We start from the raw sequence: 57,671 nt of genomic DNA on the forward strand, positions 1-57,671 counted from the left end.
GGGTATCCTCGGAAGTTTCCTTCGGAAGTAGCTCCAGCGCAGGAATGTTAGGTGTGGAATAACCTACGTATTCTGCATTCTTAGCCGCTACATCTGGGCGAAGCATGAAGTTAATGAACTTATGCGCTCCATCCACATTATCCGCAGTTCGTGGAATGACCATGTTATCAAACCACTTGTTCGAGCCTTCCTCAGGCACTACATAATCCAGTTTATCATTCTCGTCCATGATCTCAGAAGCATCACCAGACCACACAATCCCGACCGCAGCCTCTTCATTGGCAAGCAGCATCTTGATCTCATCTCCGACAATCGCTTTAACGTTAGGAGACAGCTTATTTAGCTTGGTCAGCGCTTCTTGCAGGTGAGCTTCGTCCCGGTCATTTACGGAATAGTGTAGGCTGTTCAAAGCCATACCCATCACTTCACGTGCTCCATCCACCAAGAAGATGTTGTTCTTCAGCCTGCTGTCCCAGAGGGAATCCCAGCTGGTGAAGTCCATCCCTTTGGTCATTTCCGGATTGAAGATGATCCCGACCGTTCCCCAGAAGTAAGGCACGGAATACTTGTTTCCAGGATCGAACGAAAGGTCCATAAACCGCGGATCAATATTCTTTAGATTCGGAACCTTGCTATGATCCAGCGGTATGAGCAGATCTTCTTCTTTCATCTTGGCAATGGCGTAATCGGAAGGAATTACGACATCAAAGGTAGTTCCACCCTGCTCCACTTTAGTTAGCATGGCTTCATTAGAGTCAAAGGTTTGGTAAATGACCGTTAATCCAGTCTCTTTTTCAAATTCCTTCAACAGATCAGGATCGACATAGTCGCCCCAGTTATAGATAGTCAGCGTATTTCCTCCGGAGTAGCCTTCTCTCGAGTTCATCCAGGAGCCCAAGTACATTAGCGCAAATGCCGCAATAATGATCGCCAGAAAAGCATTTACCAGCTGTTTCATCTAGGCACCCCCGCTTCCGCTACCGGCTCCGCCACAGCTTCCGAGGTATTCTGACGGTTCTTCTTAAGGGTCAAGAAGTAATAACCGACAACAAGCAGTATCGTGAACAGGAAGATCAGTGTCGATAGTGCATTAATGGATAGTGACACCCCTTGCCGAGCTCTGGAATAGATCTCAACCGATAGCGTTGAATAACCGTTCCCTGTTACGAAGAACGTAACTGCAAAGTCATCCAGTGAATACGTAAGTGCCATGAAGAATCCACTAAAGATCCCCGGTTTGATAATCGGCAGAATAACCTTAGTCAGAACATCCTTGCGGCTTGCCCCAAGGTCACGTGCTGCATCTGTCAGTGAAGGACTCATATCCTGTAAATGCGGCAGAATCATCAACACGGCAATCGGTACACTGAACGCGACATGCGAGAGCAGGACGGAAACGAAGCCAAGCTTGATGCCAGCAATGGTGAACAGGATCAGAAACGATGCACCGATAATGACATCCGGACTGACGATCAATACATTGTTCAGCGATAGCAAGGTGTTTTTAGCACGGCGGTTCTGTACACCTTTAATGGCCAGCGCACCAATAATAGCGATAAGAGTGGCGATAGCCGAGGACAGAAGGGCGATTACAAGCGTGTTGATCATGATAATAATCAGACGTGTATCCTGAAGGACCTCACGGTAGTAATCCAGCGTAAAGCCCTCGAACTTGTGCATCGTCCCCCCACTGTTGAACGAATAGTACATCAAATAAAAGATTGGCGCATACAGAACAGCGAACACTAGCACTAGGTACAGATTGGAGAACCCGTTTTTATTTCTCATTCCGCACCCCTCTCCGCGATCCGCCGGTAATAATCATGAACAGCGCCATAATAGCAATCAGAAATACTGCAACCGTGGAGCCCATCCCCCAGTCCTGCGTGACCAGAAAATGCTGCTCAATCGCAGTACCGAGCGTAATAACCCTGTTGCCCGCAATCAGACGAGTAATCATAAACAGGGATAGTGCCGGTATGAATACCGCCATACATCCGGAACGCACGCCCGAAATGGTCAATGGAAAAATAACGCGCCGGAACGTTGTCCAGCCCGAAGCACCCAAATCACGTGCCGCATCCAGCAAGGATAAATTGAGATCCTCCAAAGCGCTGTAGATCGGCAAGATCATGAATGGGATAAAGATATACACAGATACAAATACAAAGCTGAAGCCCGTAAATAAAATTTGCTGTTCTCCGATTCCAAGCAGATCAAAGAAATTGTTAATCGGTCCGAACGTACCAAATATGCCTATAAAAGCGTAAGTTTTCAGCAGCAAATTAATCCATGTCGGTAAAATAATCAGCAATAACCATAGCTGCTTATGCTTCGTTCTCGTCAACAGATAAGCCGCCGGATAGGCGACCAGCAAAGAGAATGCTGTAATCAGAAACGCGTACCAGAATGAGGTCAGCGTCATTTTTAAATACACAGGCGTAAAGAAGTTCACGTAGTTATCTAGCGTAAGATGCCCATCCAGATCAAATAGAGAATAATAGATGACAAGCAGCACCGGTGCGATTACAAACAAGGCGATCCACAGGTAATAAGGGATGAGATAATACGATCTGCCCTTATTCTTCATGACTCTCCACCTCGCCGTAAGCTTCCAGACGTTTGTCGAACTCTTCCTCCGTTTCACCAAAACGCATAACATGAATCGCTTCCGGATCAAAATAAAGGCCAATTTCACTGCCTACAGTCGCCTTACGTGTAGAATGCACAAGCCATTCATGTCCGGATTCATCATAACAGCTGATTTCATAGTGGACGCCCCGGAACAACTGGGAATCCACTCTCACACGTAGCTTACCCTGTTCCAGCGTTGAAATTTCCAAATCCTCAGGACGTATAACAATCTCCACAGATTCGTTTGGTTTAAGACCGGCATCGAAACATTCAAAGCGGCTCCCGTTAAACTCCACCAGATAGTCTTCAATCATAACACCCGGAACAATGTTGGACTCGCCAATAAAATCAGCCACGAAACGGTTAATTGGCTCATCATAAATATCATTAGGTGTACCACTTTGTTCTATTTTTCCTTTATTCATGACAAAAATCCAGTCGGACATCGCGAGTGCCTCTTCCTGGTCATGTGTAACGAAAATGAAGGTAATGCCAAGTCGCTGCTGCATTTCGCGCAGTATGTACTGCATCTCTGTACGCAGCTTCAGATCGAGCGCAGATAGCGGCTCGTCCAGCAATAGAACCTGCGGCTCATTCACAATCGCACGAGCAATAGCCACGCGCTGCCGTTGACCACCGGACATTTCGTTAATGGCACGCTGCTCGTAGCCCACAAGGTTAACGAAGCTTAACGCTTCCTGCACCTTCTTCGTGATGACGTCGTTCTTAAGCTTCTTAATGCGCAGTCCGAAAGCCACATTCTCGAATACGTTCAGGTGTGGAAACAATGCATAATCCTGAAATACCGTATTGACCTGCCGCTCATTGGCTGGAATGTGGTTAATCACTTTACCGTTTAAATAGATAGAACCGCTTGTTGGCTCTGCGAACCCAGCGATCAATCGTAGAATAGTCGTTTTACCACAGCCTGATGGACCAAGTAGTGTATAGAATTTGCCGCGCTCTATCTCAAAGCTGACTCCTTTTAACACCGGATCTTCGTCGTCATATTGCTTGGTAACCTCTTCAAATGAAATAATGGTGCCTTCCTGAATAGCTATAGCTAACAACCTCCCTGCCTAAAGTATCACAATACTATTTTACCCGCATCTCGCGGAGAACAATCGATATGGGCATGCTCAGCGCTAATAAGCGACAATTCCTCCTCTCATTCGACACTCCAATAGATATAGCATATTAGATTGTACCATTATATGCGATAGCTTACATGGATAAGGAATGCGTAAACTTAACAACTTTGTAAAATATCCAGTCCTCCACGCCTTTTTTAGGGTGTTATAATGAAAACGAACTGAAAGACCAGACAGTTTTTTCATTTTTTTCCGAAAGAAGATGAATGATAATGAACGAGGGGTTACAAGACCGCCTTGAAAAATATGGTTTCTCACTTTATATGATACGAATTACGCTGGCTGCTTCACTTTCATGGGTCGCGGTACACAGCATATATGGTAGCCAATATTTATATTTTGCACCACTTGCGGCCATCCTCATCACCCAAGCCAGCGTTAAAGCATCGCTCGAAAAAGGAATCTACCGCCTGATCGGCATTATTCTTGGCGGTATCGTTAGCCTAGTTGTTGGCCAGTTTTTTGATGTAGGTGGACTTTCTATCCTGCTCATTCTACTTATCGGAATTGGTATCGCCACTGCCTGTAAGATGAACATTCAGGCTGTCTCACAGGTGGGTGTCACTTCCGTCCTAGCTCTTACTTTTTACCAGAATGACTACGTGCTTTGGAGAATAGGGGAAACATTCATTGGTGTGCTGATCGCCCTGGCCATCAATATGATTATCGTGCCGCCGAACAGGTTCGTCAAGGTAAAAGCATTGGCATTCGAAGGAAGTCTTCTACTTGCGGATGCATTAAAGGATCTCGTAGGCGTAAGACGTGATTCTCCGAAAGACAATTTGCTGGAGGAAGCAGGTAAACTCCTGTCGAATAGCAGCCGGGAACAGAAAGAAATGTTCTATACCCTCACACATTATCAGTGCCGTGGTGAACTGAAGGGACTCATACAAGCTACTTCACATTTGAAGAGCATTCATTCTTACGTCCAAGAAATTGCAGACGAAATTCGCCTTCTACCCGCGCATCATGCCTCTTCTGACTGGATGAAGGAAGTGTTAGAGGCAACTGCAGATTGTATTGCGCTTTATGGAACTAGAACTTTATCAGACGCCGAGTGCCAGCATTCTCTTGCCGATTGCATACAACGCGCTCGAGACCTGCAACTGACTAGTTTCTCTGAACTACAAGGAAATTGTTCGCTTCCAAGCATTCGTGATCTTGGTGCGGTCTTCAGTCACTTAAACCGGGTGCTGGAGGAAGTAGAACGCGCTAAATCTGCTACTTACATCGTCGCCACTCGGCCCTCAACAGCTGAAGTCGCACGCGCTTTACGTTTTATTAAAAAGGGACTCTCTCAGAAGCTATAAGCTTCGGGAGTGTCCCTTTTGTTCAAATATAAGGATGCCGAAGGCGTTTATGCTTGCCTATTCATCAATATGCCCTCTTACAACCCAGATTACTACTTAAACTTTCTTATATTTGAACTAAACCGACTGCTTCGCAGCACGCCCTATTCTCACATTCACCAGAATAATGCTACAAACAATAAGCAGTAGACCAATCACAAGATTCAAAGTAATCTGCTCATTTAAAAAAACTACGCTAGTACCTATCGAGATCAGTGGAATCAAAAAAGTGAATGATCCGACCTTCCCTGCCTCGCCCTCGTTAATCAGCTTGAAATAAATGAGCCAGCCTAAAGCGATCACAAAGACTGCAATAAACAGTGTATCGACTATAAACGTTCCACTCCAGATGATATCCGACCACTTCTCTGTCGCAGATCCCGAAAGTAGTAAAATGATACCACCTATCGTTATTTGCATAGCGGTCATCCATAGCATATCCACGCGCACAGCATTTCGTTTCATATATACCGTTCCTAATGCCCAGCTCAAAGCACTGGCTAAAGCAAGCACAATTCCCCATATAGAGATGCTTCCGTTAAGCCCTCCAATACTGAGGGAGCCTACTCCGATGAACCCTAGCAAGAGGCCAGCCATTTTGAGCCCGTACATGCTCTCCCCTAACCACAGCCATGAAAAAATACCTAGCAATACTGGCTGCAGAAATACAATGGATGAGAACAGTCCTGCGGGTACATACTGCAAGCCAATCGTCTGAAACCCATAATAAAACACGATACTTAATATAGCCGAGGTCAGATAGATCGGCCAGAGCTGCTTGAAGCGGAGCTTCTTCACCTTAGGAAGTGCAATTAGAATCAGAATGAATCCGCCGATGACGGTTCGGATGCCTGCAAATAATAAGGGCGGAGCGTAGTCTAAAGCGATTTTGGATATAGGCCAATTAATGCCCCATACAATCACCAAAAATATAAGAAGGATGATGCTTTTCTTCTGCTGATTCATGTATTCACTCCTTGGTGTAGATTCATCACAAATGATACAATAATTAAGAATATAAATGAAATGAATAATACTCATAAGGGGCATATCATATTTGTTATGAACAATACTCAAATTCGTTTGTTCGTCAAAATCGCGGAGAGCGGTAGTTTTACCAAGGCTGGTGTAGAACTGAATATGACCCAACCTGCTGTCAGTCGAGCAATTTCCTCTCTAGAAGCCGAACTGGATGTAAAGCTATTACTTCGAGATCGACGGAATGGCCTAATGCTTACTGACATCGGCAAGCGTATCCTTGTTATTTTTCGTGAAATTCTAATGGGCTTTGATAAGGTCAATCAGGAGATTTCTGCGGAACGGGGACTTGAGAAGGGAAGCATTCGAATTGGGGCTTTTCCTGTGGCTTCTGCCTATTTTTTACCGAAGATTATTAGCTCTATCACTGAAAGATATCCGAATATTACGATTAGCCTGCAGGAGGGTTCTATCGCCGAAGTTAGAGAATGGCTGGAATCCAAAGAAATTGATGTTGGCTTATTGCTCGCTCCTTGCGAGACGTTCGAAACCATCCCATTATATAGGGAAAAGTTGTACGCCGTAATCAGAGATGACCATCCCCTGCATAAGCGGTCAGTCATAGGTGTGAGAGAATTAGCGGGTGAGCCTATGTTGATCTGTAAAGCAGGCTATGAACCGCCGGTGGTCGATTTATTCCGCAGAAGCAACAGCCATCTGAATGTAAAATATGTGGTTAATAACTATGCAACAGCGCTTAATATGGTTCAGGAGGGGCTGGCTGTGGGTGTGATGTCTGAGTTATCTTTGTTATCTTTACCGCCAAATGTAGTGACCCGCGAACTGCAGCCCGACGCCTACAGAGATATACATATCGCGGTTAGTTCGCTTACCGATACCTCCATTGCTGTAAAGATGTTCATGGAGACAGCTCTAGAGCTTTTTACTAAGCCTAAAAAAATGGATGATGAGGAGTGCTGAGGATGAACTTTAAAAGACTTGGAAATAGCGGATTACAAGTATCCGCTTTGGGACTGGGAACGAACGCTTTTGGCAAAAGGGCAGATCAAGAAACCTCTATTCAGATTGTACATGCTGCGCTGGATCATGGAATTAATTTTATAGATACTGCTAATATTTACGCTGGCTCCGAATCTGAGCGTATTATCGGTTTAGCCTTGGAGGGGAGAAGACCTGAGGCTGTTCTCGCCACTAAAGCAGGTTTAGTTAAGAATGATGGACCTAACGGAAGTGGCTCCTCGAGGCGCCATTTGATGCAGGAATTAGAAGATAGTCTTCGCCGCCTAAAAACAGACTATGTCGATCTATACCAGATTCACACCTTTGATCCCAATACGCCACTTGAAGAGACGTTACGGACCTTGGACGATATGGTATCTTCGGGAAAAGTGCGCTATATCGGGGCTTCCAACTATACAGCATGGCAATTAATGAAGGCGATTGGAATCAGTGAGGCACGGGGCTTCGCCAAATATATTTCAATTCAGTGTAGCTATTCGTTAGCAGACCGGACCCCGGAGAATGAGCTTCTCTCCCTTTGCCTTGATCAAGGTGTAGGGATCATTCCTTATTTTCCACTAGCGGGCGGAATTCTCACAGGTAAATATAATTCAAGCGGATCCGCACCTTCAGGATCCAGAGCAGAGACCGATCCTAATTTTAAAAGATTCCTGGATCATGACCGGATCGAACTGGGGAACAAGGTGAATCAGATCGCTGAAGAACTAGGAACCTCTTCTACCGCACTTTCCTTAGCTTGGCTCATGAATCTTCCTGCCGTTTCGACGGTTATTGTTGGGGCGACACGCGTGGATCAGCTGGAACAGAATTTGCACAGTATATCCATTCAGCTTAATGAGGAAACTCTGAGCAAGCTGGATACGGCCAGTGATTCCTTCCGCTTTGGCGAGCCTTTCGCCTTTTATCGGCTCCCATAATCTGTCCAATTACAATGAGGAGGGAAGTATTATGACACCACATACAACGGCTGGCATTCAAGTCATGCTTGATGAACATAAGGATTTTTTTAATCGTGGCGTAACTAAAGAGATTGCTTTTAGACTTAGTCAGCTACAGAAACTTAAAGACAGTATTAAACGATACGAGAGTCGTATTATTACTGCCTTACAACAGGATTTAGGAAAAAGTGAGTTCGAGGCTTATGCCACAGAAATCGGCTTCACCTTGGACAGCCTCGGTTACATGATGAAGCATCTCAAACGTTGGGCGAAGCCCGTAAAGGTTAGATCACCACTGCATTTATTTCCTGCAAAGAGTTATATCTTAAGTGAGCCTTACGGTACCGTGCTCATTATAGGTCCTTTTAATTATCCTTTTCAGTTGCTGATCGAACCGCTTATAGGCGCCATTGCCGCTGGAAACTGCGCTCTCCTCAAGCCATCGGAGAGCACACCATCCATCACGGCTGTTATAGAGCAGCTCATTCAGGAGACCTTCGAACCCGAGTATATTCGCGTAGTTCAAGGGGAGAAAGAGACCACCAATCTGCTGATCCATGCCAAGTTTGATTATATCTTCTTTACGGGCAGTGTTCCGGTCGGCAAAATTGTGATGGAAGCCGCTGCGAAGAATCTAGTGCCTGTTACCCTGGAGCTTGGCGGGAAAAGTCCGGTCATTGTCGATAAATCAGCCAATCTAGAGATTGCAGCGAAACGAATCGTATGGGGCAAATTATTAAATGCGGGTCAAACCTGTATCGCGCCAGATTATTTACTTGTGCAAAAGGATATTGCTAATGAATTAATTGCCAAAATCAAACATCAGATCACTCAATCCTACGGTCAAGATGCGCAGCCGAACGCAGATTATGGCCGGATCGTGAATGAGCGCCAGCTGCAAAGACTTGCCAACCTCATTGAACGGGATCGGGAAAAGGTGGCTATGGGTGGAACCGTGATTTCAGAAGAACGTTATATTGAACCTACACTAATCTATCCTGCGGCTTGGACTGACGCTTCTATGGAAGATGAGATCTTCGGTCCGATCCTACCCATATTGGAATATCATCAATTGGATGATGCGATCCGGAGTATTAACGAGCATCCAAAACCACTTGCGCTTTATTTGTTCACAGAGGATAAACATGTTGAACAAGAGGTGCTTTCCCGAGTCTCATTCGGAGGTGGCTGCATCAATGATACGATCTCACATGTGGCGAATGCTAGCTTGCCGTTTGGTGGGGTAGGCAACTCTGGAATTGGCGGTTATCATGGGAAGCACAGCTTTGAAGTCTTTTCCCATCGCAAAAGCATCGTCAAGAGAGGCACAAGAATCGACCTCGGAATTGTGTACCCACCCTATGGGAATAAGATTAAGCTGGTGCGTAAAGTATTGAAATAGACAAAACAGCAAGTCCCCCATGACCGGGAGGCTTGCTGTTTATTAGGCTTATCAGGAAAACAACTTTTTACTACTCAAATAGCTGTTCCAATTTCTCTATATGTAACTCTGCGGTAGAAGGAACCCATAGCTCAGCACTCTCTTTCAAGGATGGACTTCCCGCTCCAACCGACCTCATCCCAGCGGCTTTGATGGCAGCTATTCCCACCTCGGTATCTTCGATACCTACGCAGCAGTCAGGTGATATCCCCAGCATCTCGGTGACCTGTAAATAAATTTCCGGATCTGGCTTGCCCATACGGATGCTTTTGGGATCAACAATCGCCTGAAACAAGCGCCCAATCTTCAGGCGTTCAAGAATCAACATCGCATTCTCATTGACTGAAGCCAGCCCGACAGGGATTCGCTTTTTTTTCAAAGCGGTCAGCAGTCTATGGATACCCGGGTGCAAATCATCCGGTGTCATTTGTTGAATCAATTCTTTATACTTTTCATTCTTTTTGTTGCAGAGCATTCCTTTTACCGGTTGGGGTAAATTCAGGCCACTTCCCTCGAGTAGGATCTCTAAACATTCCATTCGACTATGGCCCTTCAGACGTTTATGCTTCTCTCTATCAAAACAAATCGCAAGCTCATCAGCTAAAGCTTTCCAGGCCAGATAATGATGCTCACCAGAATCAGTAATAATTCCATCCAGCTCGAAAACGACCGCCTCAAGCTGCTTCACATTTGAAAGGGACAACGACTTCTTTGCAGTAAGCTGTACAAGGCTTCCCTTATGTAGAATCTCAATTTCTTCACCCACCAGTAGTGTATAAATGACTACTTTATTATCAACATATATATCCAATAGCTGCCCACCGCTTGTTATTTTAAACCGATAGCTGTCCCATTGGGCTGGCAAGGCAGGATTGAAGGATAGCATACCGCCACATAAGCGCATCCCACCAAACCCATTTACAATTGACAGCCAGGAGCCTGCCATAGCTGCAGTGTGCAGCCCATCCTTCACGTTGCGGTTAATATCATCTAAATCCATCCGTACCGTGCGGTCAAAATAGGCGTACGCCCCCGTTAAATCACCAATTTCAGCAGAAATAATACTGTGAATGCACGGTGACAAAGAAGAATCATGTGTCGTCAGCGGCTCATAGTAATTATAATTGCGGATCTTGTCCGCCAAGCTGAACTGATCGCCCAGCAGAAACATGGCCATCACCAGATCCGCCTGTTTGAGCACCTGATGGCGGTAAATCACCAACGGATGGTAATGAAGCAGAAGAGGATATTTATCTGCTGGCGTATGTTCAAAGTCCCACTTCTGCTTCGTCAGAAATGTATCATCCTGAGCATAGATGCCAAGCCCCTCATCAAAAGGAATATACATCTTCTCCGCGGCCATTAGCCAATCACTAGGTTCTTCTTCAGTTAGCCCAATCTTGCGCTTCAGGCGTTCAAAATGCTCCGGATACTGCTTGCCGAACAGTATGGCTATCTCATGTGCATAAAAGAGTTGATCTCGTACCATAAGATTGGTGTACGCGTTATTGTTAACGATAGCTGTATACTCATCGGGACCCGTTACCGCGTCAATACAGAACGCTCCCTCCCTAGCCGGATTGAAATGACCCAGATCTACCCAAAAGCGCGAGGTCTCGAATAGCATTTCCGCTCCCTTCTGGACCAGAAACTCATAATCGCCAGTAGCCCGCACATACTGTTTAATGGCATAGGCAATATCCGCGTTAATATGCATTTGTGCCGTTCCTGCCGGAAAATAGGAGGAGTTCTCAGCCCCATCTATGGTGCGCCAAGGATATAGCGCTCCCTTCTGAGACATTACCGCTGCTCGCTCCCTCGCCTTATCTAACGTGGCATAACGAAACTCGAGCAGCTTCCGGCTAATTTCCGGCTGTGTAAACGTAAAGAAGGGTATCATGTACATCTCGGTATCCCAGAAATAGTGACCTTCGTATCCTTCACCCGTCAGGCCTTTGGCTCCGATGTTCGTAACCCCGTCACGTCCTACGGATTGCAGCAATTGAAAAGCATTAAAGCGAATACCCTGTTGAAGCGCAGGATCGCCCTGAATCTCCACATCGGTATGTGCCCAGAAATGATCCAAATAAGCCCGTTGTTCATAAACAAGAGCTTCAAATCCACTATTCTCCGCTAAATGCAGCACTTCCAAGCACTTACTTAACAGCTCGTCTTCTATGTAATCCTTAGAGGTGTGATACGAAATGTATTTGGTCAGGGAGATCCTTTCCCCCATAGCCACTGGAACAACCCATTGCATAGATAATCGCTGGCCCTCTAGCTGCACGAGTCTTTCATATCCAGAGCTACTGTCCAGACTGTGGCTTATCCCTGTTAAAAGAGCAAACTGGGTATGCCGTGTCCGCTGCTTCATCCACAAAAAGGACTGCTCCAGTTCATGACCGGTATCCACGAGCAGCAAACTGGGTTCCTTACTCCCCGAACCAAGCCGGGGGTCATCCGTCACCCCCGGCCTTTGAATCTCACCATCAATCGATGAAGTGAATGTTAGGTGCCCCTCAAAATTCAATGCCTTGACCTCGTAATCTATGGCCGCTAAATGTTTATGCTGCAAGGCCACCATCCGCCGAATGCTCACCTGTACCCTGTGTCCGGCAGGAGATTCCCATTCTACCTGCCGATGCAAGATTCCATTTCGCATATCCAGCTTCCGTTCATAACGATGCACTTTTCCACTATTTAGCTGAAAGGTATGACCCTCAATGCTCAGCTCAATAATCTTGGCATCTGTTACGTTCAGCATTGCTTGATTGCGGGAAGGATACCCATAAGCTCCCTCTGGGTACACAATAGGCTCGGAATCAAAGAATCCATTCAAATAGTTCCCTGTTACAGATGAGCCGGAGTGGCCATGGTAACCTTCCTCGAAATTACCGCGCATGCCAATATATCCATTACCAAGCGCAAATACACTCTCGCTTCTTTGATTGTTCTCTTCATCATAATTTTCCTCATCTAGACTCCACTCCCGGTAAGGATATACTGCAGCCGGATGTACGTATGGTTTCATCTTCATCTCTCTAAGCTCCCCCTGACACAGTTTTGTTCAATTAGCTATACTTGTTCCTACAATGCTAACATCAGCCTTTTATCGACCCACCCATAAGCCCTCTGACGAAATACTTTTGTAGCAGGAAAAAAATAGCGAGCGGCATCAGCATGGAGATAAAGGCAGCCGAGGTGAGTAAATGCCAATCGTTGCCTCGTGAGCCTACTAAATCGGCAATTTTCATCGACATGACCTGCACAGACGGTTGATTGCCGATAAAGATCAGCGAGACTAAATAATCATTCCACACCCATAGGAATTGAAAGATTCCGATAGAAGCCAGTGCGGGCACAGATAACGGTAGAATCAGCCTGCTGAAAATAGTGAAATGACTCGCCCCATCCATAAAAGCCGACTCGAACAAATCCTTAGGCAGCTGACTGATAAAGTTATACATAAAGTACGTAACTAGCGGTAATCCAAAGGCCGTATGCGCCAGCCAAATGCCCAAGTAGCTTCCGTTCAATCCAAGAGCCGTATAATCTTTAAGCACTGGAATAAGTGCTACTTGGATTGGAATAACGAGCATAGCGATAATGATGACAAAGAGTGTTCGGCGCCCAGGAAAACGCAGCCAAGCAAAAGCATAGGCGGCAAAAGAAGCAATCAACACCGGAATAACCGTTGCTGGAACTGCAATCGTCAATGTATTCCAGAAGGCTTGCGACAATCCGGTACCTTTTTGCACCGTTTCACTGCCATCGGCTTGCTTGAGCTTGTATTCCTTACCCGAGAGCACGTTATTGTAGTTATCCAATGTGAGATCCGGTGTCATTTTCCAGCCTTGTTCCTGTTGATTTATCGTACGCGCTCTACGGTTCTCCCACATCAAACGACTGCCATCGGCCTTCACGCCTGCCTTCAGCTGATCATCTGAATAGGTTTTACCGTTCACCTCAATCGGCTCCCGCAGATCCACGTCCTTCGATAGCTGAATGGTCTCTCCAGCCTTCCACTCCTGATGGGGAAAAGCTTTCCACCACCCAGTCTGCAGAATATCGGCAGCCGGACGAAAGGAGGACATGAACAGTCCAAGGGTCGGAAGCAGCCAAATGAAACAAATCACACCCAGCACGATATTAACAATCGTCTTGCTGCCTTTTCTCTTCTTTTTCCCGGCCATTAGAATCCCCCTTGCTTACGGAACTGACGTAGATTGATTATGATCACAGGCAATACTGCAATCAGCAGAACAATGGCTAATGTAGAGCCGTAACCGAAATTTCGGTACATAAAGAACTGCCGGTAAAACTGTGTGGCCACTACCTCTGTATCGTATTGACCTCCTGTCATGACCATGACGACGTCAAATATTTTCAGCGTAAAGACGATAATGGTCGTTGTCACAGTCAGAATGGTTGCTGAAATGTAAGGGATCATGATTCCAAAAAATATTTTCACCTCATTAGCACCATCCACCCGTGCGGCTTCCAAAATGTCGTCAGGAACTCCCTTGATGGCTGCCGAGAATATCACCATCGCAAATCCGGTCTGCATCCAAATCAGAATGATGATGAGGAAAAAGTTATTCCACGGCTGAAGCATACTCGTCCATGCCTGTGGTTCTCCCCCAAAATAAGTAACGATGGCGTTCAATAGTCCAATTTGTTCATCACCGGGTTGATAGTAATATACAAATTTCCAAATGACCCCTGCTGCGACAAAGGAAATGGCCATCGGCATAAAAATGATCGATTTGGCGATTTTCTCATAGCTGCTGCGATCGGCAAGAATTGCGATTAAGAGCCCGAATGCCACACAAGCCAGCGTACCCACAAATACCCAAAGTAAATTGTTACGCAATGCCGTTGCCATCAGATGATCGCTAAAGATAGCCGCATAATTGCTCAGACCTACAAATTTCTCTGAAGAAGCATTAAAAAAGCTCAAATACAGTGTTCGTAGCGCAGGCAGGACAAGTAACCAGCCCAAAAGTATCACTGCCGGACCAATAAAGATATATGGCAGCACCTTGCGCCGGATATGATCCGGGTACTGTTCAACCGCCCATGTAAGCGTATAGTAAATCAGATAAACTCCTAGAACCCCCCAGAGAACAGCCAGTACCGCTGTTAGCAGCGGATTTAATGTGGAATCCCGGAAGAACAGAAAGATTGCGCCGTTAACAACAACATTGGCTAACAACACTACTAAGGACAGCAATACCGCCTTCAGGCTAACGGATTGCCTTGCCTGTGGTTGTGCCTGCATTTGTGGTTGTGGTTGTGGCTGTGATTGTGCACCCATATTAGCTCCAGCTCCTCCTATACTCGCGCTTTGGAAAACAAAAAGAGGGGCAGAGAACCTTCAAATCTCGCTGCCCCTCTTTTAACTGTGTGCTTTTGAATATTAGGTTAGTTGTTCCAGCCAGACTGGATTTGCTCTAACGCCTGATCCAGCGTCGCTGTACCACTCACGTAGTCGGTCATACCCTTCCAGAAGGTCCCTGCACCCACTTTGCCCGGCATCAGGTCTGAGCCATCAAAGCGGAGTGTGGAAGCATCTTGAACCAACTTCGCCATACGGCGGTCGGATTCAGAAGTGTACCAGTCAAGGGAGGCATCATTCATTGGAGCAATTACGCCGCCAGACTGTACCCAGCTCTTAATGGACTCACCAGTCGTGAAGAATTCCATAACTGCACGAACTTCAGGACGATCGTTAAACATAGCGTAGATATCGCCAGCAACTAGCACTGGTTTGCCATATTGAGGATCAATAGGCGGCAGGTAGAACCAATCATAATCTACGTCAACCTTTGCCGTTTCAGGGAAGAAGCTTGTAATAAAGTTGCCGAGCATATTAAACCATGCTTTAGGAGGATTATTGAACATTGGCGCTGGAGCATCCCCGAACGATGTCGTCACAATGGATTTAGCACCACCGTAAACATAATCCTTGTTGAGCCAGATTTTGGACATAACTTCTACTGCATTCTTCACTTCTGGAGAGGTAAATGGCAGCTCACCCTTTACCCATTTATCGTAGTTCTCAGGTGTAGTTGTGCGCAGCATTATATTTTCTACCCAGTCTGTTGCTGGCCAGCCTGTTGCAGCACCACTCTCGATTCCAATAGCCCAAGCAGGATCACCGTCTTTAGCAATTTGTTCTGTCAGAGCCATCATCTCATCCCATGTCTCAGGAACCTTGTAGCCTGCTTCATCAAATTGCTTCTTTGGATACCAGACCAAGCTCTTTACGTTACTGCGGTTCCAGATCCCCGCCATGATCTTGCCGTCTTTCCCATCCATGTTAGACATATCGAGCCAGCTCTTGTTGTAATTAGCCGTCAATTTAGCTTGATCCAGCACATTAGTTAAATCGATAACCTTGCCAGTCTTAGCAATGGAGGCTAGCAGTCCCGGCTGCGGGAAGTCAGCGATATCCGGAGCATTTCCCCCATCTACTCGAATGTTTATCGTAGCTTCGAACTCTTTTGAGCCCTCGTATTGAATATCAATTCCTGTCTTCTCTTCAAACTCTTTAATACTATTCTCAAATTTCACTTGGTCCGCATCTACAAAGGGGCCGAACATCGTTACTTTAGTTCCTTTATAGTCCCCTTTCATAGCTAGCTCTAGCGGAGACCCCGCAGGCTCGGTACTAGGAGCAGCTGTAGCTTCCGCGGTGTTATCTGCTGTTGGGCTGGCAGTTGCTGCAGGTGGATCTGTAGTTGCTGCATTGTTGCTATTACCTCCGCCACATGCACTCAGCATCATAGTGAAGGATAAACACAGTACTAAAGCCAATGACTTTTTACGTCCTGAGGTTTTCTTCATCTTTTGTACATCCCCTTTAATGGTTTTAGAGATTGCTTCTGACTCAATCATCCGGTACCCTGGCATGTATAAGCAGCTTGTAGCAGACCACCTCCTTGCAAAGCTTTTCAAGATCAAAGGATCTATCCTAAAAAAGAATCGAATCACAAGTTCCACTTAATTGCAGCGCTTACATTTGTTATAGTATCACATAAAGTAAGCGTTTCCAATCCATATTTAAAATGTTTTGGTAAAAATTATTATTATTGTCCAAGCAAATATTCAAATGTTAATTAAGAAGCGTGTACGATTCTGAAAAGCTTTTCAGAAGGTGGTACAAAAGTGAACTACCCTTACTTCTCCCGTGTAGATTCCCGCACAATCAGCTTATGCTCCATCTTCTCATTCAATACCTGCACTTCTCCTGTTGTAAGCAATTCATGCAGCTTCTCGGCTGCACGATACCCTAACTCGTAAATTGGCTGTGCAATCGTAGTTAGCTTCGGGATGAACATACTCGACATCCTTAGATTATCAAACCCAACCACGGATACCTGACCCGGAACAAGAATATTACGATCCTTCAGATAAGAAATCGTCCCCATCGCGAATTCATCAGCAACACAGAAAACAGCAGTTAGCTCAGGGTAATCGGTAAATAGTTCATGTGCAGCTTGATAAGCATGTTCAAACCGATGACTAGCATATTTGCTCTTCTCAATATTCTGCTGTAACCCCGACTCTGTTAGTGCTCTTACAAATCCCTCATAACGTGGTGGTCCTGATACGGAATTATCATGGTTAAAACCAATCATACCAATGTCTTTATGACCTAAATCAATTAGGAACTTTACCGCATCATAGGCAGCCGCTTCATCATCCACCTCCACACTTGGAATGTCGAATTGATCGGAATGCGAGGACACTAGTACAAATGGAATTCTACAACCTTCCAATTTGTCATGATATTCAGGGTAAAGAAAATCACTGGCGAATACAATGCCATCCACCTGTTTCTCATGGAAGTTATCAATATAGGACAGTAGTCGTTCTTTGTCGCGGTCCGTATTGCAGATCATTAAACTGTACCCAAGCTTGATGCAAGCATCCTGCATCCCCCGAATCACCCCTGCGAAATACAGGTTCTCAATATCCGGAATAAGCAGACCCAGTGTAAAGGACTTCTTGTAAATCAGACCACGTGCAAATGAATTAGGTTGATACCGCAATCGTTCTACAGCCTCCATCACTCGATTCCGTTTGCTCTCCACTACCGAATTCGGTGCATTCATAACACGTGATACTGTGCTAATCGACACCTCGGCCATTCTGGCAACATCTCTTATGGTTGGCTTCATAATGATAACTTCCTTTTTTAGGGAACTTTTCGAAGTGATTATAGCAAGCCCGATGGGAAATAACAATAGAATTTTTGAAGCGCTTACATTATTTTTAAAAATTCATCTTCTCCTCCTCTTTCTTCACTTGGAAGACTGACAGCTTACTTAAAGTGTGTATATAGTTTTATTACATGGTATACTAGCCGAGTAGCGATATTCGTAGCTACAAATACTGCTCTATGAGCATAGAGCATTTATTATAGGAGGGATAACATTGAAACAACCTCGTGACATTCGATTCTCCGTACTGGACCTGGCTTCTATTGTGGAAGGAGGGACCGCGGCAGACTCTTTTCATAACTCTCTAGATTTAGCGCGGCACACTGAGAAGTGGGGCTATCATCGGTATTGGTTCGCTGAACATCATAATATGATCGGCGTTGCCAGCTCTGCTACCTCACTTTTGATCGGACATATTGCTGGTGGAACCCAAAGTATACGTGTTGGCTCTGGTGGCATTATGCTATCCAACCACGCACCACTTGTTATTGCCGAACAATTCGGGACACTCGAATCACTATATCCGGGACGGATCGATCTTGGACTGGGCAGAGCACCGGGATCTGATCAACCAGCTTCCCGTGCACTGCGTCGCGGCCTCGGAAGCGATGGCAGTGAATTCCCTGAGCAGCTAAGTGAGCTAAGAGCTTACTTCGACCCTGCGGGAGCAGGATCGCGCCCAGCTGGAGTGCGCGCGGTTCCTGGGGAAGGCTTAAATGTTCCTATCTGGCTTTTAGGCTCCAGCGGCTTTAGTGCTGAGCTAGCAGCCAAGCTTGGTTTGCCTTTTGCCTTTGCCAGCCATTTTGCACCTGAGTATTTACTTCAGGCGCTGCACATATATCACAGTAATTTCCGTCCATCAGAAGTACTAGATAAACCTTATGTTATGGTCGGACTCGGGGTTACAGCAGCCGATACCGTAGATGAGGCCAGAAAGCTAGCTACCTCACAGCAGCAGCAGTTCCTCAATATCATCCGTGGGCGTACAGGCAAGCTACAACCGCCTGTTGAAAGTATGGATGGGCTATGGACAGTACAAGAAAAAGCAATCATGCTCGATAAGCAGCGTTATTCTTTCTCTGGCGATAAAGCAGCGATTAAAGAACGACTTCAAGACATTCTGAAAGAGACACAAGCAGATGAATTGATTATCTCCGCAGGGATTTATGATCATGAAGCTCGTCTTCGTTCCTATGAAATTGTAGCTGAGGTTATGAAAGAACTGTAAGATTGTAATCTTAACGAGGCAAGACGATATCTGACTACAGGGAATTCTCCCGTTTCAGATATACGTCTTGTCTTTTTTTATTTGTTTTCGAAATCGTTCTTAATAAAACACTACCAAGATATAAAAAATCTTAAAAATAAAGAGATATAGAGAGAAATCAACAGATAAATAGATCTGAGACTTATTATTTAACCAAATATGATGGAATTAGTAGTAATATATCATTTTTCTTTGGATATTATTTTGATTATACTTTATATATTCGCTATAACGAACGTTTTCTATTTTATTAACGCCGTCCTCTCCTTTCGTTCTTCTGGAGATTTCGGCGTAGATGCAGCGAAGTAGTACCTTGCGAAACTACTTATTTCGACAATGTAAGATGGAATAATCGATTTGAACGGAGAATTTTGCCGGAAGCCCGCACATTTTGTTCGCCAACAGCTAATTGGGCTCAGGAGAGAGGAGCGAGGAAAGTGAAGAAGAAATATCGCTCGGCCTTCATTGCTGCTTATGCTCTGATTATTCTAGTAGGAGTAATATGGCAGGCTGGAGGGGTAAGCGCTCAGGATACCATTAAGCTTACTGTGAATTCTCATAGCACGAGTACAGCCACCATGAACAATATGAAGCCTGGTGACGAAATGAGCTCAGAGTACACGATTATTAATGATGGCACAGAAGGCTTTGATTACTTTGTGGACTTTAAATTCATCTCTGGAGACGTAGAGTTGTACAATATCCTCCAAATGACACTCGAAAAAGAGGGAGTAATCATCTATTCGGGAGTAATGAGTGAGGCAGCTGGCAGAGTGACTATCGGTTCACTTGCTGGAGGTGAGCAGAGTGTCATCCACATGGATGTAACTTTCCCATGGGAAGCCGGCAACGAATACCAAGGGAAGGCCACAACCGTAGCTTTTGAATTCTCCGCTTCCGGAGAACCAGGTCCATCCGCCGAGCCTACTTCAACACCAACGCCAACAGCGACGGTTGCACCTACACCTGATCCATCACCTACAGCTACAGCTACAGCTACAGCTACAGCTACAGCTACAACTGAACCGACCACAACACCTACTGAAACACCATCAGCTACACCTGAAGCTTCACCGACACCTACAGTTGCACCAACCACAACACCTACAGATTCACCAACGACTACTGCTTCGCCAACTACGACACCTACGGATTCACCACCAGCTACAACTTCACCTACAGCTATCGTGACACCAGGTCAATCGGCGCAACCAACACCATCGCCGACACCTACGGATTCACCACCTGCAGTAGATGAAATTAGCGTTACTGAAGAACCGATCCCAATGGGCGGAAGCGGTAATGAGTCTACACCTACAGCGTCACCAGGTGCTGGTAGCCAAACCACCAATGCAACACCTCAGCCAAGCGATGAAGTATCGTTACCTGACGGAGAGATTCCTTTGGGAGCACCAGAGGCAGGGAACAAGCTTCCAAATACCGCTGAGCCTTGGTACAACTTAATTCTTGCCAGCTTAGCTATTGCAGTAATCAGCGTAATCATCATGCGCAGATTGAGATCTAAGAAATAATAACAATTAGTAACATAAGTCTGGAGGAGAGAGTATGAAAAAGCGTAATGGTGTTTTATTAGCCGTGAAGCTAATCTTCATACTCTCTTTAGTTGTGCTGATTTATTCGATCGTTCAAGTCGTCAAAGCCCCCATCGAGGCCAAGCAGGCTCTAAATGATTGGGCAAAAAAGAGGGAGGAAGCCATCGCTCGTCCCCTTCCAAACGAAGAAAATCCTCTTCCCAAAGGAATGGTCAGTTCTCCAAAAGAACAACCAACTTCATCTCCTTCCTATAAAGAGGGTGAGGTGATTGGAGAAATCCGCTTCCCTACCTTAAATAAGAAGGTGGCTATTCTGGAGGGTACAGAAAGCCCTGAGTTAAAAAAAGGAGCTGGACACTATATAGGTAGCGCAGCCATCGGTGCCGTCGGTAATAACGTGCTTGCTGGACACCGCGATACCGTATTTCGCAATCTAGGAGAACTTGTCACAGGTGATCTGATCGAACTGGAAAGCATGGACGGTACATTCACCTATGAAGTCACAGGCAGTACGATTGTAGACGGGAATGAACGCGGCGCAATAAAACCAAGCGATAAGGCTATTCTCACCTTGATCACCTGTTATCCTTTTTCATACGTGGGGTCAGCACCGGACCGGTATTTACTTTCAGCGAAGCTAGTGAAGCAAGAAACATCGCCTCATTAAAGCTAATCTTAACTCTTAATCTTCTTCCTCAGGGATGAGACCGGATATGGAAAGTGATACTATATAGATACAACAGTAATGAGGAGATGACCATTGTGAAAAAAGAGGTTATAGAACGGTTTATTTCGTATGCCCAAATGGATACCCAATCGAACGAGGATAATGAGACTTGTCCTTCCACTCCGGGGCAAATGGTGCTGGCCCACAAGCTGGTCGAAGAGCTCAAGGAAATCGGCATGGATGAAGTGCAGGTGGACGAGCATGGGTATGTCATGGCTACGCTCCCAGCCAATACGGAGAAGAATGTTCCAACCATTGGTTTTTTGGCGCATCTCGATACAGCAACTGATTTCACAGGAACTAATGTAAAGCCGCAAATCGTGGAGAACTACGATGGCAAAGATATTCTTTTGAACAAAGAACTAAATGTTGTATTGTCCACAACGAGCTTTCCAGAGCTGGCAGAATATAAGGGTCATACATTAATTACAACCGATGGTACCACCCTGCTTGGCGCAGACAATAAAGCCGGTATTGCCGAGATTATGACAGCTATGAATTACCTTCTTCAGCATCCTGAAATCAAGCATGGCAAAATTAGAGTCGCCTTCACACCGGACGAAGAAATTGGCCGCGGCCCTCATAAATTTGACGTAGCTGCTTTTAATGCTTCCTATGCTTACACTGTGGACGGTGGCCCTCTCGGAGAACTAGAGTACGAAAGCTTTAATGCTGCTTCTGCCAAAATCTCAGTTTACGGCGTCAATGTTCACCCTGGTACCGCAAAGGGAAAAATGATCCATTCCGCAAAAATCGCAATGGCGCTCCATCTTAGACTCCCTTCTGAGGAAGCTCCAGAATTCACAGACGGTTATGATGGCTTCTACCACCTAAGCTCCATAGAAGGCACTCCGGAGTTCAGCAAGCTCCAATATATTATCCGTGACTTCGACCGTGAGAAATTCGAGGCACGTAAAGCCTATATTTCTGCCATCGTAGATGAATTCAAGAGCATCCATGGTGAAGAGAACATCGTGCTTGAAATGAAAGACCAATATTACAACATGCGCGAAAAAATCGAACCGGTGCGCCATATCGTTGATATTGCCCATGAGGCGATGGAAAACCTGAACATCACACCGATCATCCGCCCGATTCGCGGAGGAACAGACGGTTCGCAGCTCTCCTATATGGGCTTGCCGACACCTAATATATTCACCGGGGGCGAAAATTTCCACGGCAAATTCGAATATGCCTCTGCTGACAACATGGAAAAAGCGGTAAACGTTATCGTCGAGATTGCCAAGCTGTTCGAACAAAAAGCCTAAATCGTAATTCACATCACTCCATATTGAACAAAAAAATCCCTGAAAAGGTCGATCCAGACCTTTCAGGGATTATTAACGTCCAAAGTCTATTCGATATTAGCGTCTTTCTTCCGGCGGCGTGTCTTTCCAGATCACGTTTTCTCCGTAATTCTTACCCCAATCATACATCAATCGAAGGACGGGAAGCAGACTCTGTCCATATGAAGTCAGGGAATACTCAACTTTTGGAGGAACCTCGGCATACACTTTCCGAAGAACCAACTGATCTTCTTCAAGCTCGCGAAGCTGATTGGTCAACATTTTTTGCGTGATATGAGGAATTAACTTCTTTAGCTCGCTGAACCGCTTCGTTCCTTCAAGCCCAAGATGCCACAGGATAATCAGCTTCCATTTGCCTCCAATCACCGCAAGCGTCAATTCCTTCTCGCAGTTAATTTCCTTTAAATTGATGCGATCTTTAATCTCGGTTGCCATACCTAAAGCGCCTCCTCTCTCCTGTTATCATACTAACACAAAAACGAATAACCTCCTTACTAGGAAGGCATTCGTTTCTGAACTCTCACTCTAAATTAGCATGCTTGCCGAACATCTGCTTAGTGGTCTGCCCCGTCTTCTCCATCATCCGCAGAATCACCGCATCGTAAAAGACTAACATCGTCTGTTCGAATAAAGAAGCCATCGGTTGAATCGTGCTGTAGCTTCCGCTCGCTTGATCTTTTGTAGACCCCGGCAGCTTCACTACATAGCTCGCTAAACGTCCGACATTCGAGTCCGGCGCAATCGTAACGGCAATAACCTCTGCACCCACTCCCTTGGCCTTCTCTGCCATAGAGATCAGCCCCTTCGTCTCTCCTGAACCGGAACCGAGCACAAGCACATCACCAGGCTCAATACCCGGGGTTACCGTTTCTCCCACGACGTACACTTCTTTACCGACATGCATGAGTCGCATGGCAAAAGCTCGTCCCATTAATCCTGATCTACCAGCCCCGGCCACAAATACCTTATTCGACTGAAGAAGCAGTTCAGCCATTCGTTCAGCCTCTTGATGATCAAGCTGAGAAATGGAGCGCTGAAGCTCCTCTATAATTTGCTGCGCATATTTCAATGTGTCCATTGTAATCTTAAGCCTGGTTAACTAGACGTTTCATTTCTGCCGCTGCAGCCTTTTGATCAGCCTCACCCGTAATGCCTCCACCAACGATAACAAGATCAGGATTCGCTGCAATAACTTCCGGAAGCGTACTTAGCTTAATACCCCCAGCGATAGCGGTTTTAGCCTGTTTAACCACACTCTTAATTGCATTCAAATCCGCAAAAGAATTTTTCCCTTCCGCCTGATGGTCATATCCAGAGTGTACGCAGACATAGTCTACGCCAAGTGCGTCTACTTCAGCCGCTCTTGACTTAATATCTTTTACATTGATCAGGTCAACCAGAATCTCTCTATTCGTCTTCTTAGCTTCCTCCACCGCACCTCGAATGGTAGCATCATCAGATACACCAAGCACAGTAACGATATCAGCACCAGCTTCTGCCGCCTTCATCACTTCATATCCACCAGCATCCATGATTTTCAAATCAGCCAATACTGTCAAAGCAGGAAATGCTTCCTTTATTGCTTTCACCGCATGCAAGCCTTCATTAATAACGATAGGTGTTCCAATTTCAACGATATCTATATATTCAGCAACCTCTGAGACAATCGCTTTCGCTCCCGCAATATCCACTAGATCCAGCGCTAATTGTAATTTCATATTTATTTGCACTCCTCGTTAATATATTTTAGTAAGTCATGTACAAATTGTAGATCCTTACATCCCTTAGGGGAAGTAGGCACTTTATTGTGATGTAGTTACCTGGAGGATACTAATGTGCCCTTACTGGCTTTAACTTTGCAGCAATTAATAACGTGATGTCATATTTTTTGTAAAAGTACTGCATTTTCATGAAAGCTGTGCTAACATTACAGTTTGTTTATGGAATAATAGGAAATTTATCATAATGTAAGAAGGTGTATAATGAAGCACAATAATCACCAGCAATTCAACCTGGTCAAACTAACTTGGCCGATATTCCTGGAACTGTTCCTATTTATGCTCATGGGCAGTGTGGATACTTTTATGATTAGCTCCGTATCGGACGATGCCGTATCGGGTGTTGGCGCAGCGAATCAGATTATCGCGATGGCTATTTTAGTTCTCAGTGTCATTGGTAACGGCGCAGCGATTGTGGTCTCCCAATATCTCGGTTCCAAAAAACCTCTGGAAGCCGCTCAAGTGACCGGCAATGCCATTACCCTAAACCTGTTAGTAGGAATTCTCCTAAGTACACTTTTGCTGATATTCGGAGGGACTCTACTAACTGCCCTGAATGTAAAAGGGGATATTCTCGTTTATGCTAAATCCTATATACATATTGTCGGGGGCGGTATTTTTCTCCAAGCATTAATCAATGCTCTGGCGACCACAATCCGTACGCACGGTTTCACTAAACAGACGATGGTCGTATCCTTGCTGATGAACATCATTCACGTGGTGGGTAACTACTTACTCATCTATGGTCATTTTGGACTTCCAGCGTTAGGTGTCGAAGGTGCAGCTATCTCAACGGTTGTCAGTCGTTTTATCTGTCTTATTATTTTCTTCTTACTGCTCTACAGAGTGATGGAGGTACGGGTGAAGTTAACCTACTACATTCATCTTTCCAAAAAATATGTGCAGCAAATTCTCAAAATCGGCATCCCTTCAGCGTTTGAATCGATTATTTATCAATCTTGTCAGCTCGTATTCACGCTGTATATTACCTATCTGGGCGCCGAGGCTATGGCCACTCGTCAATACGCGCTCAACATTTCCAATTATATTTATTTATTCAGTGTAGCTGTCTCCATGGGAACCTCCATAATCGTAGGTCATCTAGTGGGAGCTAGACGCCCCGGGGAGGCCTATAAGCGTGTATTCTCCAGTGTGAAGTGGGCACTTCTGGTCACAGTAATAATAGATGCTCTGGTGATTGTCTTCCGAGTACCGCTATTCGGTCTCTTCACAGACAACCAGAACATTATTATGATGGGGGCTCAGGTTATACTGCTTAGTTTCTTCCTAGAGACCGGGCGCACAACCAATTTGGTCATTATTAACTCACTACGCGCCTCGGGCGATGCGAAGTTTCCAGTATATATGGGACTGATCTCCATGGTCTGCATGAGCTTACCCCTTGGCTATTTCCTAGTGTTCCAGCTTAATCTAGGGTTAGCCGGGGTGTGGATTGCCACTGCGGCTGATGAGTGGACAAGAGCTGTCATTATGTATTTCCGCTGGAAGAGTCGGGCTTGGGAGAAACATGGACTTATTCAGCACGATGATGCAGAACACATCACGCCTTCCACTACCCCTGCAGCTGTAAATTAACGAATTCATTTAGGTGGTTCTTTAAGGTCACACCAGATCTTATGGGTCCACCTTTTTTATTGCTTCATGATTACATAAATTTTAGAATGAATGAAGCATTCTACGTTACAATAGATAGAACCTAATTAATCTAAAGGGGAGAACCTCATGCCGGAAGAAACCGGGATCCACGAGTTATTGACGCTCAAGACGATTGCGGAGACCTTAAACAGTTCCAATGAGCTCAAACCGATGCTCGATACAGTTATGGGCAAGCTGTTAGATCTAACAGGAAATACGGCAGGCTGGATCTTCCTGAGTGAAGAGAATATGGAGTATGAATTCGCCGCAGATCGAGGTTTGCCGCCAGCGCTGCAACGGGATAATAAACAGCCGATGCAGTATGGAAGCTGTTGGTGTTTAGACCGCCTATGGGACGGACGGCTAGAGCATGCTGTTAACATTCTAAACTGCAAGCGTCTAAGTAATGCCAGGCAATATAAATGGGGCGATACGTTGGGGATCACCCACCACGCCACTATCCCACTGTATTCAGGCGAACGCTACTTAGGGCTTATGAATGTAGCTGCACCAGGCAAAGCACATTACCCCGACAGTGAGCTGGCTCTACTACAATCCGTGGCCCTGCAAATTGGCAGTGCCATTGAACGCATGCAGTTATATAGCACCGAGCAGCGCCGTGCCAATCTGTATTCCAAATTAGGGGAATTCAGCGCTGCTTTGAATTTAACGGCTAGTGAATGCATCTCCCCAAGCATTCTGGTGGAGAAAACCACCGCCCTGATTGGCCAATATTTCGATTGGCCATTTGCAGCGATCATTGGACAACATGAGGGGAAATTCGAAGTACATGCAGCCGCTTATGCAGCTAATATAACACCTGAATTGGCTCCTTTTGAGCTCTCGGATACCTTTAAGAATCGTCTAAGGGATATTGCGAAAGGACACCGCTTCGCAACATTAACCTCTGACGAAGAACAGGAAATAACGAACTCATGCTGTTCCGAACAGCCTATTACAGAGCGAGTTGTAATGCTTGCCGTCCCCTTTCGGCAGATTACTGCACAAGGCTCAGCCATTCTGCTTATCACCTCGCCTAAAGCACTGGCCTCCGCAAACGCAGACGGAGAAGTACTCGAAGCGATTGCCGAGCATATTTCAGCCACACTGGAAAGTGTACAGCTCGGAGAGAAACGACGGGAAATCGCGCGTCTGGACGAGCGGAATCGACTGGCCCGTGACCTGCACGACTCGGTGAACCAGATTCTATTCTCCCTCTCGATGACGGCTAAAGGTGTGGAAAGCATGCTGAAGCAAGAGAACACCTCTCATCCGGCTGCTGAGGCGGTCCGCGATATTCAAGAGCTCTCTCAATCTGCACTCAAAGAAATGCGCGCTTTAATCATGCAGCTTCGTCCTGCAGGACTGGAAGCCGGGTTATTGACCGCACTGCAGACTCACGGTCAGCAACTAGGACTGCTGATACAGACTCAACGCAGCGGCGTTCTTGAACTTCCTCGCAATGTAGAAGAAGGGCTTCTGCGCATTGGTCAAGAAGCGCTCAACAATGTACGCAAGCACTCCGGAGCTTCTAAAGCTGAAGTTTCTCTGCATTTAAATGCTACCGAGGCGATACTGAGCATTGCCGATCAGGGCAAAGGCGGTGCCAAACGGCGCTGTAACACAGACACCAATGAATCGCTCGGCCTGCATATTATGAAGGAAAGAGCCGAGGCGCTCTATGGCCGTATTCAGATCCACAGCGAGGAGCATCAAGGCACAACGGTTGAGGTAACCATCCCTTTACCCCTCCAATCCACATGAAGTCGGGTGATCACAAATGACAATAGGTTTATTACTGGTCGACGACCATGCAATGGTTCGACGAGGGCTACAAGTGTTTCTCTCGACACAACCGGACATTAAGGTTATCGGAGAAGCGTCGAACGGCCGCGAGGCGCTAGAGAGAACGGCTGAGCTCCAGCCGGATATCATATTAATGGATTTGCATATGCCTGTTATGGACGGCATCGAGACAGCTAAACAGCTACGGATCTCCCATCCACAGGTCAAAATCATTGTGTTGACCTCCTTTTCGGATCAGGATCATGTACTTCCCGCTATCCGCGTAGGGATCAAAGGGTATTTACTAAAAGACATAGAACCAGAAGCGCTGGTAGTCGCCATCCGCAAGGTACACAGCGGTCAAGTCGAGCTGCATTCCGAAGCCGCCTGTCAACTGATGAGTCTCATGGCAGCTTCCACACCAGAGAAACTAGATGTTAGTAATTCAGATCTGAACAGCCTCAGTACAACACCATTTGCAATGACCGGGGCAGAGCTTCTTACTCCGCGTGAGCAGGAAGTATTAGACCTCATTGCGCTAGGCATGAGCAACAAAGAGATCGCCAGTAAGCTGGTCATCACCGAGAAGACCGTTAAGACACATGTCAGCCATGTACTGGGAAAGCTGAACTTGTCGGACCGGACTCAAGCTGCCATTTTTGCATTGAAAAACGGTTACAACTCATAGCCCCAAAGCTCATCTACAACTTTAGTCTTAGACGCTCAGCACAATGGCTGAGCGTTTTTATTATGCAGGTTCATTCCATGTGCTGACGTTAACAAATGTCGATTCAGCTATCATTGGTTTATAGCAATCGACCTTATAGGAGTGGATACAGATGAAAGTCATGATCCTGACAGGCAGCAATCGAAAAGAAGCGACCAGCACGAAGTTGGCAGAGCATGCCGCACATTTTATTAATCAGCAAGGCGAACAAGTTTCCCTGTTTAATCTCCATAAACGCCCGCTGCCCTTTTATTCACCAGATGAGTCTTACGCGGAGCATGAGCATCTAAGTGCCCTCCATCAAGAGATGCTAACTGCGAACGCAATCATCCTGATTACCCCGGAATACCACGGTTCCATGAGCGGCGTGATGAAAAATGCTCTCGACCATCTAGGCCAGACGCATTTCAACGGCAAAGTGGTATTGTCCGCTAGCTCAGCAGGTGGGGCTGTAGGTGTAAGCTCATTGCTTCAATTGCAGGCGGTTGTACGCAATCTACATGGGATTAATACGCCAGACTGGATCTCTATCGGCGGGATGCAGCGCAAGCGGTTCGAGGTTGAATACGACGGGTACGAGGGCGGTCAAGAAATTGAAGATCGCGTTCGCCTAGTCTTAGAATCGTTCCTAAATTTAGCTCGCAAAATCAATAGCCCGGTAGGTGCCGCTCTATGATCAAAGGACTGTTTGAAACCCATCTGAACGTGACTAACCTTGAACAATCTGCTCATTTCTACGAACATGTTCTGGGACTACCCTTAGCCCATTCAGAGAATACTGAGGGCCGCAAGCGGCGCTTTTACTGGATTGGAGAAGATCGTAATCAGGCCATGCTGGGAATTTGGGAGAAAGCACCCTCAGAGGTCGTGCGTCAGCATTTCGCTTTTCAAGTAACGCTTGAGGATTTGAAGCAGTCAGTATCCTATCTGAAGGCCAAAGGGATTGAAACCTCCAACTTTCAAGATGATGATAAGGGGCAATTGTATGTATTTGGCGGGATGCCAGCCGTATCGGTGTATTTCAGTGATCCAGATGGTCATTCTTTAGAGTGTTTAGCCGTACTGCCTGACCCCCCAGACCTGAGCTAGGATTGGTACCCTGGAAATAATGGCAAATCATACACGGAAGAACCTGGTAGTTATAAATAAAATTCAAGCTAAACCTGCACGAGGAGACGAGAATATGATAAAAGGACTATACGAAGCACATTTACCAGTAAATAATCTTGAGGTATCTATCGAATTTTATGAGAAATTGGGGTTAAAAATGGCTTGGCGGGATGAGGATACTGCATTCTTCTGGATTGAGGAGGGTCGGAGCTGGATTGGAATTTGGGAAGGCGAGGAAGTAGAAACTCCATACCATCCATCCTTGCGTCATCTCGCATTCCGCGTAACCTATGAAGATTTGAAGCAGTCCTTACAATGGCTGCAATCTATTGGAGTAGAGGCTGTCCCGTTCCGCAAACGAACTTCTGTCGAGCCTTTTATCCGCGCCTATCAAGGGAATGCCTCTGTGTACTTCAACGACCCTGACGGCAATAGCTTAGAATTCATGTGCCATGTAGAAGTTCCTGAACATTTAAAGCATCTCTCAGAGAATATCACCTTAACCGAGTGGGAGAAATTGCTCGACCATAAATAAAAAATACTCAAACAAAAAAACAGCTGCCCACCATCAAGGGTCCAGCTGTTTGAGTATGTTAGCTGTTTCTATTTAACCATCTCTAGCATGGTTTTAGTAAAGGCTGTTACTTAATCGTGATGCCTTTCTTCATAGCCTTCATATCTGAATTCGTGTTCACAAGCATTGGCAGTATCTTCATACTTCTCGTCATGGGAGAGTTACATTGCCAGCAGGTAGGTACATACTGAAATGCAAAATTATCGCGCATCCAACCGGTGCAACCTTCCTTGGTACAAGACCAAATGGCTGTGTCTTCCTGTGGAAGATCCTCCAGTGCTTTTTTACGAAAATACATAAGTACCCCTCCTTGGATCGAATCGAGACGATTTCGCCACCCTATTAGGGGCAGATTCATAAGAAAATAAAAAAGCTGCCCTCAACTTGTGTTAAGGGCAGCCTAATTTTCGAATTACAGTTTTACAACGTTTTCGGCTTGTGGTCCACGAGCGCCTTGAGTTACATTGAACTCAACGCGTTGGCCTTCGTCCAAAGATTTAAATCCGTCGCCTGTGATTGCGGAGAAGTGTACGAATACGTCGCTTCCACCTTCAACCTCGATAAAACCAAATCCTTTGTCTGCATTAAACCATTTAACTGTACCTGTTTGCATGATATTACCTCCAATATTTTATTTAACACATGTCCTTTTATTCCTACGTAGTGTACGAACAAATAAAAATTCACACATTGGAAAAGGACTCATACGCACAAATGATAACCTTTTACAATATGTGAATTAAGGGTTAAATTTATGATTAACTTCATTGTAACACACTAAATCACTGAATGCAATGTAAATGCCTACTTTTTTCATTCCGGCTCTATATCTTCTTATATTAAAGGCTTTAGAGCCGGAAATGTGCAAGGTTTAATCGATGTATCCTGCCAGTCCTTTATCCATTAAGTAATCCATCTCCGCATCAAGAATCGTCTCCACTGTGATTTCATCCAGCTTCACATCACGCTGGGCAACAACATAATCAACCAGATCATCATTGTCGATGTCTACCTCACCTTTGGCATTGGCCTTGGCGTTATTGATAAAGGTCTGTTCATGCTTCAATACTAAACGAATTAATTTAGGATCTACTTTGGTTTTGGCGGATAATACGGTTACTAATTCCTGCTCGTTTAATTTGTCACTCATTTTTTAAATTTCATCTCCCTACAATTATTACACATCCATTGTAGCATATTTCGCGCTTTAACGCGTCATTACACGAAGTATACCGCGGTTTGTTCACACTTTTCTTGCTATCACAGGCTCTACAACATTCCACTTCAGGTAAGTTATTTAATAAAAACAGTTGTGAGGAACATTGACTTGTGCCAAAATATAAAAAAAGTGTTGGACCAAATTGAATACTAGAAAAGGCGGTTGAATTCATGAGCTCTGTATCTTCCCAGCAATTAGACACAAACAGCAACAAGGCACATCGTTATATCGAAGACGTATACGCACAGGTTGTTGCGCGTAATCCTTTCGAGCCCGAATTCCATCAGGCTGTAAAGGAAATCCTTGAATCTTTGCTTCCAATCCTGGCTGCTGAACCTAAGTATCAGGAAAATGCCATTCTGGAAAGATTGGTTGAGCCAGAACGTTTGATTATGTTCCGTGTTCCTTGGACAGATGATCAAGGCAAGGTCAGAGTTAACCGTGGATATCGTGTACAGTTCAGCAGTGCCATTGGACCTTACAAAGGTGGACTTCGTTTTCACCCATCCGTTAATGCTAGTATTATCAAATTCCTCGGCTTCGAGCAAATCTTCAAAAACGCTCTTACCGGCCAACACATCGGCGGAGGTAAAGGCGGATCCGACTTTGATCCTAAAGGAAAATCCGAAGGCGAAATTATGCGTTTTGCACAAAGCTTCATGACTGAATTGCAAAATTATATCGGTCCTGACCAAGACGTTCCTGCAGGAGATATCGGTGTAGGTGGTCGTGAGATTGGCTACATGTACGGACAATACAAGCGGATCCGCGGAGGATATCCGGCTGGCGTATTGACTGGTAAAGGTATTGGTTACGGCGGAAGTCAGGCTCGGACAGAGGCTACTGGTTACGGTACAGTTTATTTCGTAAACGAGATGCTGAAAGCAAAAGGCCTATCCTTTGAAGGAAGTCGTGTTGTTGTTTCCGGTTCTGGTAACGTAGCGATCTATGCGATTGAAAAAGCTGTACAGCTAGGTGCAACAGTCGTAGCTTGTAGTGACTCCGCTGGATATATCTATGACGAAAACGGCATTAACCTCGAAACTGTCCGCCGCCTGAAAGAAGTCGAAAGAAAACGGATTAGTGAATATGTGAATGAACACCCTAACGCTGTGTATACCGAAGATTCCACGCAAATTTGGACTATTCCTTGCGATATCGCCCTTCCGAGTGCTACTCAGAATGAGATTGATGAAGCCATGGCATTGAAGCTGATTGAGAATGGTGTTAAAGCAGTAGGCGAAGGCGCCAACATGCCATCCACCCTTGAAGCTATTCACCAGTTCCAACAAGCTGGCGTGCTATTCGCACCTGCCAAAGCCGCTAATGCTGGCGGCGTAGCTGTATCTGCGCTTGAAATGGCCCAAAACAGCATGCGTATGTCCTGGAGCTTTGAAGAAGTTGATACGAAGCTGCATGAGATCATGGTTTCCATCTATCAACAGTCTGTAGATGCATCCGAGCAGTATGGACAGTCCGGCAACCTCGTTGCAGGAGCGAACATCGCTGGATTCAAAAAAGTAGCCGATGCTATGTTGGCTGAAGGCGTAATCTAATCAAGCATACGGCGTTGTGATCATACGAAGTCCCCGTAACCGGTGAGTAAGAAGCCGGGGACGGGGACTTTTTAATTCAACTATGAGTTCCAACCTGGGATTTGCCGCAAACCACCATCCCATATAGAATACGTACTCTTCACAACCATATCGGACGGTGAAGAAGCCGTGTGAATGTAACAGGAATCTATCCCTACCTTCAGAGCCCCCTCAATATCGGTACGAGGATCATTTCCAATCATAATGGCTGAGCTCAAATCCGCTCCATACTTGTCGACTAAATAACGATAAAATAGCGGATCAGGCTTGCTCACCCCAGCTTCCGAAGAGATCGCAATGCCATCAAATAGATGTATGATTCCAAGCATAGTTAATTCTGCCTCAATAAAGGTCTTCTGCCCGTTGGAGAGCAAGAATACTTTTTTGCCACGGTCTCTTAACGTTTGTAGAATTTCAGCCACACCGTCATATAAAGAGATATGGACCATCGATAACGTCCGTAGCCACCTCACCGTTTCATATAACCACGCTAAATCCGGTTCTCCGCCTAATTGACGGGCCACAGACCGAAACACTTCCTCCATTATGAAATCGGGATATTCGCAGGTCCGTGCGGCTTCACCTAGTTGAAGATCCCTCTCCCGCAAAAACCGTTCTTGCAGTTCTCCACCTGATATAGAGAGTCCCTGATATCCGAAATGGAGAGCTAACCTTTCCCATACCTCAGATTGCTCCTCATCTGTCTGAATATCAATTAGTGTACCGTACATATCGAAAATATAAGTCTGATACATCCCCGTCTTCCTTCCCATGATTCACATTGTAAGTTACCCCTTAGTCACATTCTCCGTCGCTGCCTGCCCCTCCTCCATTTTGTTTGACACCTTTTGATAGAGATAGGAGATCCCGAGCAGGCAAATCCCAAAGCTGGCATAAGCGATAATTTTACTTCCGGTATTCAGTAGTCCAAGATCGTATAGCAGCAGCTTACCTGTTGCCAATAACGTTAATCCAAGGCCAAAGCGCCGGATGTACACATATCTTTTGCGGAAGCCGTACATGATGAACAGAACTGCTATTAATAGATAGACAAGACTAAATATTAAACCCGCATCGCTCAATTGCAGCTGTACCCCTAGAAAAGCGGTAATGATTCCGAGTAGATACACTCCCATGAAAACAGGATAGATCTCCATACTTTTATACTCACGTTTGAGCAAGGTGATCAACAGATCACGTCCGCTAAACCATACAAAGATATTGAAGATGATAAGTACACTCAGCGCGATATAATCAGCACCAGTATTACGTGAAATATCATTCTGCAGGCTTGGCAAACCTACTGTAATCACCAAACAAATAGCGTATCCGATCCCAAAGAGAAATCTCACAAAATACTTAACAATCGTGTCATACAGCACCTTCACCTTTGGCAATACATAGGCGAGAACAATAGTTAACAAAGCGGACAGCAGCAAATTATAGAAGGTTCTATGCGAGAAATCCTCCGGTACAGCCAGACGATACAGTCTTCTCGATTCATACAAACCATAGATCCAGAAATTTAATAACGCCGCGTATTTAAACCACAGGGCTAAGGTGATTTCGTAAGGCTCACTGCGCTGCAGGGCATCCTTGCGGTTATGCTGAACGGCGTACCATACGGCGATAATAAGCATTCCTGCGGTAATAAAGACATATTTTAACGGAAAATAGGCATCAGCGGAATTCATCCATTCATTGGCTATATCGAGCTGCAACGGCACATTTAAACCGAAGAACACCACAAGGCATAGTGTCAAAATACCCCAACCTGCTCTTTCCATCCCCTTATACCGATTTAGATTACCAAACAGGGTAAGGACGACGCCTTCGATCAACCACCCTATAGACCACCAAGCTGCTCCGAATTGGAACGGAATCATCAGAATGCCGAAGGTCAGCGAAGTAGCGTAGAACAGCAGCATGCTTTCTTTTTCCTGTGGCATCAGCTTTTCAAGCCCACGTCCAAGTCCTAAATACAGCAGACAGAAGACTAGCGCGAGCGCACCATTGTAATCCTTCAGCCCTGCATCCAGAAATAGAAGATACAAGGTGAGACAGCTAATAAACGTGTTGCATCCTAGTAGAGAGAAGTCCCACCAAGACAACTTGGAGCGATACTTGAACGGGTACCATAACGTAATGCCCAAATACATCGCAAAAGTCAGCACCGCATAAATCATATTCATTCCGTTGCTATCCGATAACGCTATTAATATCAGCATGGAGGGTGTATTAAATAAGTAGCTGATGTAATTGACCACGTTCCAGCGTTTGCGAAAAGAGATCAGTAGAATGAACAAATTCAATAGAAACAAGTAACCCATTGCCACATAAACCGCGTTGCCGGAAAGCCCGAAAGCCCCAAGATAAGAATATAGTGGCAGGTACCCTCCGATTAGGCCCAAAGCACAAATACTTCGTGATTCATACCTTAAAGACAGGAGCACCGCAGTCAAAGTGACGAGCACGGATAAGGACAACCCTACATAAATACTGATAATATCCAGTAAGAAATAGCTATAGAAAATAGAGCCGTACAGCACGGAAATCCCGCCGCCAAGCAGCCCAAGAGCGAACGTTCCTTTTCCTTTGCGGTATAGCCACTCCCCGCCCCCTAACATCAGTAAACCCAGCAGGAAAAAGGCGCCTCCCTTCATATAACCGGTGAACCAGTTGGAATAGGAGTATCTAAATGCCGCTCCTACGGCCAAGATCAGCAGCAAAATTCCCAGCTTGTTAATCCAGCCAAGTCCAATCTTCATTTCGATCTGATTTTGTTTTCTTCGACGCTCCAGTACTTCTTCACTGATCTCTTCTGAGGCAAAATCATGTAATCCGTTATCCATTCTGGAGTTCAGACGAATTTCGGATTCCCTCTGTCTTTGTCGCTGCGCTAGTACACGCTCATTTAACTCCGCCGACAAGGCTCCAAGTCGACTGGATAACTCCACTTTATCCTCACCGAGCTGCCTCGCGGCTGTTTGGTACAGCTGCTGAATATGACGTTTCGTCTCCATCTCAAAAGCCGTCAGCCGGTCCGTATGAGCGAGGCTTTTAGAGGAAAAATAAGTTTGCAGCTTCTGTCTCGACAAGCTAAGAATGCCAAGCTTCTCATTTAAGATTTGTTCCGTTAGCGTAACTTTTAGCTCCGTATTCTCTTCTTGAAGCTTCCCTACCTGAGTCTTCAACTCCACTAAAGCAAGCTTATGTTTCTCATATTGCTTCTTCAGGTGCTCATTCTCGTTGACCAGATCGTGACTTTCATACTCCGCGATCAGAGCTTCATATTCCTTAATAAGCCCGTCCTGCTGGTCCTTCATGAATCTAAGTCGATCTTTGAATGACTCCATAGCGCCTCCTAAATGTGAGCGATTGTTAATAATTACATATTACTACAATTGGAAGGGTCTCTTATTCTTTTTTTAGGATTTGGGTAAATGAATATTACGAGCGAATTACAAAAAAACTGCAACATATTGGAGGGATGTCCCGTCTGAATAATAACAAGACTAACAAAAGATTTAATAAAAGGAGCCTACAACTATGAACAACATTCTAAAAACAAGCACAGTTCTTTTAACTTTGTCCCTAGCACTTTCTACAGGAGCCGCTTATGCTGCACCTACCACAACTTCTGCAAAAAATGATGCTGCTCAAACTTCCGTTAGCGCTAATCAAAAAACATTTGCGATTGAAATCAATGGTTCCGCTCTGAAAGAAACAGGCTTCCAAACTACAAATGGCAAAGAGCCTATGGTGCCACTTCGTTCGGTTACTGAAGCACTTGGCTTCGAATTAACTTGGAATGGACAAACTAAATCCGTTGATCTTATCAATGGCGCTGTGTTCACTACAGTAAAAGCCGGAGAAGACCGCTATAGTATTAACAAAATGAATACTACACTTGGAACTGCACCACAATTGGTTGACTCCATTTTGTATGTTCCAGCTTCCTTTGTAAGTGAAATCATCCACCACAACATGACCGTGAAGGGAGATTCCATCGTGATCACTGCTGCTAATCAGGAAGAGCACATGACCAAGACTGGCGTGATTACAGCGGTCAATAATGAGGGCAAATACCAATCCGTTCAGATCCAGGGTGCAGGCACAGATGGCGTCGTACTGAATGTAGGGGAAGATACCACTATCGAAATGGCAGACGGTACTAAGCTTGCACTGAAGGATCTTCAGATCGGTATGACCGTAAAAGCAGAGCATTCCATGATCATGACCATGAGTCTGCCGCCGCAAACCCCAACTTACAAAATCACTGTTCAGGATAAGCAGAAACAAAATGATCTTCTGGGCACTGCAGGTACCCTTGAAGAAGTTCAAAAAGACGATGAAGGAAACATCAGCATCACCGTTAAAGGCAGTGGCCTGAACGAACAGTCACAACAAGAAGTAGTACTTCGCATTAGTAAAGATACTGTGCTAATGAACGCTGATGGCAAAGCTGTAAACAGCAGCGAGCTTGTAAAAGGCGCAAAAGTTATAGGCTTCTACAGCCCTATGCTGACTAAGAGCCTGCCACCAATCGGCACAGCTGTTAAAGTCGTAGTAGATTCCGTTCAACAATAAGAAGAATAACTTTTCAACTACATCTAGTACAAACTAAACAAGCGCGCGCCAATGAAGTATTGGCGCGCGCTGTTTGATTTTTCTAGAATCGATCACTTTATGTATCACTAGGTAGGATCAATTGCATTAATGCTAATAAACGGTCTAGGTTAATAGGCTTGCTGAGATAATCTGTTGCACCCGCTTGTAAGATTTTAGCCTTATCTTCCTTCATTGCTTTCGCAGTCAGCGCTATAATTGGAATTTTATTCCTTGTCGGTATTTCTCTAATTCGAGTGATAGCCTCATATCCGTTCATAACCGGCATCATGATATCCATCAGAACGATGTCTATGGATGCAGACTGCTCCAGCGCATATATGCCTTTCTCTCCATCAGTAGCTGTAGTTACCTGCAGTCCACGCTTTCTTAATGTGTTAGACAACGCGAACAGATTCCGCTCATCATCATCCACAATTAGAACATGCTTATCATTTAGTGAGGCGAAGTTGCTGCTAGTATTCTCACTGGTTGCAGTGGCAAGAGCAACCGAACTTTTTTCCTCATGATTAAGAGCTACTTTCTCAGTGGTTTCTTCAAGGCTAGGGTCCTGAAGCTTCAATGGTAAATACACCGTGAAGACACTCCCCATTCCTTCTTGACTCTCCACTGTAATTCTACCGCCGAGTAGTGTTGCCAGTTCTTTGGATATGGATAACCCAAGCCCAGTTCCACCATATTGACGTTCCGTATTTCCATTCGCCTGTTGAAAAGCTTCGAAAATAACGGACTGCTTCTCGTGGGGAATCCCAATTCCAGTATCTTTGATGGCGAAAGCAATAAATAACCCTGTTTCCAAATTTCCTAACTTTACTAACTCGTCTTTAGTCGCTAAGCGTATTTCAAGCATTACTGAGCCTTTAGCTGTAAACTTAAACGCATTGGACAGCAGATTTATAATAATTTGCCGTACCCTTTGAGCATCCGAATAAAATAGCGGAGGTAAGTCCTCCCCGATTTGTATATGGAAAGGAATCTCTTTTTTGCGAGAAAGCTGATTAAAGCTCTGAAGCATTGCCTCCGGGATCTCCGTTAGATTTATCGCTTCGATTTCAATATTCAGCTTCCCCGCCTCAACCTTGGACAAATCCAGAATATCGTTAATCAGCCTCAGCAGATCTTGTCCAGAAGAATGTATAGCTTGTGAAAATTCAATATCCTCCGCGCTTAAGGCTCCCGACTGATTCTCCATGAGAAATTCAGAGAGTAACAATATGCCGTTAAGCGGGGTTCGAAGTTCATGAGACATATTGGCCAAGAACTCCGATTTATATTGAGAGCTTTGCCGCAATAACTCCGCAGATTCAGCAAGCTCGATTCGAGCTTGTTCAGCCTCAAATGACTTTCGTTCAGCTAAGAGATTCTTTTCCTCCAGCTTTCTATTCGTTGTATGTAGCGACTCTGTCTGGATTTGTAGCTCCTCTGACTGAGTTTGTAGTTCTTCGGTATATACCTGAAGTTCTTCGTTTAAGCACTGGGATTGTTCCAGCAGCTGATCAATTCTCATACTGCTGATCGTACTGTTAATCGCAGCGCCGAATGCATCTGAAATAGACTCCAGGAATTTGATCTGCCGCTCCGTAAGTGGAGAAAAGGTCGCAATTTCCACCACAGCAACCACTTCACCTGAAAAAGAAACTGGAAGTAATAAAAGAGATTTCGGCGCAGAAACGCCCAGCCCAGACTGAATATTGATATAATGCTCCGGAAGATCCGGTATATGCATCAAGCGCGCCTCTTTAGCACATTGACCAACCAAACCTTCCCCCATATGAAATGTCCGATGATCTGTACTGTTACTGCTTCCACCAAACGTAGAGGTTCTATTTAACAAATCTTGATGATGTTCTTGTGTCCGTATATATAAGGCACTGTATGGATAACCAATTACTACTGCCGTTTTACTTAAAAAAATGTCCCCCAGTTGTGAGACTCGTGTGATGCCCTGATACCTTGACAGTAAATCGTTAGCATGATCCTGAATCCATATTCGCTCTTGTTGCGTATCTATCAGCTGATTCGTAGCGACGCTGAGATCCCTGATTTCATCATTCGTGGTAATCTCCACTCTTGTATTCATATCAACAGTGGAATCTAAGCCAGCAATCGTATGGGTAACCTTACGAATCGTACTAACGATGGCATGTGAAATGATCCACGAGGCGACCACAGAGGTAATAGCAATAATTGCCCAAGCAATATAAAGGAAATCTAGCAGCAATTTGTTTCGATCTGCCTGTTCGGCTATCAGAGTATTAGTGTTCTCATTCATCGTCTCGCGGTAAGTACTGAACTGATTACGAATCTGGTCCATTTGCTCCTTGCCATCATCGGAATTGAAATATTGTAAGATTTCAGCTTCCTGTCCCTCTTTTTTCAGCTCTATTACATAATCCCCGGACTGCTCGATCCACTGCTGGATACTATTTTTGATGTCCACCAGACGCTTAAGTTGCAAGGAATCATTAGCAGTCAGCACGGAGAGCTCATCATAGTTCACCTTCCATTGTGCTTTCCCCCAATAATAGGGCTCCAGGTATTTATCATCGCCGGTGATCATATAACCTCGTTGTCCTGTTTCCATATCAAGAATGTTCTTCTCGATCTTGTTAGCCAAACTAGTTATCTCTCGGTCCTGATGAGAAATAAAGCTTGTTTCCCGCTGTATCGTATTAATCCTATCATGCATGACCAGAACAAATCCTAATAGGCAGATCACAATCAAAACTGTAACGGATAATATTTTATACTGCACAGTAAATCGATGTTTTTTCACAAAGTGCCTCCGTCCCGTCATCTAACCATAGCTCTTTGCCTAATTCCTTATATTAATGGCTCTTTTCTCCTGCCCCAATACCTTACTGAGTCTTCTATATGAATTTTTACTGCTTGTAAATTAAACGCTTTTGGGTACCGTTGAAACACTTTTTATTTGCCATAAAAAACCTCCAAGTTCACTCGCTCCTAAATAGAACAGGAAGGGAAAAGGAGGGACTACTTGAAGGCGATATTTCACTGTCTCTATTAACAAATACAAGTCTTCTTCTTCACGCCAAGCTTTCCAGCCTGTTCAACCTTAGCAATATAATCTACAGCCAGCGGTACTTTACATGCGGTTTGTCCCATATGTACTTGGACCTTTCCCATGCTTGCAGCAATCTGCGTTGCTTCATCATGCAGTTCGGTTACGCTGCTGCCAGCAATAATCACAAACATATTCATCGTGTAACGGACTCGATTCTGTTCCTGATGAATAGTCCTTTGAATTTGCTGTATTAGCTCTCTAATCTCAGCGATGTCGAGCAGATCATCCGGCGTAACGGAAATATAGTTTCCATAAGTACTCCAGCCACAGGTGGCTACCATTTCATCTGAGGAACGAATCCACTCTCTGGCAAGCTCCAATGCGTGTGGACTCTCTGCGGCCACAGAGGCTACCGTATATTCCGCTAAAGCATAACAGTAAGCCGCTGACACCCAGCTCTGAAGCTCTTCCTTCGTAAGACGCTTAGGATCAACCGTAATTCCTGCCAAATACATTGCATCATAATTACCCGTCTGGTACAAAGCCTTAACCAGACTCTGGTCTTTCTTCACGATCTTAACCAGCTTCTTCAGATCGCCTACCTTTACTCCAAATAAAGGCTCCTCAGCACCATGTCGTACGAAGGTACGTTTCGTCTGCTCTGTACCCATCTCTTCAAGCCTACTCATCACTTCATCAATAGTCAGACTCATTAAGACAACCCCTTTATGCTTAGAGAGTGTAAGATCTGCTTCTGGATGATCCCTATCCCTTCATCGCTTCTCTTAAGACAGGTTCATGACCCAGTGTCACCCTATTCTTGCCCGAATTCTTGGAACGATATAACGCTTCATCTGCTTCCCGATATAAATCTTCGAAAGTCACCTCTCTGCGCTCTGTAAAAGAGATCCCGATGCTTGCGGTAAGTTGAACGCTGTCGTGTTCATTCAAGACTATCGTGTAATCACTCATCATAGTACGAAAATCTTCAGCTTCCTTTAGTGCTGCGCGTTTATCCTCAGCAAAAAAACATACGGCAAATTCCTCGCCACCGACTCTTCCGGCAAGGCCTTTATTTTGGTATACCTGAAGTATTTTATTCGAAAAATCAACTAAAGCCTGGTCTCCCGCTAGATGACCATAGGTATCATTAATTAATTTAAAATCATCAATATCAAATAACAATAGTGCCAGTCCTAGTCCATCCGGAATCGTTTGACTTTGCACCATTTGCATAAAATGCCTACGATTATAAAGTCCAGTCAAATCATCTACCGTTGCTTGATAGACCAGTTCACGTTCATACTGTTTCTTTTCACTATGATCACTAAAAACGATTAGCATCCCCTTGTTCTCTGTTGCCTGATCTTCCGTCGCAATCAAAGAGACCCCATAAAAAATGTCTCTCATTCCAGAACACACAATCTCAAACTGTCCTTCTTTCCTTTGGCTGTAATGCGCGCTAATGTCCATGTGGTTCCTCATAAGAAGATCAATGTTCTTCCCCATCCAGGTCTCATTCGATATCCCGGTAATCTCCGATAAAATGGAGGTCGCAGCCTCATTTATACCAATGATATTATCATTCTGGTCTGTCAGAACTACGCCGTCTTTCATATGCTCTAGGATTTTAATTTTAGTTAAAGGATAGATCGTAGATTTGGAGTCAATAAACAGGCACAAATAAGCTGCTATAATTGCGGGTAAATAAGTGAAGGCTGTAAAGCCTGTAAGTGTAATCTTCAAAAGGGGAAGTAAAAAAACGGAAACAACCGGAACAAGCAGCCCTGCAAGCAACAGGAAAGTACGTCGCAAAAAGGCTCTTGGTGTATTTATCAAGGAAAGAGCCAGCAAGCAAACCGCATATAGGCCAAAAAGCTGATCATAAGCAATAAAAGCCATGCTTAGAAGCGTAGGCTTTACAGTAATTCCACTAACACCCGCAACAGTGGCCATGCCCACTTCACTACGCATTAGATGATGATAGGTATCCGTAAAAATAAGCAGTACATCCACAGCAATTGGAATCGAAAAAATAGCAACCTTTACCGTTAGGCGTTCCGTGGAAGGAGACACATATTCTTTAACCACAGCATAAGTAAACAGCGCACTTAAGAAAAGCGGAGCCTGCTGTACATTCTTCCACCACAGCTTAGCCTGAAAAGAGGACGACATAATCTCTCCCGCCGTTGCAATAAATATGAGGCTGACCAGCAGCATTAGGATCCACAAATAGCGTCTTCCTGCCGACTTCCGATGCCGATAGGAGCTAACGCCCATGTAAAAGCTCAGAACACTGCCCATTAATAAGTAATACGGATATCCTTGAATCCACGGCATGCCATATTTCCCCTATTTTTCAAGTCACTCCTATTATTATATCTTAATCCTATCTACAAATGAATCGACAAATAATAGTACCTCTTACGATTTGAACTTCACACGATGAGAGAACATATACTTTCTGGCCAAATCCTTAAATGCTACTTTATCTTGTTCCGACTGAAAGTAACGCTTAGGGATAATCAGCGCTCTATTAGAAGATACAAAAAACACGAACAAGCTCATCGTTTCACCTATTTTATGTATCTCTTCCCATTTCACTTGCCCGGAGCCTGCCTCGGATACGTACTTTATGCCCTCATCTGATATAGAATAACTCTGAGGCTGTTGGGATAAGCTGTCTGTTGCGAAGGCTTTTTTAGATTTTTTGACTAAACTTGATTTGGTCATATACCATAAAACAGCGGCAAGAATCACAGCAGTCCCAGCAAGGATTGAAATACTTGTAGTACTATAATCCTTAGTAATTAACAGTAAAATCACAAAATAAGCAACCACACTGAAAGAGTTAAGTATAATTCGGCTATTCAAGCTAAACCATAGGTTAAACTCCTGAACGTCCTCACTCTTAAGGACTGTATCTACTTTTATTTCATTTTCCATTACTGATCGCTCCCCTGCCACTATCGAAATTTATCAATTCCATTTCATTCTAACATGCCTGAACACAAAAAAGGGACATCCCTGAAGCGATCGCTTCTAAATGGGTTGTCCCTTTTTAAACCGTATGAATGCTTATTTCTTTTGTGCAAGACGTTGTTTGAACTTGTCAACACGGCCGCCTTGTTCTGTATCTCTTTGTTTACCAGTGTAAAATGGGTGGGATGCGGAACTTGCGTCCACGCGGATAACAGGATAAGTGTTACCATCTTCCCATTCCATTGTTTCATTGGATGATTTTGTAGATGCACTCAAGAATTTGAAGCCTACGCTTGCATCCATGAAAATAACCTTGTTGTACTTTGGATGTATGCCTTCTCTCATTCTGATCGTCCTCCTTCTGAACAAATTAGTGGAGCCTTTATGGTAAATTAACCAAATGATCTGTAGGTTTATATATAAGTATAACCTAATAAACGTAGGAAAATTCGTAAATCTTACGATTTAGACCACCACTCCATCATACGTGAAATCGACATGTAAAGTCAACTAATATCCGATATTCCTTATATTCCCTTACGTTCAACCAGCTTATACATCATACTCCAACTGTTTTTTAGCCTGAACAATGAAATCGAGCGGATTCTCAATAGTGCCAGATTGATATTCTACGGCACCAATTTTGAGACCGAGACTGACTTTATATTTTTTGACAAATTCAGTGTCATTAAGCTCTTGAAGCTTCAATTTAATCCGCTCGATCACGATTTTAGCTCCATCGCTATCGGTGAACAGTAGTAAGCCCCATGTTGCGTCATCTTTGTCTAGCAGATACAGTGCATCATTGGTACGAATACTGGCCTGACTGAGCTGAGACACGTCGTGAATGGCCTCAGCCAGCTTATCTTCGGGAATAATCCGTCTAATCTCATTCCAGTATTTCACTTTCACTACAAGCAGTGTGAGTGGAATCTGATATCGTGTCGAAATGCCTGTAAATAAGGCGGCATCCTTTTGAAAAGAAATACTATTCCGAAGATCTGTGTTCTCGTCGATGATGGCCATATTGGCTGTCTTTTTCTCCAAACGCTGATTCTCTGCCTGCAGCTCTCGGTTGCTTAATGTAAATATCCATAGCACCACCGTTAACAATGGGGCCATAATTAGCCAGAAGTACGTATTCAGTCCAATCGTTTCTCCCAGAGATATCGTCTGATACATCGTATAGAAGCCGTAAGCAAAGATAAACACCAGGTTCAAGACCAACCCTGCAGTCACTGTTGTAAAATACGTAACGATTGCCAGAATAAAAGCCACATTTAAAATGATAATATTCTGGATATAATCATCGGGTGCCCCTGAAATGAAGACAATACAAATATAAAGAAGCACCATGAACGATAAGAGAGCGATATCTGAAACTAAACCGCTGCGATTACGTCTCACGCTTATCACCACGTTTCTTCATGTGTTTACGAAGCAACAGAATCAGCGATAGAATCACCAATGTCAGCACTAGTAGAATTACAATAATGAAGCTCAGTACATCTGTCCGTTCCGTTATTTTTTTAACCACGGAATCCTCTGCTGCTCCAGTAATGATCTTGAAACGGTGTGCGTTGACATTACCGTCTTTATCAACGATTACCCCATCGCCAAACACCTTCCATTTATCCCGCTCTGTTGCGATCAGCTTCGACGCCAAGTAGGACTCTTCAGAGCCAACTCCTGTAACCGCAAGCATGCCCCGACCCGCCTCCAATGGCGATTCAATCAGCTGCAATGTTCCGATTTGTGCTCCGTAATGCTCTTCAATACTCATCTTCTCATTGGAGCGAATCGCTGTTCCGTTCGCGTTATATTGGAAATAGAGCTTATCATTATGATCACGAATAATCTTATTATTCTTATACTCACCTATCGCAATGATATTATTATTCTTCAAATGATCAGCACTAACGCTATCCGTGTAGAACTGAATATTTCCTATATTACCGCTAGCGTATTTTCCCAGTAGATTAAACACGTTAGATAAGCTCAAATATGCGTAATCATCCATTTCTTGTGGCAGAACAACCGCTACTTGATTATAAATTCCATCACGTATGAACGGATATGGATAGTTATTAAACAAGAGATCCGTGCGATCTTTAGTATTAAGACGCATTACAGAATCCTTGCTGATATAAGCCCACGGCGTTTGATCCCTATCCAGGGTACATCCGGCACCCTTCAGCTCCAAATCAAAAGCTACTGTCACCGTAAAATTACCAGAGATATTCAAGTTCTGTGGAACGGGAAGATCCAGCTTATCGCCATTTGCCAGCTCTTTGGAAAGCTTCTTGCTGCCAATTGGCGTATTGTTAATGCTGACAGTCACTAATGAACGTTCGAAATCTAAGTTCTGCGCATAGCGGAAATCCAGTCTGATTCTACCGGAATCCGCAATCGAACGGTTTGAGGGCAGTGAAACAAAATACATCTGTTCCTGATGACGCGCCCCCGTTAGTTTATCACCCGTTTCTGTAAACGTAATATTGGAGCTAATCGAAAGGGGCGGTGCAGATACTTCTGTAGCATCATCGACCACCTTTAAATCACTGGTGATTTGACCCATTAACTCTTCATTCGCAACAAAACGGCCTGCTTTAATCAGTAAGTTCTCATCCTTCGAGGTTACGACAAGTGTGGGCTGAGTATCCTTATTCACTAGCTGCAGCAATGCGTGTGTACTTAGGTCTTCAGAGGTGCTTAGCTGAGCCTTAAGCTTACTTGGTACTCGATCATACATAGCTACCAGTACAACCGCAGCTTTATTCTTCACCGAGTCTGACCGGTAGGGAAGCATTGGAATCGTTCTATTGTCCAATGTATTCCCCTTCACAAGCCCGGAGAGCGCGTAAGTAGCCGACTCCAACTCTGCCCCTGTACTTTTATCCGGTACGGTCAGAACACTATGATTCTTCGTTAAGGTATCTATTCCAGAGAAGCGATCGCTAAAATCACTGATCCCTCCAGTTAAAGGCTTCGGCGTATACATCACGTTAATGCTGGATGTATTAAACAGATGAAGCCAATGATCATACTCATAATCAACCTCACAGGATAGATCATCTGTATTCTTCGACTGCAAATAGCCCTGAATACCAAGCGTATTGGATCCCTTTTTCAGAAGCCCCTTAGGTGCCTGAAGGACCAGCTGTTGTTCGCCATTATCTTTTAGAGAGGGTCTAAATGTATAGAATGGGCTGCCATTTAGCGTTAAGGTGACGCTAGAAATCTGTTCCTCGGTAATTTGCGAAATTTGAAAGTGCAGCTTAATTCTGATCTCATCCACATTCCAATAATCCATGACTTCAAAATATTGCTGCTGGGCACTCGAACCCGTTAACGCAGTATCAGTCCCTGTGAAAGAGGTTGTGTAGGTTAATCTAGTATCCTGAGGCGGAGCCTCGGCGGCTGCAACATTCATTTGAATTAGAAAAAGAGAGAGGCAGGTCAACAGTATAACCATTTGTTTTTTCATCATCATGTTCTGTTTCTCCTGTGATTACATATTTCTCGCATTACTTTTTTGTTAATTTTTAATAACGCTCCGTCTTATACCACTTTGCTTCTCTTTTGAAAATGAGATCTTTGGCATAAAGATATAATCCGTAAGCGGCGACGACCATCCACAGCTGGCAATAAGAGACATACATCAGCATTACGATCCATAAATTGGACAAGCTCATCTCGCCCTTCTCGGTCGTCAACGTTATGAAAGTACCTACAACGAACAGAATGATGGCGAGCAGCCAGAGAAAATTGCTAAGCCCAGCAATGGTAGTATGTACATAGCCCAAAGCATGCAGGATGAGCAGCACATCCGAGGTGATTAATGATATTAGCAATAAGAAGTAAATGGCTAGAAAATAAAGAATATCGAACCGGACTTTTGCGGCGGATTTATCGAACAGCAGTGGGATATTTTTGACAATGACATAAATGTTGCCCTTAGCCCAGCGCGTTCGCTGCTTGAACCAGACTTTTAAGGTCTGTGGCTCCTGCTCCCATGTGACGGACTTCGGCTGGAATTTGATGCGATAACCCATCATATAAATTCTGAAGCTGATCTCTGTATCCTCGGCTATCGCTTTAACATCCCAGCCGCCGATACTTTCTACGATAGACCTGCGCATAATAAAATTAGTACCGGGAATGGTGCATAACTTGAACAGCTTCCAGCGTCCGGCTTGCGCCATCCATTGAAAGGACAACGTCTCAATATTAATAAACCGGGTAAGAAGGCTTGCATTACGGTTACGGGTTCTAAACTTACCGATTACCGCTCCGAGGCTAGAATCATTCATGATCTCAGCGACCAGATAACGCAAAGCCGTTTTTTCTGGAGTGTTGTCTGCATCATAAATCGCAATCAACTGCCCTTTGCAATGGGTGAAGCCTATATTCAGCGCATTCGATTTCCCTTTGCCACCCGTAATCGCATCCGTATTAATGACGATCAGCTGGCGCCCCGGATTTCGGTTTTGGATACCGGCCAGCAGTTCAGCACTGTTATCAGAAGAATTATCATTAATCACAATAATCTCATATCGATCTTCCGGATAATCAAGCGCTAGTAGGGACTCCACCGTCTTACAGATTACTACCCCCTCATTGTGAGCAGGAACCATAATTGAAACCAAAGGATATTCGCCCTCTATCTCTGGTATGTCCTCATTTTCAGATTTAATGTAATATAAATAGCCTGCGATAATGAGGGTCACATTCACCAGCAACAGAGACCAGATACAGATCACTGCAATTACCATCAGTATGTCTGAAATCGTCATAGGATCCTCCAAATCACGATTAGTTGTCTCATTTCAAATACTTTTTTCTATACATTCGATAACCGATGATCATTAATCCGCCAAATAGCAGCAGAGAAATCATGATCACAACTATAAAGAACTGATTCTGTATATTAAAAAGCGTCGTAAAGCTCTTCTTCTGCTCTTCTGTATACCGATAATCGCTATTCACTGTTTCTGGCGTATAGTTCAGACTCAGAGGTTGTCCATTAATAGAAATCACTCCTTCTGATGAAGTGATCGTATTCACATCTGTAACAACCTCATGCCTTTCTTGTTTATAATCCGCAAAAGAAACCCAGTATTGTTCCAGCGTCTTCAGCATTTCCTCAAGCTCTTCCTTATCCTTAGGCATATCCACAGTGATTACCGTGTCCATCGGCAGTTCGGGCATCACATTATTGGATGTATGCAGATCTTGCAAAAAATCAAACGGCACACTATATAAAGAGGATGGAAAGGACTTGGAGGTGTCGCTCTCCTCCATATAATCAACATTTTCATCCGGATACAGTATCACGGAATCGAAAAACCCCATCCCCGCCTCCGAGTATTCCTTGTCATACGCCCAGTGCATTTGTGCTCCGATTCCAAGCGGCCCAATCTTGTTGTGCACCAGCAGATTAATGAACGCGTTCATCTTCGCCTGAAGGGAATGATCCATATTACTAGTACTCGTTGAATGCATCGCAATAGGGGCATTGACCAGAATGCTGCCATTATTCGATTGCACTCTTTTGATGGCTACCAAATAACGCTGCATTGCAGGATAATCGGTATTGCTGAACACTGGCCGCACACTTGCGAGAAAAGGAATCCCCACTTGATACAGTCGCTCCGCAGTCTCTGTCAGCAGTCCCAGATCAGAGAAGGGATAGATCTCTTTGATCGCAAGATACACTTTAGGCGTAGCGTTGATATGAAGCCAATCCTTCAGAACATACCCCATCGCCAGTGCACTGACATTCCCTTGTTCAAAATACGGAACATAAGCAGCATCCTCTTTACTCACAGCATAGGGTGCTTGCAGACCCTCTTCCTGGAAGATCAGCTTTCCAAGGGACTGGGTTCCCTGACTTCCGGCTATATAGAGCATATCCTGTACCTGAAGTGGAATTTTCGAGAACTGCCCGATTTGGAGATCTGCATTTCCGTCATATTTCACATCAGTGGTCAACTGTAGTTTATTTTCCAACGAGGCTGGAGGGCTGTATCCGATATGCAAATACTGTCCCCGATAATGCTCCCAATCCTCTACATAAAATTTATTAGTAATCAAAATATCCGCTGCATTACGGACCAGAATCAATTTAGAGTAATGAGCCAGCGTCCCTTGTTCATATTGATCCAGACTTCTAAGTGTGACCTTCATGGAATAGGATGCCAGCAGTCTCTGAAGTTCAGTCACGTTGCCTTCCTTCGCTGTGCCCTTAGCGAGGCTGTCATAGAGCAATAGAACCTGCTGTGGCGATGCTGCAGATTGAACGGGTGTGACGGGAACAAGAAGGGCTGTTAGAGTTAACGTCAGCAGGAATATACCGTTTAAGACTCCTCTGATGTTCAAATACTCACATCCTTTTGAGGCTTTGTATAAGGGCTAGAAAGGGTGCTCTTGCTAACTTGCTTAACCTGATTACTATTTTTAGAAACTCTACGCCCAATCACACTGGAAAGGGTCAGAAAGGTGACCAAATCAAAGGATAGTGTAAATAAGAACTCATGCTTGGAAATGTCGGCATCGCCTGCACCGATAATCGATACAAAAATACCTGAAAGCCCAATGCCAATCGAAGCGACAATCAATACCATTCGCTGCATACCTCTGAAATCACGGGACTTGATCGCTTTTACAAAGGAAGGCATATAGAGACCGATGACAAGCACCATCCAGAGGAAGATGAACCCGAATGTTCGCGGGGCCAGCGTTAGTTTCAGTTGGCTATATCCGGTGAAAAAGTGACTCTGTGCTCGGAATTCCTTACCAACCGATTGCTCGTAGTTCCCCATAGCTGCCGGTTTGATTGAGAATGCACTTTGAGCAGCTACATTAAGAATCGAGTTAAGCTGGTCTGGATTCGTTAAATAATATTTTAGGATGGATACGAATCCATAACGACTATAGAAATTCTCTTCGAGAAGTGGTGAATTTACATCTATGGTCACGTACTTTTCATAGTGAATGCTGTTCTTCAGAATGGCATATTGCTCGTCCATCCCTAACGCTTTTAAAGCAGCCTCTGGATCAGGTGATTCCTTCAGCACCCCTCGGGTCATGGCATGGAACTGGTTAATGTTTACGAACTCGTTTGAGATATTCAAATACGTGAACACACCTGCGAACAGCATCAGAGCAAGAGAAGCCATCGTCAGGATGCGAAAGATCTTATCTCTACGAATCCAGAGAAGTGAACAGCCCAGCACAGCAATGATTATACCCACTGGAGCATTCTGCTGTTTGGATGTGGTCAGGATCAACGTGCTAATCACGAATACGGCCAGCATCGCGTAGTCATTGAATCTTTTTCGATATAACATCAGCCACGAAGCGAACATGAAGATCATCGTGATCATCACAACGCTCTCGCCGTAAAAGGAGTTAAAATAAGCTGTGTATCCGGTATCTCCGAATATAAAAATAGCAATACCTGCAATAATGAATCCTTGTTTCCGGGACATCCTCCATGTAATAGCCTCTATTAATAAGTAAATTGCGACTACATATAGAATCGTATAAATCGCTGCTTGAAAGCGGATGTCGAATACCTCACTACTGAAGAACAACTTGTTAAGTCCTATAGCCAGCTTAATAAATAAGGACTGAGAGGAAAATAACATTGCGCCATTCTCGTTAAAATATTGAAAGATTCCATATTGCTTCACAAAATAACCAAAGTACTGACTATCATAATCCGGCAGATTGAAATAGAGTCCATTACTATATATGCTACGGAAAAAGTCACCGTTATCCGCCATTCCGACATACGGAGCTGTGAACAGCGCGATGACGGTTATAAGCAGCACTCCAAATGCAGCAAGAAATGCAGGAGACACCGATAAATTAGCAAGTGCTATCCCCTGCCTTAGAGGTGTTTTCACCGTGTTGTCCATCATGCAGGTTCACCTTCAATACATTAAGTTTAAGTTAATAGACATAAGCCAGTAATGCCATCAGGTTGTCAAAAGAGTAGGCTTGGCCGCTAGCCACATCGCCGAATCCTCCATACAGTGGGCTACCCACATCTGTTACTCTGAACTCGTTCATTCTTTCGATACTTTTATGGTGGAGAGATTCATCGCCGATTTCTGCGCCGATCATAGCCGTAATGGCATAAATGGCTGTGGAGCGGATATCGTTCAGCGGCTTACCCTCTCTCGAATATTGCCCATATAACGTGCCAGCTTCGACCTGCTGCTTGATAAAATCAATGCTGGTGGCTTTCTGCTGATCTACCTCTGATAAGGCTAGAATGGATAGAAGCGACTCTACTGTATTGATATTTTCCGAACTATATTTTCCAGTCTCATAATTAAACCGTGTCTCATAAAAGGGGAATTCATCCGATAAATATCCATTTTCCAATATTACGTTCATATCATTCGTCAGTTTCTTACTAAATTGGCTAGGAAACGACATTTTTTGCAAAGTGCCCAAATTAATATAACACAAAGTGACGAATGTGTTTGTTGAAGAATATTCCATATCGTAGAAATCATAAAGTTTTCCATCTTTTATATTATAATTATAAAATCTTTCGCCATATTTATCCGCTTCAGCTGTATAACGTTCATCCCCAAACATTTCCCCCGCCTCATAAAGAGCTCGAATCATACGTAAATCATCGACGGCAGCATTTAAAGGGTATAGCTTCTGCTGTTTAGGACTGTAACGGTAGCTGAAACCACTGTTGATATCAAAGGTTTGTTTAGCTAGTTGCCATTGTTCTGCAAATCGCTCTTGTTGGCCGCTACGCACAGCTGCCAGCATCCGAAGAGATGCCGATTCACTCAGAACCTCGTGCCCACTCGCCGCTTCCGCTGACTGATCTGTTTCAATAAAATTGGTATATACACCGTTCTCACCTGTGAGTTTCGAGGTAATGAACTGCTCTAAGTTAACTACTTCCTGCGTCTGGGTTACCGTAGTATCAGGATTTGAATCTACTGGAGCTGGAGAATTAGTATGAACACTATTAGGCGGATTCGGCGCTGCCGTTTTTTCGCATGCCGTTAACCCTATAACGCCTGCAAATATCGCTACTGCAGCAATGATTATTTTCCTCAAGTGATCACCTCCTTTTAATATTCTCCTATACTGCTTACTGTCTAAGTATTATCTATAACGGTAATATACAACAAAATGTTAAATCAAACTGTGAGTGTTATGTATCTATCCTTGGACAAAAAGGGAGATATCCTTACGCCTTCTGGCGAGCGGGATATCCCCTCTGTATCAGTTATTCATTCATTTCATTCCATGCGTTCCCAAAAACGATGGGCTGTCATTGCCGCGACAAGACTGGCAGCGAATACCTCTCCACCATCTCCAATTATTACGCCCGGACTGCTTCTATGTTCAGCAGTTTCAAGTAGTTTAGCATTTTCAGTAGTCACCGCGATGGGCTTAAAGTGAGAATAGGCTTGGTTCAGGAATTGCGCCGTATCCTTATGGAATTTCTTATGTTCCGAATTTCCACCAGCTGCATAAATCGCATCAAAGAGCACTGAATCTGTCGTGGATAAAGTATGAATGACTTCAAGCTCTGTCCCTTTCGAGCCTTTAATAAATCCAAGCTTATCACTGATTATCTCCGGCTGGATTCCGGCTCCCATAAGTGTATCCAGAACAGGCATCACCAAGACTTCATCAAATCCGTCGCCTATAATCACACCTATTTTACGTGTGTTTGGGTGCTTCTTCGTATTTGCCTGACTTAGTGCCGGGGAGACTTGAGTCACCTCGGAACCGCCTGTTTTCGGAGGCTTCACCCCAATAGCTTCTGCTACAGGCACAGCAAGCTCTAAGGTAACGTTCGCGAGCATGTCTACAACCTGCTGCCGGACAGCCTTACTCTTTACCTTCCCGAGCTCAAATGAATAGGCTTCAATAATATGCATTTTTTCTGCAGTACTCATGCTGTTCCAAAACAGCTTAGCTTGTGAAAAATGATCTTCGAAGCTTTTGCTCCGGCTACGTACCTTACGGCCCTCAACCTTTTCCTGATAATGTACATAACCGCCTTCGGCCTCTGTAGCAGGTGCAGGGGTATTCTTGGCCAGAGAATTGTTGTGATAGCTGACAGAACCCTGATTAATCGTCTGCCGTCCATACCCGTCACGCTGGTTGTTATGGAAAGGACATACCGGTCTATTGATCGGCAGCTCATGGAAGTTCGGGCCACCAAGCCGAATCAGCTGAGTATCCGTATAGGAGAATAGTCTGCCCTGTAGCAGTGGGTCGTTCGTGAAATCAATACCAGGTACCACATGACCGGGATGAAAAGCTACCTGCTCTGTTTCGGCAAAGACATTATCAACGTTGCGGTTCAAGGTCATTTTCCCAACAATCTGAACAGGTACATCTTCCTCTGGCCATAGCTTTGTAGGATCCAGCACATCGAAGTCAAATTTAAACTCATCTTCTTCACTTAGAAGCTGGATGCCCAGCTCATATTCCGGATAGTTGCCGGCTTCAATCGATTCCCATAAATCACGGCGATGAAAGTCAGGGTCTGCTCCTGATATTTTCTGCGCTTCATCCCACACTAAGGAATGTACGCCGAGTACAGGTTTCCAGTGGAATTTAACAAAATGGGCTTTTCCTTTCTCGTTAATCAACCTGAAAGTATGCACCCCAAACCCTTCCATCATTCTGAAGCTACGTGGAATGGCACGGTCCGACATCAACCACATTGCCATATGGGCCGATTCTTGATTATTGGCTATGAAATCCCAAAAGGTATCGTGAGCCGATGCGGCCTGAGGCATTTCATTGTGCGGCTCCGGCTTAAGGGCATGTACCAAATCAGGGAATTTGATTGCATCCTGTATAAAAAAGACTGGCATATTGTTTCCGACCAAATCGTAGTTTCCTTCTTCAGTATAGAATTTGGTAGAGAACCCACGCGCATCCCGCACCGTCTCGGCTGATCCCCGTGATCCAGCTACCGTCGAGAAACGGACAAACACCGGTGTCTTCACGGAGGGATCTTGAAGGAATTTCGCCTTCGTATATTCTTTCAATGATTTATATACTTCAAACTCACCGTGAGCAGCAAATCCACGTGCATGCACGATTCGCTCAGGGATTCGCTCATGATCGAAATGAGTCATTTTTTCCCGGAAATGAAAATCTTCCATCAAGGTTGGGCCCCGGTCACCTGCTTTTAAGGAGAACTCGTCCTCTGATACTTTTAAACCCTGGTTCGTTGTTAAGGTGTGACCTTCATCCTTACTGCGAAACTGTTCCAATTGCTCATTCTTGCTGTTTCCGTTCACTTTTTGATGTTCACTCATTAACAATGGCTCCTTCCAAAGGTAAAGTAAATATTATCATGTATCTCTTACCCTTTAGGAAAGTTTGGCAAACAAAAAAAAGCGGAATTCCGCGAAGCCATCGCTCCCGAAAATCCGCCTATTCCATCTAGTTCTGACCTAACCCTTAATCCTACGATACGTCGCTTCATCGGAAACAACATACAATCTAGCATCCTTAGGAATAGCCTGATCCAGCTTTCGATTGATGCTAAGATCGCTACGATCTGACAACAAGGTTGCGCCTTGTAAGAGCAGGTTCTGAAACGCGTCTCCATAGGTCTTCCAAGTAGTATTCACTGGAATTTCATAAATATCATCACCATATTTACGGCTCAGCAGCTGTGTTATTACTTCAGAATTCCCCTCTTGCAGAGCGGATCGAACAGCCAGTCTGGAGATGGCATCATGAGAGAGAACGAACTCATTCACCTGGACATGCCTGAAATTCTGAATATTCTTCTCTTGCATAATTTCTACAGTCGTATGTACTTGTGGTGCAATGCGCTCAATGCTAGAGGCAATTAACAAAGATTTGCCGTCGATCAGCGACGCTTCATCAATCCGAGTATCGCCGAACACAATGGCCGCTCTAGCTTCATGGATATTAGCCTTAAGTAGAGTCTCATCACTGGAGGCATCGCCACTTATAAAGTGGACTTGATCCATATGCTCCAAAGGATGACTTCCTGACTCATCCATGATGACAATATGGCATTTCGGCGAATAGCATAGAATCTCATCTATAGCAGCTTGTGCTTTCTTACTCCAATTAATTAAAATCACATGATCTTTCCCCCGGAAGCTCAATGTTCCTGCTCCTCTCCTTCTCTGCACCTCCGCAATGGAGTCAATGACCTTACCAATAACCAAGCTGAGGAGGCCGATACCAAAGATATAAAGAAACATGGTAAACAGCTTTCCAACTACGGTCTCTGCAAAATAATCTCCATACCCTACTGTCGCCATCGTTGTCATAACCCAATAAAAAGCATTAAACCAGCTATGAAACGTACCCGGCTCAATCAAGTAAGCAGTCGATGCACTAAGAAGTATAAAGATCAAAATAATTAGCCCTATCGACCGTTTGCGTAACCGCATCATCTTGGTGGAAATTCTCAGAAACAGATGCATCTTCCCACCCCTTCACATCAAGCTAAAACACCTTAGGCGCCTTTAAGGACGGTAAGCGTCTATGCGAAAAATATAAGGATAATGTATAACGTAAAACTTATACTTTCTTATATTTTCAATCAGGCTGCCGCTCGATGGATGAATCGGGGCAACCTTTGTCTTTATCCTATTTCAAGTTGAAACTAAACAATCAAACTGCTAATCGCAAATGCAGTCCCAATAAACACCAAGCAAAGCATAGTGCCTACAGCCACATTCCCTTTCTCCAGATGCTCTGAAATCTTAAAGGTTGGGGTTGCCAATTCAAAGATCCAATAAGCCGCTATCAAGCACACATAACCTACCGCAAACCAAATGATCATGTGCAGAATGGAGGTATTCGTATATGCCGCTACGCCAATAATAATAGCCGTTGCCAGGAACTTTCCGCCTAACGCCAAAGCTACAGCCACATTGCCTTTCTTCAGCTCCTCCATATCTTTAAACGGAGTCATCAAACCAAAAATCACCATGCCTAAGACTTGCAAAAGAATAATCACAAACACACTCACAACCAAATTAACCACCATCGTCACTTCGCCCACCCCCGAAATTTCGCATAAGCCGAATCATAGTCGGCAAAATCATGTACTTCCTCAAGGACTACGGAAGCGGTTTTCTTTTTCTCTAATGCGGTATAGCGTTCATCATCAATCGGCTGCTTAATCCGATTACCTGAAGGGAGCTCAAGCACCGCAAAGTTTCTTGTCTTATCCTTATACTTAGTCTTGTATACTCCTACAAGATCAACATCAGTGGTTACCGATACTTTAAGATTGGTAAGATCCTCTGCTGCCGTTTTTTCATCTGCATAAGACTTAATCGTGCTCCATGAAGACAGACGAACTTCATTCTTCTGATCAGCATCCGTGATTAACTCGGCGTCCATGAACTGAAGTGTCCAAATTTTATCACCAGTAGCATAATTCCCATCATTCGGGAGCAGTTCATTATCCGGCAAAACCGTCATGTCACTCCCAATTAAATCCCCTACGGTACTCTCTACCACCCGGTAGTCCCACGGTACCCGTGCTACACTATCTGAAGTTTGAGCTGTTCCTGAATCAAATGCACTACCCTGATTACTGGAACATGCGCTTAGCAACAGTACCGTCAGAAGCATCATACATAAGACTCCAATTCGGGCTTTCTTGCTCTTATCCAATTATCTCACTCCCAACGCAATAAAATGACTGGCATTGCCTGTAATCAATCCGCCCGCTCGGCCGAGCATGCCACAAGGCTTCCCGTTAATCACGAACATGCCTGTCAGCAGATGAAATTCACCCTCTGATGTCGTTATCCGTGCTAAATCGGCTCTTTTTTGATACACAGTGGGGAAGAGCTGACTACTATCATAACCGTCTTCATCTTCAAGCTCTAGCGCACCGCTATCATCAAACATGCGCACCGAACCCCCTTCACGACCAAAAACAGATTTGGACACAAAGTTGCC

The 57,671-nt window shown here is 44.6% G+C and carries 50 protein-coding genes (2 of these 50 running past the window's edge); 16 read left to right on the forward strand and 34 right to left on the reverse strand.

Translation table 11 applies throughout. The annotated features are described in order from the left end of the window. The 4 genes in view from QNH28_RS28295 to QNH28_RS28310 are tightly spaced (each overlapping or abutting the next) and all read right to left on the reverse strand, a layout consistent with a single transcriptional unit that may run on beyond the window. Positions 1-958 carry the 5' portion of an ABC transporter substrate-binding protein gene (locus tag QNH28_RS28295; protein ID WP_283909451.1) on the reverse strand. The gene continues 116 nt to the left of window position 1, outside the view, so 958 of the gene's 1,074 nt are visible here — the first part of the coding sequence; the start codon lies at positions 956-958; the stop codon falls past the left edge of the window. Beyond that, positions 955-1,788, reverse strand: coding sequence for an ABC transporter permease (locus QNH28_RS28300; protein ID WP_283909452.1), 834 nt, complete (start codon positions 1,786-1,788; stop codon positions 955-957). Before QNH28_RS28300 ends, QNH28_RS28295 begins: the two co-directional genes overlap by 4 nt. Beyond that, on the reverse strand, positions 1,778-2,590 hold the full coding sequence (locus tag QNH28_RS28305; protein ID WP_076120198.1) for an ABC transporter permease: 813 nt from the start codon (positions 2,588-2,590) through the stop codon (positions 1,778-1,780). The genes QNH28_RS28300 and QNH28_RS28305 overlap by 11 nt, the downstream gene beginning before the upstream one ends. Next, a complete protein-coding gene (locus QNH28_RS28310) occupies positions 2,580-3,689 on the reverse strand; it encodes an ABC transporter ATP-binding protein (RefSeq protein ID WP_283912285.1) in 1,110 nt (369 codons plus the stop codon). The genes QNH28_RS28305 and QNH28_RS28310 overlap by 11 nt, the downstream gene beginning before the upstream one ends. Positions 3,690-3,991: 302 nt before the next feature. Between QNH28_RS28310 and QNH28_RS28315 the strand changes: the two genes are divergently transcribed. Then, positions 3,992-5,095 (forward strand): FUSC family protein, encoded by a 1,104-nt coding sequence (locus QNH28_RS28315; protein ID WP_283909453.1) that lies wholly within the window; start codon positions 3,992-3,994, stop codon positions 5,093-5,095. Between the two features lie 117 nt (positions 5,096-5,212). Here the strand turns inward: QNH28_RS28315 and QNH28_RS28320 are convergent, their stop codons facing one another. Continuing rightward, complete coding sequence (locus tag QNH28_RS28320) at positions 5,213-6,100, reverse strand: DMT family transporter (protein WP_283909454.1); 888 nt, start codon at positions 6,098-6,100, stop codon at positions 5,213-5,215. Between the two features lie 96 nt (positions 6,101-6,196). On the opposite strand from QNH28_RS28320, the gene QNH28_RS28325 reads away from it, so the two are divergent. The 3 genes from QNH28_RS28325 to QNH28_RS28335 are packed head-to-tail and all read left to right on the forward strand — an operon-like array spanning position 6,197 to position 9,493. Further along, the gene (locus QNH28_RS28325) at positions 6,197-7,093 is read left to right on the forward strand and encodes a LysR family transcriptional regulator (RefSeq protein WP_283909455.1); all 897 of its coding nucleotides are present in this window, start codon (positions 6,197-6,199) and stop codon (positions 7,091-7,093) included. A 2-nt stretch (positions 7,094-7,095) separates the two neighbouring features. Beyond that, complete coding sequence (locus QNH28_RS28330; protein WP_283909456.1) at positions 7,096-8,070, forward strand: aldo/keto reductase; 975 nt, start codon at positions 7,096-7,098, stop codon at positions 8,068-8,070. 31 nt (positions 8,071-8,101) lie between these two features. After that, on the forward strand, positions 8,102-9,493 hold the full coding sequence (locus QNH28_RS28335) for an aldehyde dehydrogenase (protein WP_283909457.1): 1,392 nt from the start codon (positions 8,102-8,104) through the stop codon (positions 9,491-9,493). Between the two features lie 70 nt (positions 9,494-9,563). Here QNH28_RS28335 and pgmB read toward each other — a convergent pair whose 3' ends face one another. The 5 genes from pgmB to QNH28_RS28360 form a co-directional block, all read right to left on the reverse strand. Further along, complete coding sequence (gene pgmB, locus QNH28_RS28340) at positions 9,564-12,569, reverse strand: beta-phosphoglucomutase (RefSeq protein ID WP_283909458.1); 3,006 nt, start codon at positions 12,567-12,569, stop codon at positions 9,564-9,566. Between the two features lie 64 nt (positions 12,570-12,633). Beyond that, entirely contained in the window at positions 12,634-13,725 is a 1,092-nt protein-coding gene (locus tag QNH28_RS28345) for a carbohydrate ABC transporter permease (RefSeq protein WP_283909459.1), read from the reverse strand. Beyond that, complete coding sequence (locus tag QNH28_RS28350; RefSeq protein WP_349655078.1) at positions 13,725-14,813, reverse strand: carbohydrate ABC transporter permease; 1,089 nt, start codon at positions 14,811-14,813, stop codon at positions 13,725-13,727. The genes QNH28_RS28345 and QNH28_RS28350 overlap by 1 nt, the downstream gene beginning before the upstream one ends. Positions 14,814-14,956: 143 nt before the next feature. Further along, positions 14,957-16,381, reverse strand: a complete 1,425-nt coding sequence (locus tag QNH28_RS28355; RefSeq protein ID WP_283909461.1) for an ABC transporter substrate-binding protein — start codon at positions 16,379-16,381, stop codon at positions 14,957-14,959. Between the two features lie 332 nt (positions 16,382-16,713). Then, positions 16,714-17,718, reverse strand: coding sequence for a LacI family DNA-binding transcriptional regulator (locus QNH28_RS28360; RefSeq protein ID WP_283909462.1), 1,005 nt, complete (start codon positions 17,716-17,718; stop codon positions 16,714-16,716). A gap of 256 nt (positions 17,719-17,974) precedes the next feature. Here QNH28_RS28360 and QNH28_RS28365 point away from each other — a divergent pair, with 256 nt between their 5' ends. The 4 genes from QNH28_RS28365 to pepT all read left to right on the forward strand — a co-directional run bounded on the left by QNH28_RS28365 (position 17,975) and on the right by pepT (position 22,575). Continuing rightward, positions 17,975-18,988, forward strand: a complete 1,014-nt coding sequence (locus QNH28_RS28365; RefSeq protein ID WP_283909463.1) for an LLM class flavin-dependent oxidoreductase — start codon at positions 17,975-17,977, stop codon at positions 18,986-18,988. A gap of 476 nt (positions 18,989-19,464) precedes the next feature. After that, complete coding sequence (locus tag QNH28_RS28370) at positions 19,465-20,559, forward strand: hypothetical protein (RefSeq protein ID WP_283909464.1); 1,095 nt, start codon at positions 19,465-19,467, stop codon at positions 20,557-20,559. 34 nt (positions 20,560-20,593) lie between these two features. Then, a complete protein-coding gene (locus tag QNH28_RS28375) occupies positions 20,594-21,247 on the forward strand; it encodes a sortase (RefSeq protein ID WP_283909465.1) in 654 nt (217 codons plus the stop codon). A gap of 95 nt (positions 21,248-21,342) precedes the next feature. Further along, the gene (gene pepT, locus QNH28_RS28380; RefSeq protein WP_283909466.1) at positions 21,343-22,575 is read left to right on the forward strand and encodes a peptidase T; all 1,233 of its coding nucleotides are present in this window, start codon (positions 21,343-21,345) and stop codon (positions 22,573-22,575) included. Between the two features lie 96 nt (positions 22,576-22,671). Here pepT and QNH28_RS28385 read toward each other — a convergent pair whose 3' ends face one another. From QNH28_RS28385 to hxlA, 3 genes are all read right to left on the reverse strand, one after another. Then, on the reverse strand, positions 22,672-23,049 hold the full coding sequence (locus QNH28_RS28385; RefSeq protein ID WP_283909467.1) for a winged helix-turn-helix transcriptional regulator: 378 nt from the start codon (positions 23,047-23,049) through the stop codon (positions 22,672-22,674). Positions 23,050-23,134: 85 nt separating this feature from the next. After that, on the reverse strand, positions 23,135-23,692 hold the full coding sequence (gene hxlB / locus QNH28_RS28390) for a 6-phospho-3-hexuloisomerase (protein ID WP_283909468.1): 558 nt from the start codon (positions 23,690-23,692) through the stop codon (positions 23,135-23,137). A 7-nt stretch (positions 23,693-23,699) separates the two neighbouring features. After that, complete coding sequence (gene hxlA / locus QNH28_RS28395) at positions 23,700-24,332, reverse strand: 3-hexulose-6-phosphate synthase (RefSeq protein WP_283909469.1); 633 nt, start codon at positions 24,330-24,332, stop codon at positions 23,700-23,702. A 264-nt stretch (positions 24,333-24,596) separates the two neighbouring features. Here hxlA and QNH28_RS28400 point away from each other — a divergent pair, with 264 nt between their 5' ends. From QNH28_RS28400 to QNH28_RS28425, 6 genes are all read left to right on the forward strand, one after another. Beyond that, complete coding sequence (locus QNH28_RS28400; RefSeq protein ID WP_283909470.1) at positions 24,597-25,988, forward strand: MATE family efflux transporter; 1,392 nt, start codon at positions 24,597-24,599, stop codon at positions 25,986-25,988. Positions 25,989-26,135: 147 nt separating this feature from the next. Next, complete coding sequence (locus QNH28_RS28405) at positions 26,136-27,812, forward strand: GAF domain-containing sensor histidine kinase (protein ID WP_283909471.1); 1,677 nt, start codon at positions 26,136-26,138, stop codon at positions 27,810-27,812. A gap of 16 nt (positions 27,813-27,828) precedes the next feature. Then, a complete protein-coding gene (locus tag QNH28_RS28410; RefSeq protein ID WP_283909472.1) occupies positions 27,829-28,521 on the forward strand; it encodes a response regulator in 693 nt (230 codons plus the stop codon). A 151-nt stretch (positions 28,522-28,672) separates the two neighbouring features. Further along, positions 28,673-29,236, forward strand: a complete 564-nt coding sequence (locus QNH28_RS28415) for an NADPH-dependent FMN reductase (protein ID WP_283909473.1) — start codon at positions 28,673-28,675, stop codon at positions 29,234-29,236. Continuing rightward, the gene (locus QNH28_RS28420) at positions 29,233-29,649 is read left to right on the forward strand and encodes a VOC family protein (RefSeq protein ID WP_283909474.1); all 417 of its coding nucleotides are present in this window, start codon (positions 29,233-29,235) and stop codon (positions 29,647-29,649) included. The genes QNH28_RS28415 and QNH28_RS28420 overlap by 4 nt, the downstream gene beginning before the upstream one ends. A gap of 94 nt (positions 29,650-29,743) precedes the next feature. Next, positions 29,744-30,205, forward strand: coding sequence for a VOC family protein (locus QNH28_RS28425; RefSeq protein ID WP_283909475.1), 462 nt, complete (start codon positions 29,744-29,746; stop codon positions 30,203-30,205). A 106-nt stretch (positions 30,206-30,311) separates the two neighbouring features. Here the strand turns inward: QNH28_RS28425 and QNH28_RS28430 are convergent, their stop codons facing one another. The 3 genes from QNH28_RS28430 to QNH28_RS28440 all read right to left on the reverse strand — a co-directional run bounded on the left by QNH28_RS28430 (position 30,312) and on the right by QNH28_RS28440 (position 31,394). Continuing rightward, positions 30,312-30,542, reverse strand: coding sequence for a cold-shock protein (locus QNH28_RS28430; RefSeq protein WP_042131520.1), 231 nt, complete (start codon positions 30,540-30,542; stop codon positions 30,312-30,314). A 114-nt stretch (positions 30,543-30,656) separates the two neighbouring features. Then, positions 30,657-30,857: a cold-shock protein gene (locus QNH28_RS28435; RefSeq protein WP_019914790.1), complete on the reverse strand. Its 201-nt coding sequence runs from the start codon at positions 30,855-30,857 to the stop codon at positions 30,657-30,659. Between the two features lie 258 nt (positions 30,858-31,115). Further along, entirely contained in the window at positions 31,116-31,394 is a 279-nt protein-coding gene (locus tag QNH28_RS28440) for a hypothetical protein (RefSeq protein WP_060626091.1), read from the reverse strand. Positions 31,395-31,633: 239 nt separating this feature from the next. Between QNH28_RS28440 and gdhA the strand changes: the two genes are divergently transcribed. Beyond that, complete coding sequence (gdhA, locus tag QNH28_RS28445; protein ID WP_042192743.1) at positions 31,634-33,019, forward strand: NADP-specific glutamate dehydrogenase; 1,386 nt, start codon at positions 31,634-31,636, stop codon at positions 33,017-33,019. A gap of 80 nt (positions 33,020-33,099) precedes the next feature. On the opposite strand, the gene QNH28_RS28450 is transcribed toward gdhA, so the two are convergent. Both QNH28_RS28450 and QNH28_RS28455 read right to left on the reverse strand, forming a co-directional pair. Beyond that, the gene (locus QNH28_RS28450) at positions 33,100-33,831 is read right to left on the reverse strand and encodes an HAD family hydrolase (RefSeq protein WP_283909476.1); all 732 of its coding nucleotides are present in this window, start codon (positions 33,829-33,831) and stop codon (positions 33,100-33,102) included. Positions 33,832-33,846: 15 nt separating this feature from the next. After that, positions 33,847-36,414 carry a DUF2339 domain-containing protein gene (locus QNH28_RS28455; protein WP_283909477.1) on the reverse strand — a complete coding sequence of 856 codons (2,568 nt, stop codon included), beginning with the start codon at positions 36,412-36,414 and terminating at the stop codon, positions 33,847-33,849. Positions 36,415-36,607: 193 nt separating this feature from the next. Between QNH28_RS28455 and QNH28_RS28460 the strand changes: the two genes are divergently transcribed. Then, the gene (locus QNH28_RS28460; protein WP_283909478.1) at positions 36,608-37,648 is read left to right on the forward strand and encodes a copper amine oxidase N-terminal domain-containing protein; all 1,041 of its coding nucleotides are present in this window, start codon (positions 36,608-36,610) and stop codon (positions 37,646-37,648) included. A 97-nt stretch (positions 37,649-37,745) separates the two neighbouring features. On the opposite strand, the gene QNH28_RS28465 is transcribed toward QNH28_RS28460, so the two are convergent. The 16 genes from QNH28_RS28465 to QNH28_RS28540 all read right to left on the reverse strand — a co-directional run. After that, positions 37,746-40,463, reverse strand: coding sequence for a CHASE3 domain-containing protein (locus tag QNH28_RS28465; protein ID WP_283909479.1), 2,718 nt, complete (start codon positions 40,461-40,463; stop codon positions 37,746-37,748). 248 nt (positions 40,464-40,711) lie between these two features. Then, positions 40,712-41,419, reverse strand: a complete 708-nt coding sequence (locus QNH28_RS28470; RefSeq protein WP_283912286.1) for a DNA alkylation repair protein — start codon at positions 41,417-41,419, stop codon at positions 40,712-40,714. Between the two features lie 58 nt (positions 41,420-41,477). After that, complete coding sequence (locus QNH28_RS28475) at positions 41,478-43,052, reverse strand: histidine kinase N-terminal 7TM domain-containing diguanylate cyclase (RefSeq protein ID WP_283909480.1); 1,575 nt, start codon at positions 43,050-43,052, stop codon at positions 41,478-41,480. An 84-nt stretch (positions 43,053-43,136) separates the two neighbouring features. Further along, positions 43,137-43,658: a YcxB family protein gene (locus QNH28_RS28480; protein WP_283909481.1), complete on the reverse strand. Its 522-nt coding sequence runs from the start codon at positions 43,656-43,658 to the stop codon at positions 43,137-43,139. 132 nt (positions 43,659-43,790) lie between these two features. Further along, positions 43,791-44,039 (reverse strand): type B 50S ribosomal protein L31, encoded by a 249-nt coding sequence (locus QNH28_RS28485; protein WP_042131530.1) that lies wholly within the window; start codon positions 44,037-44,039, stop codon positions 43,791-43,793. A 207-nt stretch (positions 44,040-44,246) separates the two neighbouring features. After that, positions 44,247-45,101, reverse strand: a complete 855-nt coding sequence (locus QNH28_RS28490; RefSeq protein WP_283909482.1) for a diguanylate cyclase domain-containing protein — start codon at positions 45,099-45,101, stop codon at positions 44,247-44,249. Then, positions 45,091-47,187, reverse strand: coding sequence for a cellulose biosynthesis cyclic di-GMP-binding regulatory protein BcsB (locus QNH28_RS28495; protein ID WP_283909483.1), 2,097 nt, complete (start codon positions 47,185-47,187; stop codon positions 45,091-45,093). The genes QNH28_RS28490 and QNH28_RS28495 overlap by 11 nt, the downstream gene beginning before the upstream one ends. 52 nt (positions 47,188-47,239) lie before the next feature. Next, positions 47,240-48,490: a glycosyltransferase family 2 protein gene (locus QNH28_RS28500; protein ID WP_283909484.1), complete on the reverse strand. Its 1,251-nt coding sequence runs from the start codon at positions 48,488-48,490 to the stop codon at positions 47,240-47,242. Between the two features lie 28 nt (positions 48,491-48,518). Beyond that, entirely contained in the window at positions 48,519-50,075 is a 1,557-nt protein-coding gene (locus QNH28_RS28505; protein ID WP_283909485.1) for a hypothetical protein, read from the reverse strand. Beyond that, positions 50,072-51,622 (reverse strand): glycan biosynthesis hexose transferase WsfD, encoded by a 1,551-nt coding sequence (wsfD, locus tag QNH28_RS28510; RefSeq protein WP_283909486.1) that lies wholly within the window; start codon positions 51,620-51,622, stop codon positions 50,072-50,074. The genes QNH28_RS28505 and wsfD overlap by 4 nt, the downstream gene beginning before the upstream one ends. Positions 51,623-51,653: 31 nt before the next feature. After that, a complete protein-coding gene (locus QNH28_RS28515; RefSeq protein ID WP_283909487.1) occupies positions 51,654-52,793 on the reverse strand; it encodes a glycosyl hydrolase family 8 in 1,140 nt (379 codons plus the stop codon). A gap of 185 nt (positions 52,794-52,978) precedes the next feature. Continuing rightward, the gene (locus tag QNH28_RS28520; RefSeq protein ID WP_283909488.1) at positions 52,979-55,024 is read right to left on the reverse strand and encodes a catalase; all 2,046 of its coding nucleotides are present in this window, start codon (positions 55,022-55,024) and stop codon (positions 52,979-52,981) included. Positions 55,025-55,162: 138 nt separating this feature from the next. Then, positions 55,163-56,146, reverse strand: coding sequence for a potassium channel family protein (locus tag QNH28_RS28525; protein WP_349655023.1), 984 nt, complete (start codon positions 56,144-56,146; stop codon positions 55,163-55,165). 212 nt (positions 56,147-56,358) lie between these two features. Further along, positions 56,359-56,751: a DUF350 domain-containing protein gene (locus QNH28_RS28530; RefSeq protein WP_042192771.1), complete on the reverse strand. Its 393-nt coding sequence runs from the start codon at positions 56,749-56,751 to the stop codon at positions 56,359-56,361. Beyond that, positions 56,748-57,341, reverse strand: coding sequence for a signal peptide protein (locus QNH28_RS28535; RefSeq protein WP_283912287.1), 594 nt, complete (start codon positions 57,339-57,341; stop codon positions 56,748-56,750). Before QNH28_RS28535 ends, QNH28_RS28530 begins: the two co-directional genes overlap by 4 nt. 39 nt (positions 57,342-57,380) lie before the next feature. Next, positions 57,381-57,671 carry the end of a glutathionylspermidine synthase family protein gene (locus tag QNH28_RS28540; RefSeq protein ID WP_283909490.1) on the reverse strand. Its footprint extends 912 nt past the window's final position, so the window shows 291 of its 1,203 coding nt (coding positions 913-1,203); its start codon lies off the right edge, out of view; its stop codon occupies positions 57,381-57,383.

It is taken from the genome of Paenibacillus sp. G2S3, from assembly GCF_030123105.1.
Lineage (GTDB): Bacteria > Bacillota > Bacilli > Paenibacillales > Paenibacillaceae > Paenibacillus_AQ.

Excerpts from the sequence above, each read along its gene's own strand:
- QNH28_RS28300 (WP_283909452.1), bottom strand. The coding sequence starts at position 1,788 with ATGAGAAATAAAAACGGGTTCTCCAATCTGTACCTAGTGCTAGTGTTC.
- QNH28_RS28305 (WP_076120198.1), bottom strand. The coding sequence starts at position 2,590 with ATGAAGAATAAGGGCAGATCGTATTATCTCATCCCTTATTACCTGTGG.
- QNH28_RS28315 (WP_283909453.1), top strand. The coding sequence starts at position 3,992 with ATGATAATGAACGAGGGGTTACAAGACCGCCTTGAAAAATATGGTTTC.
- QNH28_RS28320 (WP_283909454.1), bottom strand. The coding sequence starts at position 6,100 with ATGAATCAGCAGAAGAAAAGCATCATCCTTCTTATATTTTTGGTGATT.
- QNH28_RS28325 (WP_283909455.1), top strand. The coding sequence starts at position 6,197 with ATGAACAATACTCAAATTCGTTTGTTCGTCAAAATCGCGGAGAGCGGT.
- QNH28_RS28330 (WP_283909456.1), top strand. The coding sequence starts at position 7,096 with ATGAACTTTAAAAGACTTGGAAATAGCGGATTACAAGTATCCGCTTTG.
- QNH28_RS28335 (WP_283909457.1), top strand. The coding sequence starts at position 8,102 with ATGACACCACATACAACGGCTGGCATTCAAGTCATGCTTGATGAACAT.
- pgmB (WP_283909458.1), bottom strand. The coding sequence starts at position 12,569 with ATGAAGATGAAACCATACGTACATCCGGCTGCAGTATATCCTTACCGG.
- QNH28_RS28345 (WP_283909459.1), bottom strand. The coding sequence starts at position 13,725 with ATGGCCGGGAAAAAGAAGAGAAAAGGCAGCAAGACGATTGTTAATATC.
- QNH28_RS28350 (WP_349655078.1), bottom strand. The coding sequence starts at position 14,813 with ATGCAGGCACAACCACAGGCAAGGCAATCCGTTAGCCTGAAGGCGGTA.
- QNH28_RS28355 (WP_283909461.1), bottom strand. The coding sequence starts at position 16,381 with ATGAAGAAAACCTCAGGACGTAAAAAGTCATTGGCTTTAGTACTGTGT.
- QNH28_RS28360 (WP_283909462.1), bottom strand. The coding sequence starts at position 17,718 with ATGAAGCCAACCATAAGAGATGTTGCCAGAATGGCCGAGGTGTCGATT.
- QNH28_RS28375 (WP_283909465.1), top strand. The coding sequence starts at position 20,594 with ATGAAAAAGCGTAATGGTGTTTTATTAGCCGTGAAGCTAATCTTCATA.
- QNH28_RS28385 (WP_283909467.1), bottom strand. The coding sequence starts at position 23,049 with ATGGCAACCGAGATTAAAGATCGCATCAATTTAAAGGAAATTAACTGC.
- hxlB (WP_283909468.1), bottom strand. The coding sequence starts at position 23,692 with ATGGACACATTGAAATATGCGCAGCAAATTATAGAGGAGCTTCAGCGC.
- hxlA (WP_283909469.1), bottom strand. The coding sequence starts at position 24,332 with ATGAAATTACAATTAGCGCTGGATCTAGTGGATATTGCGGGAGCGAAA.
- QNH28_RS28400 (WP_283909470.1), top strand. The coding sequence starts at position 24,597 with ATGAAGCACAATAATCACCAGCAATTCAACCTGGTCAAACTAACTTGG.
- QNH28_RS28405 (WP_283909471.1), top strand. The coding sequence starts at position 26,136 with ATGCCGGAAGAAACCGGGATCCACGAGTTATTGACGCTCAAGACGATT.
- QNH28_RS28410 (WP_283909472.1), top strand. The coding sequence starts at position 27,829 with ATGACAATAGGTTTATTACTGGTCGACGACCATGCAATGGTTCGACGA.
- QNH28_RS28415 (WP_283909473.1), top strand. The coding sequence starts at position 28,673 with ATGAAAGTCATGATCCTGACAGGCAGCAATCGAAAAGAAGCGACCAGC.
- QNH28_RS28420 (WP_283909474.1), top strand. The coding sequence starts at position 29,233 with ATGATCAAAGGACTGTTTGAAACCCATCTGAACGTGACTAACCTTGAA.
- QNH28_RS28425 (WP_283909475.1), top strand. The coding sequence starts at position 29,744 with ATGATAAAAGGACTATACGAAGCACATTTACCAGTAAATAATCTTGAG.
- QNH28_RS28430 (WP_042131520.1), bottom strand. The coding sequence starts at position 30,542 with ATGTATTTTCGTAAAAAAGCACTGGAGGATCTTCCACAGGAAGACACA.
- QNH28_RS28435 (WP_019914790.1), bottom strand. The coding sequence starts at position 30,857 with ATGCAAACAGGTACAGTTAAATGGTTTAATGCAGACAAAGGATTTGGT.
- QNH28_RS28440 (WP_060626091.1), bottom strand. The coding sequence starts at position 31,394 with ATGAGTGACAAATTAAACGAGCAGGAATTAGTAACCGTATTATCCGCC.
- gdhA (WP_042192743.1), top strand. The coding sequence starts at position 31,634 with ATGAGCTCTGTATCTTCCCAGCAATTAGACACAAACAGCAACAAGGCA.
- QNH28_RS28450 (WP_283909476.1), bottom strand. The coding sequence starts at position 33,831 with ATGGGAAGGAAGACGGGGATGTATCAGACTTATATTTTCGATATGTAC.
- QNH28_RS28455 (WP_283909477.1), bottom strand. The coding sequence starts at position 36,414 with ATGGAGTCATTCAAAGATCGACTTAGATTCATGAAGGACCAGCAGGAC.
- QNH28_RS28460 (WP_283909478.1), top strand. The coding sequence starts at position 36,608 with ATGAACAACATTCTAAAAACAAGCACAGTTCTTTTAACTTTGTCCCTA.
- QNH28_RS28475 (WP_283909480.1), bottom strand. The coding sequence starts at position 43,052 with ATGCCGTGGATTCAAGGATATCCGTATTACTTATTAATGGGCAGTGTT.
- QNH28_RS28480 (WP_283909481.1), bottom strand. The coding sequence starts at position 43,658 with ATGGAAAATGAAATAAAAGTAGATACAGTCCTTAAGAGTGAGGACGTT.
- QNH28_RS28485 (WP_042131530.1), bottom strand. The coding sequence starts at position 44,039 with ATGAGAGAAGGCATACATCCAAAGTACAACAAGGTTATTTTCATGGAT.
- QNH28_RS28495 (WP_283909483.1), bottom strand. The coding sequence starts at position 47,187 with ATGATGATGAAAAAACAAATGGTTATACTGTTGACCTGCCTCTCTCTT.
- QNH28_RS28500 (WP_283909484.1), bottom strand. The coding sequence starts at position 48,490 with ATGACGATTTCAGACATACTGATGGTAATTGCAGTGATCTGTATCTGG.
- wsfD (WP_283909486.1), bottom strand. The coding sequence starts at position 51,622 with ATGATGGACAACACGGTGAAAACACCTCTAAGGCAGGGGATAGCACTT.
- QNH28_RS28520 (WP_283909488.1), bottom strand. The coding sequence starts at position 55,024 with ATGAGTGAACATCAAAAAGTGAACGGAAACAGCAAGAATGAGCAATTG.
- QNH28_RS28525 (WP_349655023.1), bottom strand. The coding sequence starts at position 56,146 with ATGATGCGGTTACGCAAACGGTCGATAGGGCTAATTATTTTGATCTTT.
- QNH28_RS28535 (WP_283912287.1), bottom strand. The coding sequence starts at position 57,341 with ATGATGCTTCTGACGGTACTGTTGCTAAGCGCATGTTCCAGTAATCAG.